This is a genomic window from Streptomyces sp. NPDC093225, assembly GCF_044753805.1.
Lineage (GTDB): Bacteria > Actinomycetota > Actinomycetes > Streptomycetales > Streptomycetaceae > Streptomyces.
This window is the reverse complement of sequence record NZ_JBIVNX010000003.1, coordinates 251,676-306,612: the sequence shown is the minus strand read 5'-3', so window position 1 is coordinate 306,612 and position 54,937 is coordinate 251,676. Positions and strand designations below refer to the sequence as shown.

The window sequence follows — 54,937 nt, the reverse complement described above, 5'->3', positions numbered from 1 at the left end:
AGGCCACCTCCAGCCCCCCGACGCTTGAGGCTCAGAGCCCGGGGCGGAAACCCAGACCACCTCCAGCCCCCGACCCTTGAAGCGCAGGGCCCGGGGCGAAACCCCAGGCCACCTCCAGCCCCCCGACGCTTGAGGCTCAGGATCCGGGCGAAACCCCAGGCCAACTCCAGCCTCGCCGGCGTTTGAGGCGCGGGGTCTGGGGCGGAGCCCCAGGACGGCGGGCGGAGCCCGGCGGTGGGGGCCGGGGGCGGAGTCCCCGGTTTCGGGAAGGGGCGGGGTGGGGGAACTCAGCCCGCGGCGACGGGGGCCGCGTCGGCACCCGGCTCCGGATCGGCCGGGCCGACCGGAGGCCCGCCCGGCGCCGGAAGGTGCGCGGCGGCGGCAGAGTCGGCCGGAGTCGCGGGGGCGACCGGGGCGGCCCCGGGGTGCGGGGCGGCGGCACGGGGGCCTCGGCCGGGGAGGCGTGGGGCCGGGCGCCGCGCCCACACGCCCGAGGCCCTGGCGCCGAGCCAGAGCAGGAAGGCCGTCGGCAGGAAGACCGCATCGGCGGCGATCATCGCCATCGAGAAGAACGGCAGCCCCATCAGCACCGCGATCCCGACATGCTCCAGCATCATCGCCACGAGCAGCACGTTCTTCACCCGCCGGTTGGACAGCGTGAACGGGAACGCGACCTGCACCACCACCGTCCCGTACGACAGCAGCAGCACCACCGTCCCGCTGGCCCCCAGCAACCCCGACAGCTCCGGCCAGGGCGAGAAGTAGTCCAGGTGCAGCGGGTAGTACAGCGCCGTCCCGTCCTGCCAGCGGGACCCCTGGATCTTGTACCAGCCGGCCGTGGCGTAGATCAGGCAGACCTCCGCCATGATCACCAGCAGCCCCGCGTTGTGCACGATGTTGCCGAAGACGTCGAACAGCGCCCGCGCCTCGCCCCGTGCCCCGCCCCGCGCGTCCGCGTCCACGTCCGCGTCGTACCGGTTCCCGCGGTCCACCGCCCACCACAGGCCCTGTACGGCCCACAGCAGCCCCAGCACCGCCAGCCACCCGAGGCCGAGCCGGCCCGCGGCCGCCGCCCCGAACAGCACCCCGCCCAGCAGCACCCACAGCACGGGGCCCACCCGGTCGCGGTCCGGGGCGGCCCCGGACCGCGCCGCCCGGCGGGCGTCCAGCGACCACACCTGGGCGCACCGCGTCAGTACGAGGTAGAGCGCGACCAGGTGCACGACGTTGTCCCCGCCGTCCCCCATGAACACGCTGCGGTTCTGGATCGAGAGCACCCCGACCATGAACAGCGCCGACGTCGCACGCGTGCGCCACCCCACCAGCAGCAACGCGCTGGAGAGCACCGCCACCGCGTAGACCAGCTCGAACCAGAGCGTGCTGTCGCTCCACAGCAGCACGGTGAACGCGTCGTTGCCCGCCACCAGCCGCTGCGCCAGCTCGAAGCTCCAGGGCCCGTCCGGCCCGTACAGCTCGCGGCGGTGCGGGAACTCCCGCAGCAGGAAGAGCAGCCAGGTGGCGGCGAAGCCGATGCGCACCACGGCGCTCTGGTACGGGCCCAGGGCCCGCCCGGTGACCTGACCGACCACCCCCGCCAGCCGGGCCCGCAACCGGCCCCGCAGCGCCTTGGAGGCCCCCACCGCGACCACCGGGCTCACGGGCCCGGCCGACGCCGAAGGATCAACCGGGGCCGAGGGCCCGACCGGGGCCGACGGCTCCACCGCGTCCACGCCGCTCACGAAGCCGCCCCCTCGCGCTCGCCCGCGACCGCCCGCTGCGCCGGCCCGGTGAGGTCGGCCTCCGTCACGCCCCACCAGGGCAGCTCCCGGTAGTAGACCTGCGTGTCCGTGGCCTCGTTGCTGTACGGCGGCGCGGCCACCGACCGGGTGGCCGACCGCAGCTGGATCCGCTCGACCCCGCCGACGCGCGGGCGCTCGTACAGCCGCTGCAGCGCGATCCGCCGCAGGTAGGCCTCGGCGAGCCGGCCGCGCTCGCCGGTGGCGCGGTTCTGGTCGTCGTGGGAGCCGGTGAAGAAGTCCCAGGCCCGGCGGAGCTCGTTCTGCTGGACGTGGCTCGGCACCGGGTTGTGCCGTATGCCGGCGCCGTCCTCGGCGGACAGGTCCCGCCAGCCGGTCGTGACCCGCTCGCCGCTGGGGGTGCGCAGCTCGGCGCGGACCTGGACGGCGATGTTCTGCTGGAGGGGGTTCGGGGCGAACAGCTTCCAGTTCTGCTCGAACTCGGGGTAGATCCAGTCGTCGACGACCTCGCGGTGCGCCTTGCTGACCGTGTTCTCGGGCGCGACGTGCAGGAACACCATCGCCAGGTGCCAGCACGCGGCGACCGCCACGGTTCCGAGGGCCAGGGCCGCAGCCACCCGCGCGGGCCGGGACAGCCCGGCTATCCCCGCGGCCCGCGGCACGTCGGCGGGGGCCCCGCACTCGTACGAATCCATCCCGCCCCGCTCCTCGGCCGTCCACAGAGCCATCCACAGAGGTTGACACCCTACGGGCCCCCGTCTCACCATTGAAGAGGATGAACCGAACGATCGGTCGGTCGGGACCCGGACAGGGGAGCCAGGATGGTTGCAGTGACCCAGGACGCGGCGGCGGGGCAGGTGCCCGACCCCGCGCTCGTGGCCGCGTTCGAAGCCGCCGTCGCGGCCGACGAGCGCGTCGAGCCCCGAGACTGGATGCCGGACGAGTACCGCGCGTCGCTGGTGCGCCAGATGGCCCAGCACGCCCACTCGGAGATCATCGGCATGCAGCCGGAGGCCAACTGGATCACCCGCGCGCCCTCGCTGCGCCGCAAGGCGATCCTGATGGCGAAGGTCCAGGACGAGGCCGGGCACGGGCTGTACCTGTACAGCGCCGCCGAGACCCTCGGCACCAGCCGCGACGAGCTGCTCGACAAGCTCCACGCGGGCAGGCAGAAGTACTCCTCGATCTTCAACTACCCCACCTTGACCTGGGCCGACGTCGGCGCCATCGGCTGGCTCGTGGACGGCGCGGCGATCACCAACCAGGTGCCGATCTGCCGCTGCTCGTACGGGCCGTACGCGCGCGCCATGGTCCGCATCTGCAAGGAGGAGTCCTTCCACCAGCGCCAGGGCTTCGAGCTGCTGCTGGCCCTGTCCCAGGGCACCGAGGAGCAGCACGCGATGGCCCAGGACGCGGTGAACCGCTGGTGGTGGCCCTCGCTGATGATGTTCGGCCCGCCGGACGACGAGTCGGTCCACAGCGCGCAGGCGATGGCCTGGAAGATCAAGCGGCACTCGAACGACGAGCTGCGCCAGCGCTTCGTCGACATCGCCGTCCCGCAGGCGGAGGCCCTGGGCCTGACCCTGCCGGACCCGGACCTGAAGTGGAACGAGGAGCGCGGCCACCACGACTTCGGCGCCATCGACTGGGCCGAGTTCTGGGACGTCCTCAAGGGCAACGGCCCCTGCAACGAGCAGCGCCTGAACCAGCGCCGCCGGGCGCACGAGGAAGGCGCCTGGGTGCGCGAGGCCGCCGCGGCCTACGCCGCCAAGCACCAAGACCAGCAGCACCAGAACCAGGAGGCACGGGCATGACGCAGAACTGGCCGCTGTGGGAGGTGTTCGTGCGCTCGCGCCGCGGACTGTCCCACACCCACGCCGGGAGCCTGCACGCTCCGGACGCCGAGATGGCGCTGCGCAACGCCCGCGACCTGTACACGCGGCGCAACGAGGGCGTCTCGATCTGGGTCGTGCCCTCCTCGGCCGTGACCGCCTCCTCGCCGGACGAGCGCGACCCGTTCTTCGCGCCGTCCGCCGACAAGCCGTACCGCCACCCCACCTTCTACGAGGTCCCGGACGGGGTGAAGAACCTGTGACCGCCACCGCGCCGAAGGGCACCACCGGCACCACCGGGACCCCGGGCACCACCGACGCCGCCGCCGCGCTGGCACTGGGCGACGACGCCCTCGTCCTGGCCCAGCGGCTCGGCGAGTGGGCCGGCCACGCACCCGTCCTGGAGGAGGAGGTGGCCCTGGCGAACATCGCCCTGGACCTCCTCGGCCAGGCCCGCGTGCTGCTCTCGATGGTGGGGGACGAGGACGAGCTGGCGTACCTGCGCGAGGAGCGGCAGTTCCGCAACCTCCAGCTGGTCGAGCAGCCGAACGGCGACTTCGCGCAGACGATCGCCCGCCAGCTGTACTTCTCGCTCTACCAGCACCTGCTGTACGAGGAGCTGGCCGCCGGCGACTCCGCGTTCGCCCCGCTCGCGGCCAAGGCCGTCAAGGAGACCGCCTACCACCGCGACCACGCGGTCCAGTGGACGCTGCGCCTGGGCGACGGCACGCAGGAGAGCCGGGAGCGCATGCGCCGCGGCCTGGACGCGCTGTGGCGCTTCACCGGCGAGCCGTTCCGGCCGGTCGAGGGCCTGGACCTGGACTGGTCCGGTCTCGAGACCCGCTGGCTGGCGGCCGTGACCGAGGTCCTGGAGCGGGCCGGGCTCGAGCTGCCGCAGGGCCCGCGCACCGGCGCCTGGCGGGCCGGGGCCGGCCGGCAGGGCCTGCACACCGAGTCGTTCGGGCGGATGCTCGCGGAGATGCAGCACCTGCACCGCAGCCACCCCGGAGCGTCGTGGTGACCGGCTCCGCCGCGGACACCACGCCCACCCGGCTCGAGGAGGAGCTGGCCGCGCTGGCCGGCTCCGTCCCCGACCCGGAGCTGCCCGTGCTCTCCCTCACGGAGCTGGGCGTGCTGCGGGGCGTGCGGATGCTGGAGAGCGGGGCGGTCGAGGTCGCCCTCACCCCCACCTACACCGGCTGCCCGGCGATCGAGGCGATGGCCGCCGACATCGAGCGGGTGCTGCACGAGCACGGCATACCCGAGGTGTCGGTGCACACCGTGCTCTCCCCGGCCTGGTCCACCGACGACATCAGTGCCGAAGGGCGGCGCAAGCTCGCCGAGTTCGGCATCGCCCCGCCCCGGCCGCACACGGCCGAGGGGCCGGTGCCGGTCACGCTGTCGGTGCGCTGCCCGCACTGCGGCTCCACCGACACCGAGCTGCTCAGCCGCTTCTCGTCCACGGCCTGCAAGGCGCTGCGGCGCTGCGTCTCCTGCCGCGAACCGTTCGACCACTTCAAGGAGCTGTAGATGGCCGCAGGTGCCACCCCCTCCCCCCGCCACGGCGCGTTCCATTCCCTGCGGGTGTCGGCGGTCGAGCGGCTCACCGACGACGCGGTGGCCCTGACCCTGGACGTCCCGGCGGAGCTGCGCGAGGACTACCGCTTCACCCCCGGTCAGCACCTGGCGATGCGCCGGATCACGGCCGAGGGCGGGGAGGTCCGGCGCACGTACTCGATCTGCTCGCCCGCGCCGCGCGCCGGTGCCGGCCCGGAGCGGCTGACGGTGGGCGTGCGACTGGTGGAGGGCGGCGAGTTCTCCACGTACGCGCACAAGGAGATCGCCGCGGGCGACGTGCTGGACGTGATGGTCCCGGCCGGGCGGTTCACGCTGGAACCGGCCGGCTCGGCGGGGCACTACGCGGCGATCGTGGGCGGCAGCGGGATCACCCCGGTCCTCTCCATCGCCTCGTCCCTGCTGGCGGAGCGGCCGGACGCGCGCTTCTGCCTGGTGCGCAGCGACCGTACGGCGGCCTCGACGATGTTCCTGGAGGAGGTGGCGGACCTCAAGGACCGCTACCCGGACCGCTTCCAGCTGGTGACCGTGCTCTCCCGCGAGGAGCAGGACGCCGGGCTGGACTCGGGCCGGCTGGACCAGGAGCGGCTGGCCGGGCTGCTGCCCGCGCTGCTGCCGGTGGACGAGGTGGCGGGCTGGTTCCTGTGCGGGCCGTTCGGGCTGGTGCAGGGTGCCGAGCAGGCGCTGCGCGGGCTGGATGTGGACCGCTCCCGGATCCACGAGGAGATCTTCCACGTCGACGAGGCCCCGCGGGCGGCGGTCCGGGCGGACGCCCCGTCGGACAGCCGCGTCACCGCCCGCCTCGACGGGCGGGCCGGCACCTGGCCGGTGCAGGACGGCGAGACGCTGCTGGACACCGTGCTGCGCAACCGCGGCGACGCGCCGTACGCGTGCAAGGGCGGGGTCTGCGGCACCTGCCGGGCGTTCCTGGTGCGCGGTGAGGTGCGGATGGACCGCAACTTCGCGCTGGAGGAGGAGGAGACGGAGGCCGGCTTCGTGCTCGCCTGCCAGTCCCACCCGCTGACGGACGAGGTCGAGCTGGACTTCGACCGCTGACACCGACCCGGTACGGGGTCTGTCCTTCCACCAGAACCTGTTCTATCTTGACGCACCGTCAGATAGAACAGGTTCTGTTCTTGTGCGCGGCGGAGCACCAGCGGTGGCGGAACGCCGCGCCGGCGCGGCCGAACATCGCGACACCGGGCGTCGGGAGGACGGGAAGACCATGGACTTCACCTTCACCGAGGAGCAGCAGGCCGCCGTCGAGGCGGCCCGGGCCGTCTTCGCCGACGTGGCCCCCGACGCGGTGCCCAGCCCCGCGCTCACTCCGGGGGCCGTGGCCGACGACTTCGACCGCGTGCTGTGGGCGCAGCTCGCCGCCTCCGACCTGCTGAGCCTGCTGCTCGCCCCCGAGCACGGCGGCGCCGGGCTCGACACGGTCGCGCTGTGCCTGGTGCTGCGGGAGTCGGCGAAGGTACTGGCCCGGGTGCCGCTGCTGGAGCACTGCGCCACCGCGGTGACCCTCCAGCGGTACGGGAGCCCCGAGCTGACCGAGCTGCTGCCGCGGGCCGGCCGCGGCGGGCTGGTGCTCACCGTCGCCGCCCAGGGCCGCACCGGGCACGATCCGGCCGAACTCGCCGTCACCGCCCGCCGCGACGGCTCCGACTGGCTGCTGGACGGCGTCCAGACCGCCGTCCCCTGGGCCCACACCGCGGACCACATCGCCGTCCCGGCGCACACCGGCGGGGGCGACGCGGTGATCGCCCTCGTCCCCCGCGGCGCCGAAGGCCTGCACCTGGCGGAGCAGTACTCCACGAACGGCGAACGCCTGGCGGAGCTCCGGCTGGACGGCGTCCGCGTCCCTGCCACACACCTGATCGAGGCGCCCGAGGCCTGGGCGGGCCTGCACCTGCTGCTCGCCACCGGCACCTGCGCCCTGGCCCTGGGCCTCGGCACCGGCGTCCTCGCCATGACCAGCGCGTACACCGGCAAGCGGGAGCAGTTCGGGCACCCGGTGGCCACGTTCCAGGCGGTGGCCGTGCAGGCCGCCGACCGCTACATCGACCTGCGCGCCATGGAGGTCACCCTCTGGCAGGCCGCCTGGCGGCTCGACACCGCCGGCACGGGCGGACCGCTGCCGGCCGCGGGCGACGTCGCGGTCGCCAAGATCTGGGCCTCCGACGGCGTGCGCCGGGTCGTCCAGACCGCCCAGCACCTGCACGGCGGCTTCGGCGCGGACACCGACTACCCCCTGCACCGTTTCCACGCATGGGCCAAGCACCTGGAACTCTCGCTCGGCCCGGCCGCCGCCCACGAGGAGGCCCTCGGCGACCTCCTGGCCGCCCACCCCCTCACCTGACCGCGGAGCGCGGCGGTGCGGGGCGCCCGTCAGAGCACGTAGGCGTCGGTACCCGTGTCGGCGGCCATGGGGCGGCCGGCGGCGTTCCAGGCGAGCATGCCGCCGTCGACGTTCACCGCGTCGATCCCCTGCTGGAGCAGGTACTGGGTCACCTGGGCGGAGCGGCCGCCGACCCGGCACATGACGTACGCCCGACGGCCGTCCTCGACGGCCTCGGTGACCTCACCGAAGCGGGCGACGAACTCGCTCATCGGGACGTGCAGCGCGCCCTCGACGTGACCGGCCGTCCACTCGTCGTCCTCGCGGACGTCCAGGACCAGCCCGTCGGTCGGCACACCGGCGACGTCCACCGAAGGAAGCGGACCAAAGTTCATAGCGATTCTTCTCTCACTGCCGTTGAAACGTCTGAAGTTAGCCGACCAGGGCGGCCAGCTCGGCCTCACGCGCGGCGACCTGGGCCAGCAGCTGCTCGGCGATCTCGTTGAGGAGGGCGTCCGGGTCGTCGGGCGCCATGCGGAGCATCGCGCCGATGGCGCTCTCCTCCAGCTCGCCGGCCACCGCGGTGAGCAGCTCCTTGCGCTGGGCCAGCCACTCCAGCCGGGCGTAGAGCTCCTCGCTCTCCGACAGCACCGGCTCCGCGGGCGCCGGCCCGGCCGCCCACTCGCTGGACAGGGTGCGCAGCTCGTCCGCGTCCCCGCGCCCGTAGGCGGCGTTGACCCGGGCGATGAACGCGTCCCGGCGCTGCCGCTCCGGCTCGTCCTGGGCCAGGTCGGGGTGCGCCTGCCGGACCAGCTCGCGGTACAGCTTGCGCACCTCCTCGGTGGGCCGCACCCGCTCCGGCGGGCGCACCGGCTGCTCGGTGAGCATCGCCCCGGCCGCGTCCGAGAGCCCGTCCGGGCCGAGCCAGTCGTGGAACAGCTCCTCCACGCCCGGCATGGGCATCACCAGCGCCCGCAGGTCCCGCGCCCGGCGCAGGTCCTCCGGGTCCCCGGTCCTGGCGGCCGTGGCCTCGGCGATCTGCGCGTCGAGCTCGTCGAGCCGCGAGTACATCGGGCCGAGCTTCTGGTGGTGCAGCCGGGAGAAGTTCTCGACCTCCACCCGGAAGGTCTCCACCGCGATCTCGAACTCGATCAGCGCCTGCTCGGCGGCACGCACGGCGCGTGCCAGCCGCGCCTCCGGCCGCTCGCTGTCCTCGGGCGTGGGCTGCCCTGCTTCTTCCTGGCTCACCCGGCCAGCCTACGGCCCGGCGGCGCCTTCACCACCGTCCTGCGGCAACCCTCACACTTCGCCCCCGCCACGTGCTCAGACACCCTCCTCGGCGGCCGTGCGACCCGTACGGATCGCGGTGACCAGGTCGGCGTGGTCCGCCTCGGTGCGGTCCGCGTAGGCCACGGCGAAGGTGCCGATCGCCTCGTCCAGCTCGTCGTTCTTCCCGCAGTACCCCGCGATGACCCGCGGGTCGGCACTGTGGGCGTGCGCGCGGGCCAGCAGGGCGCCCGTCATGCGGCCGTAGTCGTCCAGCTGGTCCGCGGTGAGCGCGGCCGGGTCCACGCTGCCCTTGCGGTTGCGGAACTGGCGCACCTGATAGGGCCGGCCCTCCACCGTCGTCCAGCCCAGCAGGATGTCGCTGACCACCTGCATCCGCTTCTGCCCGGCCACCACCCGGTGCCCCTCGTGGTCCACGGGGCCGGTCTCGAAGCCCACCGCCCGCAGGTGCGGTATCAGCACCGAGGGCCTGGCCTCCTTCACCTGGAGCACCAGCGGCTCCCCGCGGTGGTCGAGCAGCAGCACCACGTAGGAGCGGGTGCCCACGCTGCCGGTGCCGACCACGCGGAAGGCCACGTCGTGGATCGCGTACCGGGCCAGCAGCGGCAGCCGGTCCGGGCCCAGGGTCTCCACGTACGCGCCGAGGGAGGCCGCCACCGCGGCCGCCTCCGCGTCCCCGACCCGGCGCAGCACCGGCAGCGCGTCGACGAACCGGCGGCCGCCCTCGGGCGCCGGCTCCGTGGCCTTGGCCGCGAACCGGGCGCTGGTGTTGTTGCGGGCCTTCTCGGCCACCCGCTCCAGCGTGCCCAGCAGGTCGCGGGCGTCGGTGTGCGAGACCAGCTCCTCGTCCGCGATCGCGTTCCACGAGTCCAGCGCCGGCAGCTTCGCCAGCAGCCGCATCGTGCGCCGGTAGGCGCCCACCGCGTCCACGGCGGCCGCCCGGCAGGCGTCCTCGCCGGCGCCCGCCACCCGGCCGGCCAGCACCAGGGAGGCCGCCAGCCGCTTCAGGTCCCACTCCCACGGGCCGTACACGGTCTCGTCGAAGTCGTTGAGGTCGATCACCAGGCTGCCGCGGGCGTCCCCGTACAGGCCGAAGTTCGCCGCGTGCGCGTCACCGCAGATCTGCGCGCCCACTCCGGTGACCGGAGCCCCCTCCAGGTCGTGCGCCATCAGCCCGGCGGCGCCGCGCAGGAAGGCGAACGGGGAGGCGGCCATCCGCCCGACCCGTATCGGCGTCAGCTCCGGGACCCGTCCGCGGTTGGACTCCTCCACCGCGCGCACCGCGTCGGGCCGGTCCGCCACCGGCAGCAGCTCCGCGTGCGCCGACCGCGGCACCCGCTCCCGCAGCGCCCTGCCCTGCGCCCGCGGCGAACCCTGCGCCGCCCGCACGCCGAACCCGGCCACCGCCGGAATCCGCTCCGGTCCGCCGGTCGCCCCGCCGGATCCCTCGTACTGCTCGTCCATCACCGGTCCCCCGCCTGTCCCACGGGCCCGCCCCCAGGGCGCGCACCAACATCAACCGCGACAGACCGTACCGCCGCCCGACCACCGCGTCTCCCCCCTGTGGACAACTCCCGTCCTGTGGAAAACCCCTGGCCAGCGCCGCGGGCGGGCGCAGGCCCCGCCGTCCGCCCCGCCACCCCGCCCGACGAAGAAGTTGTATTCTGCAACTCATGAGCCAGGACCACGGCCCCCGGGCGGCCGAGCCGGCCGACCCGGCCGGGCCGACCGCCCCCGACACCGTCGAAGTCATCGAGCGCGAGCTCACCGCCTTCGCCCGGCGCGCCCGGGCGGCCGCCCAGCGCCTCCACCCCGAGCTGCCGCTGGTCTCGTACACCCTGCTGGCGCACATCGAGGAGCAGCAGGGCTGCAGCGCCTCCGACCTGGCCGCCCACTACCTGCTCGACAAGTCGACGGTCAGCCGGCAGCTGGCCTCCCTGCTCGGGCTCGGCCTCGTCGAGCGCCGCACCTCCCCGGACGACCACCGGGTCCTGGTGCTGCACCCCACCCCGGCCGGCACCGAGCTGCTGGCCGCCGCGCACCGGCGCCGCCGGGACGCCTACGAGGAACGCCTCGCCGACTGGCCGGCCGAGGACCTGGAGCGCTTCGCCGGCTACCTGCTGCGCTACAACGACGCCTGACCGGCCGCCCCACGCCCCGGCGTCCCGCGGGCCGCCGCGGCCGCGGCCGTGCGGACCTACAGCCCGGCGTCCCGCGCCAGCAGCGCCGCCTGCACCCGGTTCTCGCACCCCAGCTTCGCCAGGATCCGGCTCACGTACGTCTTCACGGTCGCCTCGCTCATGTGCAGCCGCCGCCCCGCGTCCGCGTTCGACAGCCCCTCGCCCAGCAGCGCCAGCACCCCGCGCTCGCGCTCGCTCAGCTCCGCCACCCGCCGCCGGGCGTCCTCGCCGCGCGCCGCGACCCGCCCCGCGCCGCCGCCGGCGGCGAGCTGGTCCACCACGTGCCGCGTCGCGGCCGGCGAGAGGTACGCGTCCCCGGCCGCCGCCGCCCGCACGGCGCCGATCAGCTCCGCCGGCGCCGAGTCCTTGAGCAGGAACCCGGCCCCGCCCTCGCCCAGCGCCCGCAGCACGTTGTCCTTCTCCCCGAAGGTCGTCAGGACCAGCGACCGGGCGGCCGGCACGGCGCGGCGCAGCTCGCCGAGCGCCGTCAGCCCGTCCATGACCGGCATCTGGATGTCGAGCAGCACCACGTCCGGCACGTGGGCCCGGGCCAGCTCCACGGCCTCGCGGCCGTTCGCCGCCTCCGCGACCACCTCGATGCCCGGGTCGGAGGTGAGGATCATCCTGATCCCGGCCCGGATCAGCGGCTCGTCGTCGGCGATGAGCACGCGCACCCCGCGACCGCCCTGGCTCCCCTGACTCACGTCCACCTACCGCTTGACCTCGTAGGACTGCTTCTCGATCAGCTTGCCGTCCTTGAAGCAGAACCGGAACACCGGCTCCGCGTCGGTCAGGCCGCCCGCGCCCTCCGACGACATGAGGACCAGGCACGACGCCCCGGCGGGCCGCGGCGGCCCGCTCTTGCCGAGGCCGGACGTCAGCACCGTGTCGCCGCTGGGCAGCCTCGCGCGTACGTCCGACTCGGCCTCGCCCACGCGCACCGAGTCGTACGCCTCCCGGTCGGCCATCCCCTTGGAGACCGACCCCATCAGGAACATCATCGAGACGACCGCCGCGACGACCAGCAGCACCAGCGCCGCCACCATGATCCCGCAGCCCAGCGCCACCCCGCGGAAGCGCCCGCGGCGCCCCAGCTCGCGGTCCACGGCGGCCCAGTCCATGGGCGCGCCCTTGACGAGCACCCCGGAGGCCTGCTGCCCGAAGTCGTCGGCGGCTCCCGCCACCACCCCGGGGCGCACCGCCCAGGGGTCCCGCACCCCGGCCGCGTCCGCCGCGTACGCCCCCGCCTGCTCCGTCCCGTACGGCAGCACGCCCGCGACCCGGAAGCCCCCGCCCTCCGTGGCCCCGGCGTGCACCATGCCGCCGACCAGCCGGGCCCGCTCGCGCAGGCCCGTCAGCCCCTGCCCGCCGCTGACCACGTCGCCGGGCGTCGGCCCGGCCGCCGGGCCGTTGGCGATCTCCACGACCAGGGAGTCGTCCTCGTACCGCAGCTCGACCGCGATGGCGGCGCCCGGCGCGTGCTTGTACGCGTTCGTCAGCGCCTCCTGCACGATCCGGTACGCGGCGTGGTCGCAGGCCGACGCCAGCGGCCGGGCCGCCCCCGAGGAGGTCAGGGCCACGTCCGTACCGGCGGCCCGGGCCGCCTCGACCACACCCGCGATGCCCGCCACCCCGCGCGCGGCCGCCTGCACCTCGTCCTGCGGCGGCGCCTCGACGCCGTCGCGCAGGATCCCGACCACCTCGCGCAGTTCGTGCATGGCGGCCACGGAGGCCCCGCGCAGCACGCCGACCGCCTCTCGCTGACGATCCGTCAGCTCGGGGTCGACCTCCAGCGCCCCCGTGTGGACGGAGATCAGGGCGAGCTGGTGGCCGAGGCTGTCGTGCATGTCCTGGGCGATCCGCTGCCGTTCGCGCAGCCGCGCCTGGCCGGCGACCATCTCGCGCTCGCGCAGCAGCTGCACGTTGCGCTCCTGGAGGGCGTGCAGCAGGGTCCGGCGCTGGGCCCAGTACCGGCTGGTGAGACCGGGGATCACCACGGTCGCGAGGTAGAGCAGCGTGGAGAAGAGCACCAGCAGCAACGGCCGCTGCTCCGACCACTCGTTGACGATCGCGATCGCGACGCCCAGCACGTACGCCAGCGTGAACGCGGCCAGCGCCCGCCCCACCCCGACGATCCGGCGGCCCGCGGACCAGCCCGCCACGATGGTCACCGGCCCCATGCCGACCACGACCGCACCGAGGGCCGCCGAGACCACCAGCACGGCGGCGGGCAGCCGTCGCCGCAGCAACGAGAGCAATGCCACACCCGCGGCCACCGCGAGCTGCCGCTGCCACGAGGAGCCGGTCAGGTCCTCCAGACCGGCGGCCAGCAGCACCAGTACGCCCGCCAGCACGCACTCGCCCGCGGTCCGGCGCCGTGACCAGGGCTCGGCCCCCTTCAGCCAGGTCCCGCCGTCCCGGAGCTTCGACTTCACATCCACGCCCCGACCCTAGGAGCCCGCCCCGGCCGGCGGCCGCTCTCTTTCGTCTCGCCCCGTCCGACGAAAGTCGCCCCGGACACCCGCACTTGCGCGCCGTGCACGCAGCGCACACGAAGAAACCCCCCAGACCGGAGTCCGGGGGGTTTCCCACTGTGGGCGAGGGGGGATTTGAACCCCCACGTCCCGAAGGACACTGGCACCTGAAGCCAGCGCGTCTGCCGTTCCGCCACTCGCCCGAGTAGCTACCTGAGGTCTTTCCCTTTCGGGCCGTTCCCCTGGCGACATCGGAACATTAGCACGTCGGACGGGGTGGAATCACATCGCTTTCCCCGGGACCCGGATCGGCCGCCGGGGGACCCTCCCCGGAGGTCCGTCCCCACGGTCCGTCCCCACCGTCGGTCCCGGGTGCGGGACACTGTCCCCGGCCCCCCTCTACGATCCCTTGTGAGGACTGACACTCATCTGCGGGGCGGCCAAGGGGAACCAGCCGATTTCCCTACGCGTGGATACGATCAGTAAGCAGTACAGGGCGACAGCGACGGAGGAGGTGCCCGATGGGAGTTCTGAAGCGGTTCGAGCAGCGACTCGAAGGTCTGGTGAACGGCACCTTCGCCAAGGTGTTCAAGTCCGAGGTCCAGCCGGTCGAGATCGCTGGCGCGCTGCAGCGCGAGTGCGACAACAACGCCACCATCTGGAACCGCGAGCGGACCGTCGTCCCCAACGACTTCATCGTGGAGCTCAGCGCGGGCGACTACGAGCGCCTGAGCCCGTACTCCGGCCAGCTCGGCGACGAGCTCGCGGGCCTCGTCCGCGACTACGCCAAGCAGCAGCGCTACAGCTTCATGGGCCCCATCAAGGTCCACCTCGAGAAGGCCGACGACCTGGACACCGGCCTGTACCGGGTCCGCAGCCGCACCCTCGCGTCGAGCACCTCCCAGGCCGACCAGGGCCGGACCGGCCACGGGGACCCGCGCGGCGGCGCCCCCGCCGGCCCCGCCCAGGGCGGCTACGGCTACCCGCCGGCCGGCGCCCCTCCCATGCCGGCGTCGCCGCCCCCGGGCGCGACGCCACGGCGGCCCGGGCCCGGCGGCGGTCCGGCGCCCGCGACCGGCGGCGGCCAGGTCCGCCGCTGGATCGAGATCAACGGCACCCGCCACCAGATCTCCCGCCCGACGCTGGTGCTGGGCCGCAGCACCGAAGCCGACGTGCGGATCGACGACCCCGGCGTCTCGCGCCGGCACTGCGAGATCCGGACCGGAACGCCCTCGACGATCCAGGATCTCGGGTCCACCAACGGCATCGTGGTGGACGGGCAGCACACCACCCGCGCTACGCTCCGCGACGGCTCGCGGATCGTCGTGGGCAGCACCACCATCATTTACCGGCAAGCCGAAGGGTGAAGCGGGGGCAATGTCAGAGCTGACCCTGACGGTCATGCGGTTGGGTTTCCTGGCCGTTCTGTGGCTGTTCGTGATCGTGGCCGTCCAGGTCATCAGGAGCGACCTGTTCGGTACGCGCGTCACGCAGCGCGGTGCGCGCCGCGGCGGCGGCGCCGAGGCGCGCGCCCAGGCGCAGGCCGCTGCCGGCGGTGGCGGCCGGCCGCAGCCCCCGCAGCAGCGCCAGCGCCGCGGAGGGCCCACCAAGCTGGTCGTCTCCGAGGGCACCCTCACCGGCACCACGGTCGCGCTGCAGGGCCAGACCATTACCCTGGGCCGCGCCCACGACTCGACGATCGTGCTGGACGACGACTACGCGTCGAGCCGGCACGCGCGGATCTACCCCGACCGAGACGGCAACTGGATCGTCGAGGACCTGGGGTCCACCAACGGCACGTACCTCGACCGGGCCCGGCTCACCGTCGCGACACCCATCCCGCTGGGTGCCCCGATCCGCATCGGCAAGACCGTCATCGAGCTGCGGAAGTAGTACGACAATGAGCGAGCGGAGCGAGCGAGCCGCGGCGGTCCCCGAAGCGGACCCGAGCGCGCTCCCGACCGGAGGGTGGGCAGAGTGGCTCGAGACCGGTTGTACCCGGAGCCGACGGGCGAGGTGCGCATGAGTCTTTCTCTGCGGTTCGCCGCCGGATCGCACAAGGGCATGATCCGCGAGGGCAACGAGGACTCCGGTTACGCCGGCCCGCGCCTGCTCGCCATCGCCGACGGCATGGGCGGCCAGGCCGCCGGTGAGGTCGCCAGCTCCGAGGTGATCTCCACCCTCGTCCAGCTCGACGACGACATCCCCGGCTCCGACATCCTGACCCAGCTCGGTGTGGCCGTGCAGCGCGCCAACGACCAGCTGCGCGTCATGGTCGAGGAGGACCCGCAGCTGGAGGGCATGGGCACCACGCTCACCGCGCTCCTGTGGACGGGCCAGCGGCTCGGCCTGGTGCACGTCGGCGACAGCCGCGCGTACCTGCTGCGCGACGGCGTGCTGACCCAGATCACGCAGGACCACACCTGGGTGCAGCGGCTCGTCGACGAGGGCCGCATCACCGAGGAGGAGGCCACCACCCACCCGCAGCGCTCCCTGCTGATGCGCGCGCTGGGCAGCGGCGACCACGTCGAGCCCGACCTCTCCATCCGCGAGGTGCGGGCCGGCGACCGGTACCTGGTGTGCTCCGACGGCCTGTCCGGCGTCGTCTCCCACCAGACCCTGGAGGAGACCCTCGCGGGCTACCACGGCCCGCAGGAGACCGTCGGGGAACTGATCCAGCTCGCCCTGCGCGGCGGCGGCCCCGACAACATCACCTGCATCGTCGCGGACGTCCTGGACAACGACAGCGGCGACACCCTGGCCGCCCAGTTCAACGACAGCCCGGTCGTGGTCGGCGCGGTGGCCGAGAAGCCGCACCACCTCTTCGACGGCGGCGCCATGCAGACCCCGGCCGGCCGTGCCGCCGGCCTCGGCCGCCAGGCGCCCCCGCCGGCCCCGGGCCACTTCGGCCCGCCCGGGTCGGGCGAGGCGCCCGCCTACGGCGCGCCGCCGGAGCAGTACGGCTCCTTCGGCGAGTACGGCGACGCCGACGGCTACGAGGACGAGTTCAAGCCCCGCCGGGGCGGCCGGAAGTGGCTCAAGAGGTCCTTCTTCCTGCTGCTGGCGCTCGGCGTGGTCGGCGGCGGCCTCTACGGCGGCTGGCGCTGGACCCAGACGCAGTACTACGTGGGCGTCAAGGACGACCACGTGGCGCTGTACCGGGGCATCAGCCAGGACCTGGCCTGGATCAAGCTCTCGAAGGTCGACAAGGACCACCCCGAGATCGAACTCAAGTACCTGCCGGACTTCAAGCGCAAGCAGGTCGAGGCCACGATCAACGAGGGCGACCGCGCCAAGGCCGTCGCGAAGATCGAGGGTCTGGCCGTGCAGGCCTCCGCGTGCCGCAAGGCCGAGGAGCGCGACAAGGCCGAGAAGACCACCAAGCCGCCGGCCGCCACCACCGGCAGCGGCACGCAGACCCAGAAGACGCCCGCGCCGACCCCCGGTCCCACCTTCACCGAGGAAGAGCAGAAGCTGGTCGACCAGTGCGGCAAGCAGTAGAGCCAAGCGGGCGCAGGGGGCCTGCCACACCATGAGCGTTGTCACCAACACGACCACCATCGGGGCCATCGAGCTGCCGAGCCGGCGCAACACCGAGCTCGTGCTCCTCGGCCTCGCCGTGGCCATCCCGATCTTCGCCTACGCCAACGCGGGGCTGGCCATCCACGGCAAGCTGCCGCCCGGCATGATCGCGTACGGCCTGGGCCTCGGCCTCCTGGCGGGCATCGCGCACGTCGTGGTGCGCCGCTACGCGAAGTACGCCGACCCGCTGCTGCTGCCGCTGGCCACGCTGCTCAACGGCCTGGGCCTGGTGCTGATCTGGCGCCTGGACCAGTCCGAGCGGCTGCAGAACCTCGCCAAGCGGTCCTGGGGCGCGTTCTCCCCCGCCGCGCCCAACCAGCTCTTCTTCACGGCGATCGGCATCACGCTGTTCGTCGGCGTGCTGCTGATCATGAAGGACCACCGCACGCTGCAGCGGTTCACGTACATCTCGATGGCCGTGGCGCTGGTGCTGCTGATCCTGCCGATGGTCCCGGGTCTGGGAGCGGACGTCTTCGGCGCCAAGATCTGGATCTCGGTGGGCGGCTTCTCCATCCAGCCCGGTGAGTTCGCGAAGATCGTCATCGCGGTGTTCTTCGCCGGCTACCTGATGGTGAAGCGGGACGCGCTCGCCCTGGCCAGCCGCCGCTTCATGGGCCTCTACCTGCCGCGCGGCCGCGACCTGGGCCCGATCCTGATGATCTGGGCGATGAGCCTGCTCATCCTGATCTTCGAGACCGACCTCGGTACCTCGCTGCTGTTCTTCGGCATGTTCGTGGTCATGCTCTACGTGGCCACCGAGCGGACCAGCTGGATCGTCATCGGCCTGCTGATGTCGGCCGGCGGTGCGGTGGCCGTGGCCAACTTCTCCTCCCACGTCGGGGCGCGCGTCAACGCCTTCCTCGACCCCTTCTCCTGCTTCAAGACGTCCGGCGCCTGCGAGCAGGTCGGCAACGCCCTGATGTCCTTCGGCTCGGGCGGCGTGCTGGGCACCGGCTGGGGCCAGGGCCACTCGGACCTGATCCTGTTCGCCGCCAACTCCGACTTCATCTTCACCACCGTCGGCGAGGAGCTCGGGCTCGCCGGTGTGATGGCGTTCCTGATGCTGTACGCGCTGATCGTCGAGCGGGGCGCGCGCACCGCCCTGGCCTCGCGCGACCCCTTCGGCAAGCTCTTCGCGATCGGCCTGACGGGTGCCTTCGCGATCCAGATCTTCGTCGTGGCCGGCGGCGTCATGGGCCTGATCCCGCTGACCGGTATGACCATGCCGTTCCTGGCCTCCGGCGGCTCCTCGGTCATCGCGAACTGGGCCCTGATCGGCATCCTGATCCGCATCAGCGACACCGCCCGCCGGCCGGCCCCGATGCCGGCCTCCTCGACCGACTCCGAGCTGACCCAGGTGGTGCGGCCCTCGTGAACAAGCCCCTCCGCCGCATCGCGATCTTCTGCGGGCTGCTGATCCTCACGCTGCTGCTGCGCGCCAACTGGCTGCAGTACGTCCAGGCCGAGGAGCTCGCCACCCGCAAGGAGAACCGCCGGGTCCAGATCGCCCAGTACGCCTCCGAGCGCGGCAACATCATCGTCGGCGACAAGGCGATCACCGGCTCGGCCGTCACCGACGGCAGCGACTACAAGTACAAGCGCACCTACGTCGACGGCCCGATGTGGGCCCCCGTCACCGGCTTCGCCTCCCAGGCCTTCGGCTCCACGCAGCTGGAGTCGCTGGAGGACGGCATCCTCACCGGCAACGACGACCGGCTGTTCTTCGACCGGACGATCGGGATGTTCACGGGTGAGAAGAAGGCCGGCGGCAACGTCCGCACGACCCTGAACCGGGCCGCGCAGGTGGCCGCCTACAAGGGCCTGGGCAAGAAGACCGGCGCGGTCGCGGCCATCGACCCGCGCACGGGCGCGATCCTGGCCCTGGTCAGCACCCCCTCGTACGACCCCTCCTCCTTCGCGGGCAACTCGAAGAAGGACGAGAAGGCGTGGGTGGAGCTGAAGGACGGCAAGGAGAAGGCGCTGGTCAACCGCGCCCTGCGCGAGACCTACCCGCCCGGTTCGACGTTCAAGGTGGTCACCTCGGCGGCAGCCCTGGAGCACGGCGTCATCACCGACGTCGAGGCCCCGACGGACACCCCCGAGCCGTTCAACCTGCCCACCACGCGCACGCCCATGGTCAACCACGCCCACGGGTGCGAGAAGGCCAGCCTGAAGCACGCGCTGGAGATCTCCTGCAACTCCGTGTTCGCGAACGTGGCCGACAAGGTGGGCCGCGACAAGATGCTGGAGACCGCGGAGAAGTTCGGCTTCAACAACGGCAAGATCGACACCCCGGTCCGCGCCTACGCGAGCGTCTACGACAAGGAGATGGACCGGCCGAGCAACTCGCTCTCCGCGATCGGCCAGTACAACACCGCCGCCACCCCGCTGCAGATGGCGATGGTCGCGGCCGCCGTGGCGAACGACGGCAAGCTGATGAAGCCGTACATGGTCGACGAGCTGACCGCGCCGAACCTGGACGTCCTGGAGAAGACCGAGCCGGAGGAGATGAGCCGGCCGCTGTCCCCGGAGAACGCCCAGAAGCTCCAGGACATGATGGTCTCCGTCGTCGAGAACGGCACCGGCAAGGTCGCCAAGATCGACGGCGTCTCGGTCGGCGGCAAGACGGGTACCGCGCAGCACGGCGAGCGCAACTCGAAGCGGCCGTACGCCTGGTTCATCTCGTACGCCAAGACGGACAAGGGCTCCCCGGTCGCGGTCGCCGTGGTCGTCGAGGACGCCGGTGCGTCGGTCGACCGCGAGGACATCACGGGTGGCGGCCTGGCCGGTCCGATCGCCAGGGACGTCATGGAGGCGGTACTCAAGAGCCAGGGGTGACGAAAGTCACCTACTGGGCAAGTCTGGTGAGGACGGTACCGGTCGGGTATCAGGATGCCGCAGGGCGATCCAGACCCGGCCCGGGCCGGTAGCCTTTGCCCGAACAGCACACCGCCGGACCACACACGGGTGCGGTCGGGACTGACGGAGAGGGCTGGTAGTAGCTATGGAAGAGCCGCGTCGCCTCGGCGGCCGGTACGAGCTGGGCTCGGTGCTCGGCCGTGGTGGCATGGCCGAGGTGTATCTCGCCCATGACACCAGGCTCGGCCGGACCGTGGCCGTGAAGACGCTGCGCGCCGACCTGGCCCGCGACCCGTCCTTCCAGGCCCGGTTCCGCCGGGAGGCACAGTCCGCCGCCTCGCTCAACCACCCGGCCATCGTCGCGGTCTACGACACCGGCGAGGACTACGTCGACAACATCTCCATCCCGTACATCGTGATGGAGTACGTCGACGGCTCCACCCTGCGCGAACTGCTGCACTCCGGCCGCAAGCTGCTGCCCGAGCGCACGCTGGAGATGACCGTCGGGATCCTCCAGGCGCTGGAGTACTCGCACCGCGCGGGCATCGTGCACCGCGACATCAAGCCGGCGAACGTCATGCTGACGCGCACCGGCCAGGTCAAGGTCATGGACTTCGGCATCGCCCGCGCGATGGGCGACTCCGGCATGACCATGACGCAGACCGCGGCCGTGATCGGCACCGCCCAGTACCTCTCCCCGGAGCAGGCCAAGGGCGAGACCGTCGACGCCCGGTCCGACCTGTACTCCACCGGCTGCCTGCTGTACGAGCTGCTGACGGTGCGGCCCCCGTTCGTCGGCGACTCCCCGGTGGCCGTCGCGTACCAGCACGTGCGCGAGGAGCCCCAGCCGCCGAGCAACTTCGACCCCGAGATCACGCCCGAGATGGACGCCATCGTCCTGCGGGCCCTGGTCAAGGACCCCGACTACCGCTACCAGTCGGCCGACGAGATGCGGGCCGACATCGAGGCGTGCCTGGAGGGCCAGCCGGTGGCGGCCACCGCCGCCCTGGGCGCGGTCGGCTACGGCGGCTACGACAACAACGGCTACGGCTACCCGGACCAGCCCACCGCGGCCCTGCGGTCGGCCGACCAGGGCCACACCACGATGATGCCGCCGATGCCCCCGGGCGACGGCGGCTACGACCCGCACGGGTACGACGACCGCGGCCCGGCCCGGCGCCGCCCGCAGAAGAAGTCGAACGTCTCGACGATCCTGCTGGTGGTCGCGGCCGTCCTGGTGCTGGTCGGCGCGATCCTGATCGGCCGCACGCTGGTCAACGGCACGTCGAACGACACCGTCAGCGCGCCGAGCCTGGTGGGCAAGACCCTCCAGGAGGCGATCACCAGCGGCGACAACGTCGGGCTGAAGGTCGTCAAGGACAAGGAAGAGCCCTGCAAGGACCAGGCCAAGAACCTGGTCTGCAGCCAGGACCCGGCCAAGGAGACCGAGCTGAAGAAGGGCGACACCATCAGGGTCGTCATCTCCACCGGTGCGCCGAAGGTCCTCGTGCCGGACGTCACGGGCGTCTCCTTCGAGGCGGCCGAGAAGCAGCTCACCGACAAGGGCTTCCAGGTCGAGCGGAACAACGAGGTCAACGACGAGCGCAAGCCCGGCACCGTCCTCTCCCAGGACCCGAAGGGCGACTCCTCCGTCGAGGCCGGCTCGAAGATCACGCTGACCGTGGCCAAGGAGGCCGACAAGGTCACCGTTCCGAACCTGGTCGGCAAGACCCCGGACGAGGCCAAGCAGCTGCTCCAGGAAGCCGGTCTGCAGCTGGGGTCGACCGAAGAGGTCGACTCGACCAACACGGCCGGCACGATCGTCACCCAGAGCCTGAACCCGGGTGACTCGGTGGCCCCCGACTCCACGGTCAACGTGACGGTCGCCAAGGCCGGCCAGGAGGTCCGGGTGCCGCGACTGGCCGGCAGGACGGTGGGCGAGGCGCGCCAGCTGCTCGCCGAGCGGCAGCTCGTCCTGGGCCAGATCACCGGTCCGACGGACGACGCCGCGGTGATCGTCCTCAGCCAGCCGGACGCCGGCCAGAAGCTCGCCCCGGGCAGCGCCGTCAACGTGGTCACCACGGCCGGCGGCCAGAACCAGGGCGGCCAGCAGGGCGGCAACAACAACGGCGGCACGATCTCGGGCATCTTCGGCTGACCCGGCCCCGCCACGGAACGAACACCGACGCTCCCCGTCGGACCACCCGGTCCGGCGGGGAGCGTCGTTCGTGGCGGCGCGTGCGGTCCGACGGCGGGGGGCGTCAGCGCAGTTCGGCCGGGGGCGTGCGCCGCGCGTCCACCCGCTCGGTCCGCACCAGCTGGCCCCACACGACGTAGCGGTACTTCGACGTGTACATCGGCGTGCAGGTGGTCAGCGTGACGTACCGGCCGGGCGCGGTACGGCCCGACGCGCGCGGTACGGGGGCCAGGACGCCGGTGTCGTACCGCGAGGTCTGCGCCAGCTCGGCGAAGACCCGGTAGACGTACCAGGTGTCCCGCGTCTCGAAGACGATCGGGTCGCCGTCCCGCAGCTTGTGGATGTTGTGGAACTTGGCGCCGTGCCCGTCGCGGTGCGCGGCGAGCGAGAAGTTGCCCGTACGGTCCCAGGGGAGCGCGGACCTGACCGGGTCGGTGTAGTAGCCGGCCACGCCGTCGTCGAGCACGTCCGCCGAGGTGCCGCGCTTGACCAGCACCTCGCCGTCGTCCATCGCGGGCACGTGCAGGAAGCCGATGCCGTCCCTGGTGTCGAGGGCGCCGGGCGCGCCCGCGGGCGGGGCGCTGCGCCAGGCCCGGCGGACCTGGTCGCCGCGCTCGGCGGCGGAGCGGTCGGCGAGGACGTTCGTCCACCACAGCGAGTAGACGACGAACAGGGCGAGCACCAGGCCCGTGGTGATCAGCAGCTCCCCGAGCAGGCTCAGGGCCCCGGCCAGCAGGCTCCTGCGCGGCCCTGGGCGGCGTGCGCCGCGGCCTCGTGACAAGGTGGGTCCCTCCTCTACCCCAGTGCCGGCGGGACGCCCTTGCTGCGCGGCCGCTCGTCGACCATCCTGCCCCAGACGATCATCCGGTAGGTGCTGGTGAACTCGGGGGTGCAGGTCGTCAGCGTGATGTACCGGCCCGGCCCGGTGAAGCCGGAGCCCTCCGGCACGGGCTTGAGGACCGCGACGTTGGCCGGCGAGGTCTGCGGCAGGGCGCCGGTGGTCTCGTACGTGTAGTAGGCGTCGCGCGTCTCGACCACGATCGGGTCGCCCGGCACCAGCCGGTTGATGTAGCGGAACGGTTCGCCGTGGGTGTTGCGGTGGCCCGCCACCGCGAAGTTGCCCTGTGCGTCCGAGGGCATCGCGGTCTTCAGCGCGCCCTCGGAGTAGTGCCCGACCATGCCCCGGTCCAGGACCGTCTGCTTGCCGATGCCCTGGGCGATGGGCACCACCACGTCCAGCTTCGGGATGTACATGATCGCGAAGCCCTGGCCGGGTTCGAAGGCGGTGGGTGCGGGGGCGGCCCCCGGGCCCGCGTTCCAGTCCCGCTTGAGGTGGCGGGTGGCGCCGTCGGTGATCCGGTCGGCGCGCACGTTGGTGTACCAGAGCTGGTAGGTGACGAAGAGCAGCATCAGCACGCCGAGGGTGATGAAGAGCTCCCCGACCGCACGGCTCGCGATCACCAGGGGGCCGCCGCGGCGCCTGCGCCGCGCCCGCCTCGCGGCCTCCTGTGCGGCCCTGCGCCGCGCGGCCCGGCCCCCGGTGGGCACGGGCGGCGCGACGGCCGTCACGCGACGGCCTTGCCCACCACCGGGGCCAGTCCCGCGGACCGCTCGACGGCGCCGGCGTCACCGCAGTCGGTGAGCCAGTTGGCGAGCATGCGGTGGCCCCACTCGGTGAGCACGGACTCGGGGTGGAACTGCACGCCCTCCACGCGGTGTTCGCGGTGGCGCAGGCCCATGATGATCCCGTCCTCGGTGCGGGCGGTGACCTCCAGGACGTCCGGCAGGGCGGCCGGCTCGGCGGCCAGCGAGTGGTAGCGGGTGGCCGTGAAGGGGGACGGCAGGCCGCGGAAGACGCCCAGGCCCTCGTGGACGACCGGGGAGGTCTTGCCGTGCAGCAGCTCGGGGGCGCGGTCGACGACGCCGCCGTACGCGACGGCCATGGACTGCATGCCGAGGCAGACGCCGAAGACGGGGACCCCGGTGGCGGCGCAGTGGCGGACCATGTCGACGCAGACGCCGGCCTCCTCGGGGGTGCCCGGGCCGGGGGAGAGCAGCACGCCGTCGAAGCCGTCCTGCGCGTGGGCGAGCTCGACCTCGTCGTTGCGCAGCACCTCGCACTCCGCGCCCAGCTGGTACAGGTACTGGACCAGGTTGAATACGAAGCTGTCGTAGTTGTCCACGACCAGAATGCGCGCGCTCACCGGGTTCCCGATCCTTCGTCGACGGTCACATCGTTGAACGGAAGGAGCGGCTCGGCCCACGGGAAGACGTACTGGAACAGCACGAAGACCACGGCGAGCGCGAGGACGAGGCAGATCAGCGCACGAACCCACGCGTTGCCCGGCAGATGGCGCCAGATCCAGCCGTACATGCCGTCCCTTCCGTTCCGTGTACCGCACCAGACTACGGGCTGGGGTGGCCCGCGGACCGGGTCTCGGTCAGTTCCGCCCAGACGATGAGACGGTGGCTGTGGCCCCACTCCGGGTCGCAGGTGGTGAGGGTCAGGTAGCGGCCGGGCGCGGTGAATCCGGACCGGCGGGGGACCGGGTCGAGGACGGCGGTGTCGGTGGGCACGGTGCGCAGCGGTTGGTTCCGGATCGTGTACGTGTACCAGGTCGCCCCGTCGTGGATCAGGACCCGGTCGCCGGGGCGCAGCAGGGGGAAGTCCTTGAAGGGGTCGCCGTAGGTGCGCCGGTGCCCGGCGACGGCGAAGTTGCCGGCCCCGCCCAGCGGGGCGCTGCGGGCGTAGTGGCCCAGTCCCTTCTTGAGGACCCCGGTCCCGGTGCCTTCGAGGACGGGCTTGTGCCAGTCGGCGCCCAGGCGCGGGATCCACATCTCGGCGAAGGCCCGGCCCGGCTCGTACGCGGTCCCGCCGGCCCGGGTCCCGGCGGCCCGCGCGGGGGCTCCGGCGGCGCCGGACCGGCCGGCGGCGGGGGCCGCGGCGGCGGCCTGCCAGCGGCCCCGCAGGCGCTCGATCTCGCCGTCCATGGCCCGGTCGGCCTTCACCCCGGTCCAGAGGACGACGTAGGCGACGAAGAGCAGGATCAGGGTGCCGGCCGTCAGGCACAGCTCGCTGAGGGTGCGGACGGTCAGCCGCAGGACGTCGCCACTACTCCGCTTGCTCCACGGGCTTCGCATAGTGGAGGTCCACTGTGCCCGAATACCCGGGCAGAGTCAGGACCTTGTGGTCCTCGACCTTCCAGCCGAGCCCGTAGGCGTTGACGTACAGCTGGTAGTTCTGGATCGCCGGGGAGGCGGTCAGGGCGCGCCGCAGGGCGCCGACGTCGCCGACCGCGGTGACCTTGTAGGGGGGCGAGTAGACCCGGCCCTGGAGGATCAGGGTGTTGCCGACGCAGCGCACGGCGCTGGTGGAGATCAGCCGCTGGTCCATGACGCGGATGCCGCGGGCGCCGCCCTGCCACAGGGCGTTCACGACGGCCTGGAGGTCCTGCTGGTGGATGACCAGGTCGTTGGGCTGGGGCTCGGGGACGTTGGGGATGCGGGCGGTGGCGCCGGGCGGGGCGTCGTTGAGCGTGACGGTGACGGCCTGGCCGGTCAGCGGCTCGGTGCCGGCGGCCTTCTGGAGGGCCTGGAGCTTGATGTCCTCGGCGGTGGTGCTGCCGTCGTCGCGCTCGGCGAGGGCGTCGACCTGCTTGCGGACGGCGCCGGTGCTCTCCTCGAGGTCGGCGTTGTCCTGGCTGCGCTCGTGGATGAGGTCGGACAGCTTGAGCAGGGAGGTGTCGGTGCGGATGTTCGTACCCTTGGAGGTGTTGAAGCTGGTCACGAAGATCAGCCCGGCCAGGGCGAACACGGCCGCGGTGAGCAGCCGGACCGGCCTGCGGCCCACGGAATCGCTCAACGTACCCTTCTCCTTCAGCGCCCCCTTTGCCACTACGCTAACGGACGCCCGGGGGAGGCTCGTCCCCAGCGCATCGACAGGAGAGACCCTCGTGCCGAAGTCACGTATCCGCAAGAAGGCCGATTTCACGCCGCCGCCGGTGAAGCAGGCACAGACCATCAAGCTGGGCAGCCGCGGCTGGGTGGCACCGGTCATGCTGGCCATGTTCCTGATCGGTCTGGCGTGGATCGTCACCTTCTACGTGACCGACACCCGGCTGCCGATCGAGGTGCTGGGCAACTGGAACATCGTGGTCGGCTTCGGCTTCATCGCGGCGGGCTTCGGCGTATCCACCCAGTGGAAGTAAGTCAAGCTCTCCGGAGAGTTATCCACAGCGCTATCCACACCTGAGGAAAAGACAGAAGATCTGTGGATAACCTGGACCCAGGTTGACGCCGGTGTGATTGATCCGGCCGCCGACCTGGGTCTTCTTGCTTTCTCCACACGTTTCCACATGGTGCACAAGATCCGACACGGACTGTGGACAAGTCCCGCTCAGGTGAGCGCGGCGGTCCTCAGGAGCACGGCCACGACCACGGCCGCGAGCACCAGTCCACAGGTTCCCCACTGCACCAGCGAGCGGTGCTCACGGGGCGCGTGCACCATCCCGATGGCGATCAGGACACCGGCGACGAGACCACCGACGTGCGCCTGCCAGGAGATCCCGGACCAGCCGAAGGTGATCACCAGGTTGATCACCAGCAGGGCGATGACGGGCCGCATGTCGTAGCGCATCCGGCGCATGAGGACGGCGGTCGCGCCGAACAACCCGTAGATGGCACCGGAGGCGCCGAGGGTCTGCACGTTCGGCTCGGCGAGCAGGTACACCAGCGCGCTGCCGGCCAGGCCCGAGACCAGGTAGAGGGCCAGGTAGCGGGCCCTCCCCAGGGCGGCCTCCAACGACGGGCCGAGGAACCACAGGCTCAGCATGTTGAACCCGATGTGCCAGATCTCCTCGTGCAGGAACATCGAGGTCAGCAGCCGGTACCACTCACCCGTCGCGACGCCTTCCAAGGGGCCGTAGGCCAGCGGGCCGAGCTGCTCCCGGGCCTGGCCGAGCATCGCCAGGCGGTTGACGAGCTCGTTGTGCACGGTGGCCCCGCCGGTGGCGAGGACCGCCACGAACACCGCGACGTTGATCCCGATCAGGATCTTGGTCACCAGCGCCGGGTCGCCGGCCACGACGGCGCCGCCCCCGACCGTGCGCGGCTGGTTGGCGGCCGGGGCGTGGCCGGTGCCCGAACCGGTGCGGACGCACTCGGGGCACTGGAAGCCCACGGACGCGTCGACCATGCAGTCCGGGCAGATCGGGCGCTCGCAGCGGGTGCAGCGGATGCCCGTCTGACGGTCCGGGTGGCGGTAGCAGCCCGGCAGGCGCTGGGTGTCCATCGGTCCTCGATCCCCCTCGCGGATCCTTCGTTCTCCCGGTAGGCCGTCAGGCCTTCTTGACGTCCCGCTTCTCGATCACCACGGACTGGATGACGACGTCCTCCAGCGGGCGCTCGGTGCGCGGGTTGGTCGCGGTGCCGGCGATGGCGTCGACGACCTTGCGGCTCGGCTCGTCCACGACCTCGCCGAAGATCGTGTGCTTGCGCGTCAGCCACGCCGTCGGGGCGACCGTGATGAAGAACTGCGAGCCGTTGGTGCCCGGGCCGGCGTTGGCCATGGCCAGCAGGTACGGCTTGGCGAAGTGCAGGTCGGGGTGGAACTCGTCGGCGAAGGTGTAGCCCGGGCCGCCGGTGCCGTTCCCGAGCGGGTCGCCGCCCTGGATCATGAAACCGCTGATCACCCGGTGGAAGACGGTGCCGTCGTACAGCGGGGCGGTGGTCCGCTCGCCGGTCTCGGGGTGGGTCCACTCCCGCGTGCCCTCGGCGAGCTCCGTGAAGTTCCGGACCGTCTTCGGCGCGAGGAACGGGAACAGCTCGATTTCGATGTCGCCGTGGGTGGTCTTGAGGGTGGCGTAGAGCTTCTCGGCCACGAAATCCGCCTTCCAGCATGTCCAGCATGGGTCCGCACTGACGTCGTCGATCCTCGCACGGTCGGGCCAAGGGGTGGATAAAGCCCGGGTTCGGCCACCCGGATGCCTGTCGCCGCATGCCCGCGGGCGGTTTGACAGGCATGATCCGGTAAAGGGTGGAAAGGTGAACCGTGTCTGCCACCGTCCGCCACCGATGAGGAGGATCACGTGACCCGCATGGACAGCGTGCGCGCCGCCGGGAGTTCGGCCAGGGAGAGCGCGCGGCACGCCGCGGAAGTGGTGGCGCCGTACGCACAGAACGCCCGGGACGCCGCCGTGCAGTACGCCCAGGAGGCCAACGAGCGGCTCGCGCCGAAGGCCTCGTACGCGGCCGCCGAAGCGAGCCGGTACGCGCGCAGTGCCTACGACACCCACCTGCACCCCCAGCTCACGAAGGCCCGCACCCACGTCCCGCCGAGGGTGGACACGGCCGCGACCAAGGCCTACGCGCAGGCCCGCACCGCCGCCCGCCAGGCCGCCGACTACACCGGCCCGCGCATCGACGCCGCGGTCGCCGCGAGCAAGCCGATCGCCGCCGAGGCCGCGTCCCGGTCGGCGGCGGCCGTGGCGGCGCTGAAGGGGCAGGTCACCGTCGAGGAGATCGAGCACCTGGTGCGCCGGCACGAGCGGCGGGCCAAGTGCGGCAAGGCGCTCAAGGCCGCCGCGCTGGTCGGCCTGTTCCTCGGCGGCGCCTTCGCCCTGTGGAAGTGGTGGGACCAGCAGTCGAACCCGGACTGGCTGGTCGAGCCGCCCGCGGCCACCGAGGTGGCCGACGGCGGCCCCGCCGACGTGGTCTAGCCGAACCGCCCGCCCGCCGTCCCCCGCCCGGGGACCGCACGAACACCGGGGCCCGGATCCGATGGAGGATCCGGGCCCCGGTCTGCGGTTCGGTCGGGCGGGTCGGTTCGGGCAGGTCGGTTCGGGAGGGTCAGTTCGGGAGGGTCAGGACCATCCCGGGGTGGATCATCTCGGGGTTGGTGCCGATCACCCCGCGGTTCGTGGCGTACAGCTCGCGCCAACGGGCCTCGTTGCCGAGCTGGGACCGGGCGATCCCGGCGAGGGAGTCACCGGCCCGGACGATGTACGTCCGCTTCGTCGCGACCGGTGCGGCCGCGGGCGCGGCGGTGCCCGTGGCGGCGGTGGCGGCGGGCGGGGTGGGCGCCACCGGCGGGGCGGTGGGTCGCGGCGGGGCGGCGGGCATGGGCGGGGCCTCGGCGGTCATGCGCTCGGCCGCCTCCTTCGGCGCCCGGCCGGACATGTCGGCGTACCGCGACGGAGCGGGACCGGAAGCCGATGGTCGGTCCGCGGCCGGCATCTGCTGCTGGAGCTGTTCCCCGGCCTTCTCGGCCGACTCGGGCGGATGCTTCTTGTCGTGTTTGAGGAAGTCGAAGATTCCCATCGCACTACGCCTCCGGGCATGGGTGGAGCCCCCCTGCCTCCACTGTGCGCCCGTCGACCCCGGGACGCGAGCCCACGAACACGGAAGGCCCACGTCCGCCACTGCGGTGCCGGCGGCGCGCCGGCGCGGTCGGCCAGGCACGTGAAAAGACCCCGTCCGACTTGCGTTTCCGCAGGTCGGACGGGGTCTTGATGTGGAGCCTAGGGGAGTCGAACCCCTGACATCTGCCATGCAAAGACAGCGCTCTACCAACTGAGCTAAGGCCCCGCGAAACGGATCGGACCGATCGAGATCACGCCTCGGCCACGTCCGCAGACCAGAGTACCGGGTCTCCCCCTGTATCCCGCAAAATGATGGGGACTCCCCCCGGGCGACCACGCTCCGTAAGATGCTCGCGAGGTTCGCACCAGCGAAGGGGAGTAGTAGTGGACGCAGTACAGCAAGAGGCCACGGCCAGAGCCAGAGAGCTTCAGCGGAGTTGGTACGGAGAGCCCCTCGGCGCGCTCTTCCGCCGACTCATAGATGACCTCGGTCTGAACCAGGCCCGCCTTGCTGCCGTGCTCGGCCTGTCGGCGCCCATGCTGTCCCAGCTCATGAGCGGACAGCGCGCGAAGATCGGCAACCCGGCCGTGGTCCAGCGCGTCCAGGCCCTCCAGGAGCTGGCCGGGCTGGTCGCCGACGGCAGCGTGAGCGCCGTGGAGGCCACGGACCGCATGGACGAGATCCGCAAGACCCAGGGGGGTTCCGTCCTGAGCAACACCGCGCAGACGACCACGAGTTCGGGTGCCCCGACCGTGCGCCGCGTGGTCCGCGAGATCCAGTCGCTGCTGCGCTCGGTCGCCGCGGCCGGCGACATCATCGATGCGGCGGACTCCCTCGCACCGACCCATCCGGAACTGGCAGAGTTCCTCCGGGTCTACGGCGCCGGCCGCACCGCCGACGCGGTCGCCCACTACGAGGCGCACCAGGGCTGACACCAGAGGGGGGAGCGGGCGCAGCACGATGGGTGAGGTGTTCGCCGGTCGGTACGAGCTGATCGATCCGATCGGACGCGGGGGAGTCGGAGCCGTCTGGCGCGCCTGGGACCGGCGCCGGAAGCGGTACGTGGCCGCCAAGGTTCTCCAGCAGAGCGACGCCCACACCCTGCTGCGCTTCGTGCGCGAGCAGGCGCTGCGCATCGACCACCCCCACGTGCTGGCTCCGGCCAGTTGGGCGGCGGACGACGACAAGGTGCTGTTCACCATGGACCTGGTGAGCGGCGGATCCATGGCCCATGTCATCGGCGACTACGGCCCCTTGCCCCCCTCGTTCGTCTGCACGCTCCTCGACCAGCTGCTCTCCGGGCTCCAGGCGGTGCACGCCGAAGGCGTCGTGCACCGCGACATCAAGCCCGCCAACATCCTTCTGGAGGCGACCGGGACGGGCCGTCCGCACCTGCGGCTGTCCGACTTCGGCATCTCCATGCGCAAGGGCGAGCCCCGGCTGACGGAGACCAACTACGTCGTCGGGACGCCGGGTTATTTCGCACCCGAGCAACTCATGGGAGCGGAGCCCGACTTCCCCGCCGACCTGTTCGCCGTCGGCCTGGTCGCCCTCTACCTGCTCCAGGGCCAGAAGCCCGACGCACAGGGGCTGGTGGAGCACTTCATGACCCATGGAACTCCGGGCGCCCCACAGGGCATCCCGGAGCCGCTGTGGCAGGTCGTCGCCACGCTCGTGCAGCCCGACCCCGCGGTGCGCTTCCGGACCGCCACAGGGGCGCGCAAGGCGCTCGCCTCGGCGGTCGAGCTGCTGCCCGAGCCCGGTCCCGACGAAGAACCGGTCGAGATCTTCGACCAGCTGGGCCCGCTGCCCCCGGGCTTCGGCCCGGACGGCCCGGAAGCCGTTCCCGTTCCCGGCCCCGGCCCCGAAGTCACGACCGTGGATGTTTCACGTGAAACATCACCCGACCCCACGGGCACCGCCTTCCACCCCGGCGAACCGACGCAGACCGCGACCTCCCCGCCACCGAGGCCCGGCACTCCTCCCGCTCCCGGCACCGCCAGGCCGGCCGCGCCCGCACCGGCCGTCCCCGGGTTCGGGCCCGCCTTCGGCTCCGCCGAGGCCGCCGCCCCCTACGCGCGACCCCCGGCACCCGCTCCCCCGGCGCCGACGCCCATGCCGGAGACGCCGGCCGTGCCGGAGTCCTCGGCCATGTCGGAGACGGGCAGCTTCCACCTGGCCCCGCCGGCCCGGACGGCCGGCACCCTGGCCTACACCGCCCCACACCCGCTGGCGGGCCCACGGCACGCCGCACCACGGGCCCCCGAGCCCGTCCCGGCCCGTCCCGGCCCACCCGCCAAGGTGGCCGTACCGGTGCTGCTGGTGGCCCTCGTCTGCTTCGCCGTGGGGATCTGGGCCCTCACCCAGACCTGAGCCCCGTCACCGCCCGGCGGCCGCCCGGCGCCGAGACAGCAGGGTCCACACCCCGAGCCCCAGCACCAGCACCGTCCCGGTGCCGATCCCGCCCGCGGCCACGCGCCGCATGGTGCCCCGCCGGGCCTCCGCGGCGGCCGCCTCGGAGGCCGTCTGACCGGCCTCGGCCGCGTCCCGGTCGGCCGCGACGATCCCGAACCCGGCCCGGGCGGCGCCCGGCTCCGCGTACGGGGGTCCGGGGCGCGCGGTGCCGTCGAGCGTGATCCGCAGCGTCAGCGGGACCGAGCCGGTGGTGAACTCCGCGACCTTCCGGTTCAGGGTGACGGCCACGTAGTACCAGCCGGCCGCGCTCAGCTGCCGGGTCTTCGCGTCGGAGGACCACCGGTTGTCGTAGGACACCGGGGCCAGCGGCCCCAACGCGACCTCCAGCTGCTTGCCGCTGTACGTCCCGTCCTCGGCGCCCGCCGGGGCCCGCACCGGACTGTAGACCTGGGTGACCAGCCCGTAGGAGGCGAAGCCGTAGTCCTTGGTCATCCGTGCCCCGGCCAGCTCCGCGGCCACGCTCAGCTGGCGGGCCCAGTCCACCGGCACCCGGTAGTACAGCGTCTGACCCGGCTGGATGTCGTCCCGCCACACGCCCGCGTCCAGCGCCCGCGCGTCGTTGAAGCCGGTGCCCCCGCTGCGCGGGACCGCCTGCCCGCCGGGCGGCACCACGGGGGCCGAGGGCCACCCGGACGGGGCCGCTCCGGGGGCGTTGCCGCCGCTCAGCGCCGGCTCGCGCATGACGTGCAGCTCCATCGGCCAGTCGGACCGGTCCGCGTCCTCGGCGCCGGTGCGCGAGACCTTCACGTAGTAGGTCCCGGGCTCCTGGCAGGGGGCGTCCTCCTGGAGCCTGCGCACGGCCACGCCGGTCAGCGGCCGGGCCTGGTCGTTGCCGAACCGGGCCGACTCCGCACCGGGACACTCCTTGCCCCCGGCGCTCATGAGGACCACCTCCACGCCGTCCGCGTACGTGACCGCCGCGGCCCGCGCCGGCCGGACCGTCGCGGCGACGTACACGCTGGACCTCGCGTCGAGCTCCAGCCGGTAGTAGCGGTCCCGGCCCGCCTCCAGCACGTCCTCGTACGTCCGCCCGGTGGCCAGTTCCGGCCCGTCGGCCGTGCTGTCTCCCCCGGTGACCGTCCGGGCCCCCGGCGCCGGCCGGTACGCCGCCGGTGCCGGCGCGGGAGCTGCGTACGCCGCCACGGGAGCGCCCGCCACGGCGAGCGCCAGCGCTGCGACCAGAGCCTTCGACCCGAGCCTCTTCACACCCCACCCCGAATTTGCGCAGGCAAGCCAAACTTAGCAAAAGCGAAAATTCTGCGACAGAACAGCACAAAGCCCCGGCCGCAGGAGCAGCCGGGGCTTCATGAACTCAGCCTTGGGTCTCACACACCGGAGCCGGACGGCACGGAGTCGGTCGCCTCCGTCCACAGGTCCTGCTCGGCGCGGTCCGCCTGGATCTGGCGGTACACGAGGAGCCCGCCGATGGCGGCCAGTGCGACCAGGAGAAGCTTCTTCACCGCGCGAACCTCGTCTTTCGTTGACGTAGGGGACTTCTGGCGCCGACTATACCTTCCGATCGATACCGATCGGTGACCTAGTGAACGACCGGACTCCCGCCCGGAAACGGTCCGTGACGTGCCCGGTCACCATGAGCGACGAGGCGCCCTCCGTCAGTCTTCGCCGCTCTCCGGCGACCTGCGGCGACGGGCACGGCCACGGATCACGCACGTGGTCACGCCGACCACGGTGGCTGTGATCAACGCCGAGGGGAGCTGCGTCAGCAGTCCCTCCCAGAACAGGTGCATGCGATGCCTCCTCCGGAGCGCCGCGCTCGCTTCGCGGCCCGCGGAACCAGACTGGGCCCGATCGCGTTCCCCCTGACGGAAGACGCCGGTGTACCACGCAGGGCAACGACGTCGGACATCGGCTGACGACAGCTGACATCGGCTGACGCGGAACTGCGGGATGATGGTCGCTCAGGTGACCGCACGTCGAGGGGGTCCCGATGAGAGGCGTCAGGCGGCACCTGGCACGCCCCGATCTGCCCGAAGGGGCGCGCAGGGACCTCAGCGACGCACTCCACGGGCTGCTGCACCGTGCGGGGCGGCCCAGCACCCGGAACATCGCCACGGCCTTGAAGGGCCTCCTGAACCCTCCGCCCAGCCACACGCGCGTCCACGACCTGTTCACCCATCGTCGGCTGCCCGACTGGGAGTTGACCATGTGTGTCGTCCAGGCACTCGCGGACCGTGCACACGCGCTCGACGCGTCCGTCGAATGCGACCGGTTCAACCAGCTGTGGTTGCTGGCCGACGAGGAACTGGCACTCGACCCGCTGGCCGGCGGGAGGGATCGGCCCCCACCGAGGCAGGAAGCGACGCGGCCGACGTCACCGGCGTATGCGGCACCCGAGACCCCCCGGCGCGTACGCACGTCGTCACCGCGGTCCTTCATGCCGGATCCCGACCGCTGCCGCGCCGTCCTCTTCGGGGTCGGCGACTACCTCCATCTGCCGCCCCTGCCCTCGGTCCCGGCCGGCCTGCGCGACCTGGCCGCCGCCCTGACCCACCCCACCGCGGCGTTCGCGGCAGAGCACTCCCAGGTGCTGGTCGATCCGCGCGACGCGACCAAGGTCCTGGACCTCGTCCAGGAGGCCAGTGACGAGGCGGCCGACACCCTGCTGCTGTACTTCTCGGGGCACGGGCTCATCGACTCCTACAGCGGTGAGCTGTCCCTGGCGCTCCCCGACAGCCGCACCGACGCCGAATACACGAGGCTCCAGTACAACTGGATTCGCCGCATGCTGCTGCGCAGCGGAGCACAACGCAAAGTGGTCATCCTCGACTGCTGCTACAGCGGACGGGCCATGAACTCCATGGGGGACGTCAACGCCCTCCCCCTCGCAGACATCGAGGGGACGGTCCTCCTGACCTCCTCCTCTCCGGATCGAGTGGCGCTCGCTCCGGCGGACGAGCCCTACACGGCCTTCACGGGGGAGCTGATCGACATCCTCCGTCACGGCATTCCGGACGGGCCTCCGGTACTCGACGTCGACTCCGTCTACGACGAGCTGTACCGACGGGCCGTGGCCAAGGCACGGCCCCTCCCGCAGCTGCAGGCACGGGGTTCCATGGGGCTGATGCCCTTGGCGGTCAACGCGCGGTACCGCGGGGCGCCACTCGGCTGAACGGGAGCCCTGGCCCCCGCTGTCGCGGCGTACGCCAGAAGGCCCCCGGACCTGTGGTCCGGGGGCCTTCTGCCTTGTGGGGCTAACAGGATTTGAACCTGTGGCCTCATCCTTATCAGGGATGCGCTCTAACCAACTGAGCTATAGCCCCTCCGCGCTGCGCGCTGACTCCTGAAGGTTAGCGCACAGACCCGGTAGTTCCCAAATCGCTGGTCAGAGCCCTGGGAACCTATTTGAGAACGGCTCTACTCGTCCTCGGCGAGGGTGAGCTCGACACCACCCACGAAGCCCGCCGACAGGTTGTAGATGAACGCACCCAGGGTGGCCAGCGCGGTGGCCAGCACCACGTCGATGACCGCGATGACCGACGTGAAGATCAGTACGCGCGGCAGCGACAGGAACGACTGGAGGTCGAACCCGTTGCCCTCGTTCGAACCTGTGGCCTCGCTGATGGTGCCGCCGACGGTCGAGAAGACGCCCATGGCGTCCATGACCATCCACAGCACCGCCGCCGCGATGACCGTGCAGATGCCCAGTGCGATCGACAGCAGGAAGCTGACCTTCATCACCGACCAGGGGTCGGCCTTGGCCACCCGCAGCCGCGCCTTGCGCGTCCGGGGCGTCGTACGCGCCCCGGTGCGCGCCACGCGCTGCTGCTGCTCGCCGCGCTGCGCACCGGGCCCGGCGGGGGCCTGGTACGCCTGCGGCGGGTGGTAGGGGCCGGCAGCCTGCGGCTGCGGCTCCCGCGGGTCGCTCACGGCGGTCGTACCCCCCTTGGAGTCGGTGGCGGCGCCACGGGCGCCGTTCGCTCCAGACGTGGCCGATCCGGCGCCCGTGGCTCCACTCACGCTTACTCCTACTGCTCCCCTGCCGAGGACTCGACGCCCTCGACTGCCTCGGTGACCTGTGCTTCCGCGGCCTGGCCCTCGGCTGCCTCGGTCTCGTCGACCTCGTCAGCCTCCTGCCCGGCTTCGGCGTTGCGCGCGATGCCGACGACGGCGTCGCGCTTGCCCAGGTTGATCAGCTGGACGCCCATGGTGTCACGGCCGGTCTCCCTGACTTCGTTGACTCGCGTACGAATCACACCACCGCCGAGCGTGATGGCGAGGATCTCGTCGTTCTCCTCCACCACCAGCGCTCCGACGAGCGACCCGCGGTCCTCGACGATCTTGGCGGCCTTGATGCCGAGGCCGCCGCGACCCTGGACGCGGTACTCGTCGACGGGCGTGCGCTTCGCGTAGCCGCCGTCCGTCGCTGTGAAGACGAAAGTACCCGGCCGCACGACATTCATCGAGAGGAGTTGGTCTCCCTCGCGGAAGCTCATGCCCTTCACGCCCGACGTGGCGCGGCCCATCGGGCGCAGCGAGTCGTCCGTGGCGGTGAACCGGATCGACTGCGCCTTCTTGCTGATGAGCAGCAGGTCGTCGTCGGCGGACACCAGCTCGGCGCCGATCAGCTCGTCGTCGCTGCCGTCCTCCTGCTCGCGCAGGTTGATGGCGATCACGCCACCCGAACGGGGCGAGTCGTAGTCCTTCAGCGCCGTCTTCTTCACCAGGCCGGCCTTGGTGGCCAGGATCAGGTACGGGGCGGCCTCGTAGTCGCGGATCGCCAGGATCTGGGCGATCTGCTCGTCCGGCTGGAAGGCCAGCAGGTTCGCCACGTGCTGCCCGCGGGCGTCACGGCCGGCGTCGGGCAGCTCGTACGCCTTGGCCCGGTAGACCCGGCCCTTGTTGGTGAAGAACAGCAGCCAGTGGTGCGTGGTGGAGACGAAGAAGTGGTCGACGATGTCGTCTTCCTTCAGCTTCGTGCCCCGGACGCCCTTGCCGCCGCGCTTCTGCGAGCGGTAGTCGTCGGTCTTGGTCCGCTTGACGTAGCCGCCGCGGGTGATCGTGACGACGATGTCCTCTTCGGCGATGAGGTCCTCGATGGACATGTCGCCGTCGAACGGCACCAGCTTGGAGCGCCGGTCGTCGCCGAACTTCTCGACGATCGCCGCCAGCTCCTCGCTGACGATGCCGCGCTGCTTCTCCGGCGAGGCCAGGATCGCGTTGTACTCGTTGATCTTGGCCTGGAGCTCGTCGTGCTCGGCGACGATCTTCTGGCGCTCCAGGGCGGCCAGGCGGCGCAGCTGCATCTCGAGGATCGCGTTGGCCTGGATCTCGTCGATCTGCAGCAGGCCCATCAGGCCCTCGCGGGCCACCTCGACCGTGTCGCTGCGCCGGATGAGCGCGATGACCTCGTCGATGGCGTCCAGCGCCTTGAGCAGGCCGCGCAGGATGTGGGCGCGCTCCTCCGCCTTGCGCAGGCGGAACTTCGTGCGCCGGACGACGACCTCGATCTGGTGGTGCACCCAGTGGCGGATGAACGCGTCCAGCGAGAGCGTGCGCGGCACGCCGTCCACTAGGGCGAGCATGTTCGCGCCGAAGTTCGTCTGCAGGTCGGTGTGCTTGTACAGGTTGTTCAGCACGACCTTGGCGACGGCGTCCCGCTTGAGGACGATCACCAGGCGCTGGCCCGTACGCGAGGAGGTCTCGTCGCGGACGTCGGCGATGCCGCCGATCCGGCCGTCCTTCACGAGGTCGGCGATCTTCTGCGCCAGGTTGTCCGGGTTGGTCTGGTACGGGAGCTCCGTGACCACCAGGCACTGGCGGTTCTGGATCTCCTCGACCTCGACCACCGCGCGCATCGTGATGGAGCCGCGACCGGTGCGGTACGCCTCCTCGATGCCCTTGCGGCCCACGACCAGCGCGCCGGTCGGGAAGTCCGGGCCCTTGATGCGCTCGACGAGGGCGTCCAGCAGCTCCTCGTGCGAGGCCTCGGGGTTGGCCAGGTACCACTGGGCACCGTCCGCGACCTCGCGCAGGTTGTGCGGCGGGATGTTGGTGGCCATACCGACGGCGATGCCGGCGGAGCCGTTGACCAGCAGGTTCGGGAAGCGCGCCGGCAGGACCGTCGGCTCCTGGTTGCGGCCGTCGTAGTTGTCCGTGAAGTCGACGGTCTCCTCGTCGATGTCGCGGACCATCTCCATCGACAGCGGCGCCATCTTGCACTCGGTGTAGCGCATGGCGGCGGCCGGGTCGTTGCCCGGCGAGCCGAAGTTGCCGTTGGAGTCCACCAGCGGCATGCGCATCGACCACGGCTGGGCCAGGCGGACCAGGGCGTCGTAGATCGAGGAGTCGCCGTGCGGGTGGTAGGTGCCCATGACGTCGCCGACGACGCGGGCGCACTTGTAGAAGCCCTTCTCGGGCCGGTAGCCGCCGTCGTACATCGCGTACAGCACGCGCCGGTGGACGGGCTTGAGGCCGTCGCGGACGTCGGGCAGCGCGCGGGACACGATGACGGACATCGCGTAGTCGAGGTAGGAGCGCTGCATCTCCGTCTCGAGCCCGACGGGCTCGATCCGCATCTGCTGCTCTTCCGCGGCCTCGGTGTTCTCGGTGGTGGTGCCGGAGGGCTCGGGCACGTTCTCGTCGGCCATGGCCGTTCAGAAATCCTTTCGGGCGGTCAGCGGTCGGGCCGACTCAGATGTCGAGGAAGCGGACGTCCTTGGCGTTGCGCTGGATGAAGGAGCGCCGGGCCTCGACGTCCTCACCCATCAGCACCGAGAACAGGTCGTCGGCCTGGGCCGCGTCGTCCAGCGTGACCTGGCCGAGGACGCGGTGGTCCACGTCCATCGTGGTGACGCGCAGCTCCTCGGCGTTCATCTCACCGAGACCCTTGAAGCGCTGGATCGAGTCTTCCTTGATCCGCTTGCCCGCCTGCTTTCCGAGCTCGACCAGGGCGTCGCGCTCGCGGTCCGAGTACGCGTACTCGAAGTCGTCGCGACCCCACTTGATCTTGTAAAGCGGCGGGCGGGACAGGTACACGTGGCCGGCCTCGACCAGCGGGCGCATGAAGCGGAAGAGGAAGGTCAGCAGCAGGGTGTTGATGTGCTGGCCGTCGACGTCGGCGTCCGCCATCAGGATGATCTTGTGATAGCGGAGCTTCTCGATGTCGAAGTCCTCGTGCACGCCGGTGCCGAAGGCGGAGATCAGGGCCTGGATCTCGGCGTTCTGGAGGATCTTGTCGATGCGGGCCTTCTCGACGTTCAGGATCTTGCCGCGGATCGGCAGGATGGCCTGGTACATCGGGTTGCGGCCGGACTTGGCGGAGCCGCCGGCGGAGTCACCCTCGACGATGAAGATCTCGCACTTGGTCGGGTCGTTCGACTGGCAGTCCGACAGCTTGCCCGGCAGCGAGGCGCTCTCCAGCAGGCCCTTGCGACGGGTCAGGTCGCGGGCCTTGCGGGCGGCGACGCGGGCCGTGGCGGCCTGGATGGCCTTGCGGATGATGTCCGCGGCCTCGTTGGGGTTGCGGTCGAACCAGTCGTTGAGGTGCTCGTGCGCGACCTTCTGGACGAAGGTCTTCGCCTCCGTGTTGCCCAGCTTGGTCTTGGTCTGGCCCTCGAACTGCGGCTCGCCGAGCTTGACCGAGATGATCGCGGTCAGACCCTCGCGGATGTCGTCGCCGGTGAGGTTGTCGTCCTTCTCGCGCAGCAGCTTCTTGTCGCGCGCGTACTTGTTGACCAGCGTGGTCAGCGCGGCGCGGAAGCCCTCCTCGTGGGTGCCGCCCTCGTGCGTGTGGATCGTGTTCGCGAAGGAGTAGACGCCCTCCGTGTACTGCGAGTTCCACTGCATCGCGATCTCGACCGAGAGCATGCGCTCCTTGTCCTCGGCCTCGATGTCGATGACGGAGGGGTGGATCAGCTCGCCCTTGCGCGAGTTGAGGTACTTCACGAAGTCGACGATGCCGCCCTCGTAGTGGTACTTCACCGTGCGCGCGGCCGGCTCGGCCGACTCCGCCTCCGGGTCGTCGGCACCGACGGTGGCCTTCGCGGACTCGCGCTCGTCCGTCAGCGTCAGGGTGAGGCCCTTGTTGAGGAAGGCCATCTCCTGGAAGCGGCGCGCGAGCGTCTCGAAGGAGTACTCGGTGGTCTCGAAGATGTCCGGGTCGGCCCAGAACGTGACCGAGGTGCCGGTCTCGGTGGTGGCCTCGTGCTGCTCCAGGGGCGCGGTGGGGGCGCCCGACTTGTAGTCCTGCGTCCAGCGGTAGCCGTCCGTCCGGATCTCGACGGCGAGCTTGTAGGACAGCGCGTTCACCACGGAGACGCCGACGCCGTGCAGACCACCGGAGACGGCGTAACCGCCGCCGCCGAACTTGCCGCCGGCGTGCAGGACGGTGAGCACGACCTCGACGGCCGGCTTCTTCTCGACCGGGTGGATGCCCACCGGGATGCCGCGGCCGTTGTCCACGACGCGCACGCCGCCGTCGGCCAGGATCGTGATGTCGATGGTGTCGGCGTGGCCGGCGAGGGCCTCGTCGACGGAGTTGTCGACCACCTCGTACACGAGGTGGTGCAGGCCCCGCTCACCGGTGGAGCCGATGTACATGCCGGGTCGCTTGCGTACGGCGTCCAGGCCCTCGAGGACTGTGATCGCGCTGGCGTCGTACGAGGCCGTGACCTCGCCGTTCTCGCCTGCAGTGGACGGAATGTTCTCGTTGGGGTTGCCGGAATCGGCCACGAAGCGCCCTTTCTGGCACAGCACAGGCCTGACTCCGGGCAAGCAACGGTTCGCAAGCAGGAGTGGCTGCGTCGATCTGCGTTGTCAGCGTTCTCAGCGGGATCCCGCCGGCTGGGCGGGATTACTTACCAGTCTACCGGTAGCGCTGACATTGATGGAGGTTTGCCGGTACCTGAGTCCGCATGTGCCGCCCTGAACCGACCGCGACCGACTCCCCATATTCGGACCGGGGCTCCAAGAGGCTCAGACGGCCATGCAGCGCTTCGGCCTGTCAACCCTCCGCTACCGAGCGGTAAGGGGCGTCCGGCTCAGCCGTACGTGTCCCCGGGACCGGTCGAACCGGGGGCGCGCAGCCGCCCCTGGTACCGGCGTTCGGTGCCGCTCGGCGGCAGCACCTTCAGGAAGCGCACCGTGCCCTGGCCCAGGTCCGCGTTGAGCCGGGCGACCAGCTGCGGGGCCAGCAGCCGCACCTGCGCCATCCACGCCGAGGAGTCGCAGCGCACGGTCAGCTGCCGCACGTCCGGGTCGTCGTCGTACTTCTCCGGTACGCAGTGCCGGGCCAGCTCCTCGCCCACGATCTCCGGCCAGCGCTCCATCACGCCGGCCACCGCCATCGGGACGTCCCAGCCCCGCTCGGTCTGGAGCCGGTCCAGGGCCGCGCCCAGCCGCATCGGGTCCCGGCCGTCGGCGCGCGCGCCGGAGCGCAGCCCGCCGCGGCGGGCCTGCTTCTTCGCACCGGCCGCCTGGCCGCGGGCCCGGGCCGCCTCCCGGGCGGCGAACAGCGCCTGGCGGGCCAGGTCCACGCCGGAGGGCTCGGGGTCCTTGCGGGGCTCGCCCCGGCCCGGGGTGTCCTGCGGTCCGCTCGCGGGTCCGTTCACAGCCGGGTCACCTCACCGCCCGAGACGCCGTACCGCGCGCCCACCAGGACGTCCGGCACGTCGTCGTCCACGGCCGCCGTGACGAGCACCTGCTCGCCCGGGGCCACCAGTTCCGCCAGCCGCTCGCGGCGCCGCGCGTCCAGTTCGGCGAAGACGTCGTCGAGCACCAGCACCGGTTCGCCGCCCTCCGAGCGCAGCAGGTCGTACGAGGCCAGCCGCAGCGCCAGCGCGTACGACCAGGACTCGCCGTGGCTCGCGTACCCCTTGGCCGGCAGGTCGCCCAGCCGCAGCAGCAGGTCGTCGCGGTGCGGTCCGACCAGGGTCACGCCCCGCTCGATCTCCTGCTTGCGCGCGCCGGCGAGGGCGCCGAGCAGCGCCTCGTACAGCTCCTCGCGCGGGCTGCGGACGGCCGTGCCCAGGACCGCGTCGAGGGCCTCGCCGACGCTGCTCCGGTACGTCAGGCCCAGCGGTCCGCCGCCCGGGGCCAGCTGCTCGTACGCCTTGTCGGCGAGCGGCTGCAGGGTGGCGATCAGGTCGAGGCGCTGGGCCAGCAGCTCGGCGCCGGCCCGGGCCAGGTGCTGGTCCCACACGTCGAGGGTGGACAGGTCCATGGAGCGGCCGCCGTGCCGGCGGGCCATGGCGGCGGACTTGAGCAGGGTGTTGCGCTGCTTGAGGACGCGCTCGTAGTCGGAGCGGACCGCGGCCATGCGCGGCGAGCGCGCGGTGATCAGCTCGTCGAGGAAGCGGCGGCGCTCGCCGGGGTCGCCCTTGATCAGGGCGAGGTCCTCGGGCGCGAACAGGACGGTGCGTACGATCCCCAGCACGTCACGGGGTCTGACCTGCGAGGACCTGTTGATGCGGGCGCGGTTGGCGCGGCCCGGGTTGAGCTCCAGCTCGACCAGCTGGCTGCGCTCGCCCTGCGTGACCGCGGCCCTGATGACCGCCCGGTCGGCGCCCATGCGGACCAGCGGGGCGTCGGAGGAGACGCGGTGGCTGCCGAGGGTCGCGAGGTAGCCGACGGCCTCGACGAGGTTGGTCTTCCCCTGGCCGTTGGGGCCCACGAACGCGGTGACGCCCGGGTCGAGGGGCACCTCGGCCCCGGCGTACGAGCGGAAGTCGGCCAGCGACAGGTGCGTGACGTGCATGGTGGCGCCGACCTCCCCCGGCTGCTGCGGTCCCCGTCCCCAGCCTGTGGACCGGGGCGCCCGACCTGTGGACGGGAGTCCCGTCCGGTGGGCCGGTGTCCCCGGCCTGTGGACCGGGGACGGGAACCTGTGTACTTCTGGGTCCGGAACCTGCGGGTGCCGGACTACTTCTTCTCGACCGCGTGGCCGCCGAACTGGTTGCGCAGCGCGGCGATCATCTTCATCTGCGGGGAGTCGTCCTGGCGCGACGCGAAGCGCGCGAAGAGCGAGGCGGTGATCGCGGGCAGCGGGACCGCGTTGTCGATCGCGGCCTCGACCGTCCAGCGGCCCTCGCCGGAGTCCTGCGCGAAGCCCTTGAGCTGCTCCAGGTGCTCGTCCTCGTCGAGGGCGTTGACCGCCAGGTCCAGCAGCCAGGAGCGGATGACCGTGCCTTCCTGCCAGGAGCGGAAGACCTCGCGGACGTCGGTGACCGAGTCCACCTTCTCCAGCAGCTCCCAGCCCTCGGCGTAGGCCTGCATCATGGCGTACTCGATGCCGTTGTGGACCATCTTGGCGAAGTGGCCGGCGCCGACCTTGCCGGCGTGCACCGAGCCGTACTCGCCCTCGGGCTTGAGGGCGTCGAAGACCGGCTGCACCGCGGCGACGTGCTCCTTGTCGCCGCCGTACATCAGCGCGTAGCCGTTCTCCAGGCCCCAGACGCCGCCGGAGACGCCGCAGTCGACGAAGCCGATGCCCTTCTCGGCCAGCTCGGCGGCGTGCTTCTCGTCATCGGTCCAACGCGAGTTGCCGCCGTCGACGACGATGTCACCGGGGGACAGCAGCGTGGCCAGCTCGTCGACGGTCGACTGGGTCGCCTCGCCGGCGGGGACCATCACCCACACGACGCGCGGGGCCTGCAGGCCGTCCACAAGCTCCTGGAGGCTGTGGACATCGGCGATGTCAGGGTTGCGGTCGTATCCGATGACGGTGTGGCCTGCGCGGCGGATGCGCTCGCGCATGTTGCCGCCCATCTTGCCGAGACCGACGAGACCGAGCTCCATCAGGCGTTCCTTAACTGTGTGTGCGGTTTCGTACCCGCGTCCGAGCCTACGCCCGGACGCGGGGGCACACCTGCGGGGTCGGCCGGACAGGCGGGCCGTGCCGGGGGCGTCAGCCGGAGAGGCGGACCGGCATGATCAGGTACTTGTACGCCTCGTCCGCCTCGGCGTCGACGGCCGGGCGGCCGCTCAGCAGCGCCGGCTTGGTCGAGGTCGTGAAGGACAGCTGCGCGACCGGCGAGTCGATGGCGCTCAGGCCGTCGAGCAGGAAGGTCGGGTTGAAGGCGATCGAGATGTCGTCACCCTCCAGGTGGGCGTCGACGCGCTCCACAGCCTGTGCGTCGTCGCTGGAGCCGGCCTCGAGGATCAGCACGCCCTGCTCGAAGCTCAGCCGGACCGGGGTGTTGCGCTCGGCGACGAGGGCCACGCGCTTGACGGCCTCGACGAACGGGGCGGTCTCGATCACGGCGACGGAGTTGAACTCGGTCGGGAAGAGCGTCCGGTACTTGGGGAGGTCGCCCTCCAGCAGCCGGGTGGTGGTGCGGCGGCCGGCGCCCTCGAAGCCGATCAGGCCCTCGCCCTTGCCGGAGCCCGAGAGCGCCAGGGTGACGGTGTCACCACTGGTCAGGGACTTGGCGGTGTCGAGCAGCGTCTTGGCGGGCACCAGGGCGACGGCGGAGGCGTCGGGGCTCTCCGGCTTCCACAGGAACTCGCGGACGGCGAAGCGGTAGCGGTCGGTGGAGGCGAGGGTGACGCGGTCGCCCTCGATCTCGATGCGCACACCGGTCAGGACGGGCAGCGTGTCGTCGCGGCCGGCGGCGATGGCCACCTGGGCCGCGGCGGAGGCGAAGACCTCGCCGGACACGGTGCCGGTCGCACCCGGCATCTCGGGCAGCGCCGGGTACTCCTCCACCGGCAGGGTGTGGAGGGTGAAGCGGGAGGAGCCGCAGACCACGGTCGCCCGTACACCGTCTGTGGAAATCTCCACCGGGCGGTTGGGGAGGGCGCGGCAGATGTCGGCGAGGAGCCGGCCGGAGACGAGGACGGTGCCGTCCTCCTCCACGTCCGCCTCGACCGAGACGCGGGCCGAGACCTCGTAGTCGAAGCCGGAGAGGCTCAGCGAGCCCTCCTCGGCCTTCAGGAGCAGGCCCGCGAGAACGGGCACCGGCGGCCGGGCCGGGAGGCTACGGGCCGCCCACGCCACCGCCTCCGCGAGTACGTCGCGCTCCACCCGGATCTTCACCGGAACCGCCTCCTGCTGTTGCTGGCTCGCCCTGCTGGCCTTCGTCTGTCGGCTGAACGCCGGAGACCAGTCTGACGTACGGCACCGACACTCGGTGCTGCTGCCCGTCAAGTCGGGCCGGAGTCGGCGGGAGAGCCGAGGGGCGAGTTGTGCACAGGGCCTGCTTGAAAACGGATTCCGAGCTAACTCTCTATGGGGGTAGTAGTAGGCCCTGTGGAAACCGTGGATAACCCTGTCAGCGCAGGTCAGCACCGGTTTTTTGTCCACCGGGCCTGTGGGTGAGAGCAGTGGACAACGTGGGTGTCCTGTGGAGAACAGAAAGTTCTGCACAGTCCGTCCCCAGGTGACCCGGGGTACTCCACAGCTCCGTCCCCAGCTTTACCCGGTTTCCCCACAGCCCAATCGTCGCCTCTCGTGTGACGCCTTTCACTCCATGCGGTGACCGGGGGCCTCCGGTTGCCGAACAGTGGACAACGGTGTGGAGAAGCTGGGGACAGCTGGGGACAACCGGGCCCATCCTGTGGGTCTCCGGTGGACAACCCGGTGGACGGACCTGTGGACAGAATGATCGTCCACAGTCTGTGGATAGTCACTCCGCACAATTCCACAGGGCCTTGACCAGCCCTGATGCTCCATCAACAGGCCTGCCTGTGGAAGGAATGTGGGTGGATTCGGGGGTCCCCAGGGTGTGGACGGAAAAAAGTCGAAGATCTGTGGAAGACGGCCGTAACCCTGCCATTAATCGAACAACGGGCTGCGTACGGATGGCCGACGGGAACGCGGAAGGGCGCTCCGGGAAGCGTCCCGGAGCGCCCTTCGATGCGTCGTACGACGGCTGTGGACCGTTCCCGGCGGTGTTCCGCCGGGTCCCTGCAGCCGGTCCCCTCAGCCGTTCTTGATGCGGTTGGTCAGCTCGGTGACCTGGTTGTAGATCGACCGGCGCTCCGCCATGAGCGCCCGGATCTTGCGGTCCGCGTGCATGACCGTCGTGTGGTCCCGGCCGCCGAACTGGGCCCCGATCTTCGGCAGCGACAGGTCGGTGAGCTCGCGGCACAGGTACATCGCGATCTGGCGCGCCGTCACCAGGACCCGGCTGCGCGAGGAGCCGCACAGGTCGTCCACCGTCAGCCCGAAGTAGTCCGCCGTGGCCGCCATGATGGCGCCCGCGGTGATCTCCGGCGCGCTGTCCTCCCCGCCGGGGATGAGGTTCTTGAGGACGTCCTCGGTCAGCCCCAGGTCCACCGGCTGCCGGTTCAGGCTCGCGAAGGCCGTCACCCGGATCAGCGCGCCCTCCAGCTCGCGGATGTTGCGCGAGATCCGGGAGGCGATGAACTCCAGTACCTCCGGCGGGGCGTTGAGCTGCTCCTGGACCGCCTTCTTCCGGAGGATCGCGATGCGCGTCTCCAGCTCCGGCGGCTGGACGTCGGTGATCAGGCCCCACTCGAAGCGGTTGCGCAGCCGGTCCTCCAGCGTGACCAGCTGCTTGGGCGGCCGGTCGGAGGACAGCACGATCTGCTTGTTGGCGTTGTGGAGCGTGTTGAAGGTGTGGAAGAACTCCTCCTGCGTCGACTCCTTGCTCGCCAGGAACTGGATGTCGTCGACCAGCAGGATGTCCATCTCGCGGTAGCGCTTGCGGAACGCGTCGCCCTTGCCGTCGCGGATGGAGTTGATGAACTCGTTGGTGAACTCCTCCGAGCTCACGTACCGCACCCGGGTGCCCGGGTAGAGGCTCCGCGCGTAGTGGCCGATGGCGTGCAGCAGGTGCGTCTTGCCCAGACCCGACTCGCCGTAGATGAAGAGCGGGTTGTACGCCTTGGCAGGGGCCTCGGCGACGGCCACCGCGGCCGCGTGCGCGAAGCGGTTCGACGCCCCGATGACGAAGGTGTCGAACAGGTACTTGGGGTTCAGCCGCGCGGTCGGCTCCAGCGGACCCGAGGAGGAGCCGGACGACGAGGCCGGCGGCGGCGCGGCCGAGGGGCCCGCCATCGGACCGGGGCCCGGGCGGCCCGGAGCGGGCGGCGCGTCGGAGCGGTCCGGGCGGCCGCCGTCGTACGAGGACGGCTCGTACGGGGCCTGCTCGTACTGCTTGGGGTCGTACGGCTTCGGCTCGTAGGCGTGCGGGTCGTACTGCCCGGACTCGTACGGGGCCTGCGGCTGGTCGAAGGACGGCTGCTCGTAGCCGCCCGGGCCCCCGGAGGAGGGCGAGGCGTACGGGTCGCGCTCCGGATAGCCGCCGAGCCGCGGCTGCTGCCAGCCGTAGTCGTCGCGGTCCGCGGACGGACGCGGCCAGGCGCCCGGCTCGGGGCCGCGCTGCTGCTGGTAGTCCGGGTAGGCGGGGCGGACCTGCGGGAGCTGGTCGTACCCGCCCTCGTAGCGCGGGCGCTCCTCGCGGACCGGCGGCGCGGGGGCCGGCTCGGCCGCGGAGTCGTCGACCGTGATCGCGATCCGGATGGGCCGGCCGCACTCGCGGCTGAGGGTCTCGCTGATCAGCGGGGCGAGCCGGCCCTCGAGGACGCGCTTGCCCCACTCGTTCGGCACGGCGAGCAACGCGGTGTCGGCGACCAGGGCGAGCGGCTGGCACCGCTCGACCCACTGTTTGTCCTTGGGCTCGATGCCCTGCTGTCCTTCTCCCAGCAGCTGCTCGAGAACCCTGGGCCACACTGCGGCAAGATCGGCAGGTACGTCAGCCACAGGGCACGCTCTCTCACAGGTCCCACGAATGTGTGGTTCTTCGGGACGGTCGGGACGGTCGGGACAAAAAAATCCGGGGTCAAGCCAAGGTAGTCAGCGCGACCCGTGCGGTTCAAGTTGTTGTCCACAGCCTGTGCACAGAGAGGCCTGTGCGTGGCTCGGTTTGACCGGATGGCGTAGTCCCGCGTACCGTACCGAGGTCGAGTTGTCGATGGCTGCTGCCGCCTGCCTACCGATGGGCAAAGATCACAATCAATGTGATCGGTTATGCGGTGCCACTCGTGGCGATCACGCGAAGTTCCTCGTGGGCGCACGGTGACAGCCAGGCGATGTACCGCCACCACGATTCATTCTCTGGAGCCCCCGAGTGAGCAAGCGCACCTTCCAGCCGAACAACCGTCGTCGCGCCAAGACCCACGGTTTCCGCCTGCGTATGCGTACCCGTGCCGGCCGCGCGATCCTCGCGAACCGCCGTGCCAAGGGTCGCCAGGCCCTGTCCGCCTAAGCGCGCACAGGCCGTGACGTCGTGCTGCCCACCGAGAATCGGCTGAGGCGGCGCGAGGACTTCGCGACTGCGGTACGTCGAGGCCGTCGGGCAGGTCGCCCGCTCCTCGTCGTCCACCTTCGTACCAGCGGTGCAACGGACCCGCACGAGCCGGGGGGCCATGCCTCCCCGACGCGTGCGGGTTTCGTCGTCAGCAAGGCCGTGGGCGGGGCGGTCGTCCGCAACCAGGTCAAGCGCAGGCTGCGCCACCTGGTACGGGACCGCCTCGCCGGCCTGCCCGCGGGTAGCCTGGTGGTGGTCCGTGCGCTGCCCGGTGCTGGCGACGCCGACCACGGCGCGCTGGCCCGGGACCTGGATGCCGCCCTCGAGCGGCTGCTGGGAGGCGTGGCTCGATGAAGTACCCGCTGCTCGCTTTGATCAAGCTGTACCAGTGGACGATCAGTCCGCTGCTGGGGCCGGTGTGCCGTTATTACCCCTCGTGCTCGCACTATGGGTACACGGCCATCGACCGGCATGGTGCGGTGAAGGGGACTGCCCTCACCGCCTGGCGGATCCTGCGGTGCAACCCGTGGTCCCCCGGCGGTGTGGACCATGTCCCACCTCGCAAACGCCCGCGTTGGCACGAACGGCTGCGCAGTGCGTTGCGTAGACCTCGCAATGCTCAAGGAGCCTGATTAGTGGACACGATTGCCAGTCTGTTCAGCTTCATCACCTGGCCTGTCTCATGGGTCATCGTCCAGTTCCACAGCCTGTACGGGGCGGTTTTCGGCCCTGACACGGGCTGGGCCTGGGGACTGTCCATCGTTTCCCTGGTGGTGCTGATCCGCATCTGCCTGATCCCGCTCTTCGTGAAGCAGATCAAGGCGACGCGGGGCATGCAGGCGCTGCAGCCGAGGATGAAAGCGATCCAGGATCGCTACAAGAACGACAAGCAGCGCCAGTCCGAAGAGATGATGAAGCTGTACAAGGAGACGGGCACCAACCCGCTCTCCTCGTGCCTTCCCATCCTGGCGCAGTCCCCGTTCTTCTTCGCGCTGTACCACGTGCTGTCCGCCATCGCCAACGGCAAGCCGATCGGTGTCATCGACGGCCCGCTGCTGGCGAGCGCCCGACAGGCCCACATCTTCGGCGCGCCCCTGGCCGCCAAGTTCACGGACAGCGCCGAGAAGGCCGCTTCGCTGGGCGCCTCGATCACCGACGTCCGGATCGTGACCGCGGTCATGATCGTCCTGATGTCGCTGTCGCAGTTCTACACGCAGCGCCAGCTGATGCAGAAGAACGTCGACCTCTCGGTCAAGACGCCGTTCATGCAGCAGCAGAAGATGCTGATGTACATCTTCCCGCTGATCTTCGCGGGCATGGGCATCAACTTCCCCGTCGGTGTCCTCATCTACTGGCTGACCACCAACGTGTGGACCATGGGCCAGCAGATGTACGTGATCAACCAGAACCCGACGCCGGGTTCCAAGGCCCAGGACCAGTACCTGCAGCGCCTGCTCAAGCACATCACCTCCCACGGTGAGGTCAAGGGTCGCCGCCGGCGCAACATCATCTCCGCGATCGTGGCCAAGGGCCCGGACCGCAACGACAACGAGCGCAAGTTCATCACCGCTCTGTCGAAGCAGGGCATGGCCGCCCAGGCCGACGGCACGGTGGTGAAGAGCACCGCGACCACGGCCGACGCGGACGCCGCCAGCAGCGCCGCCGCCCAGAAGCGGCAGCAGCCCAAGCGGCAGAGCAAGTCCCAGCGCCAGACCCCCAAGCCCTCGTCCAAGAAGTAAGAAGGAGTCCATCCCGTGACGGAAGGCACCACCTCCGCCGCCGCCGAGGGTGGCGACACCCTGACCCGCCTCGAGCAGGAGGGTGAGATCGCGGCCGACTACCTCGAGGGTCTGCTCGACATCGCCGACCTCGACGGCGACATCGACATGGACGTCGAGGCGGACCGCGCCGCGGTGTCGATCATCAGCGACTCCGGCAGCCGTGACCTGCAGAAGCTGGTCGGACGCGACGGTGAGGTCCTGGAGGCGCTCCAGGAGCTGACCCGGCTCGCCGTGCACCGCGAGACCGGTGACCGCAGCCGCCTGATGCTGGACATCGCCGGCTTCCGCGCCAAGAAGCGCGAGGAGCTCACGGCCGTGGGCATCAAGGCGGCGGAGGAGGCCAAGAGCACCGGTGAGCCGGTCAAGCTCCAGCCGATGACCCCCTTCGAGCGCAAGGTCGTGCACGACGCGATCGCCGCCGCGGGCCTGCGCAGCGAGTCCGAGGGCGAGGAGCCGGAGCGCTTCGTCGTAGTGCTCCCGGCCTGATCGGTCGGAAGAAGTGGTCGGCCCCGTCTGTCTCGCAGACGGGGCCGATGTTTGTCAGCCTGGCATTCAACGAGCATGTGTCGGTCACCGCAGTGGCGGTACGTTGATCACCGCACTGGCGGTACGGAAGGACGGTCCCCGTGACGGAGGCAGCAGCGGAGCTTCCCCCGGCGCCCGAGACGGCGCGGGCGGTGTTCGGCGAGCATTTCCCGGAAGCCGTGCGCTACGCCGAGCTGCTGGCGGACGCGGGGGTCAAGCGCGGCCTGATCGGCCCGCGTGAGGTGCCCCGGCTCTGGGAGCGCCACCTGCTGAACTGCGCGGTGCTCTCCGAGGTGGTGCCCGAGGGCGTCACGGTCTGCGACGTGGGCTCGGGTGCCGGTCTGCCGGGCATTCCGCTCGCGCTGGTGCGGCCGGACCTGAAGATCACCCTGCTGGAGCCGCTGCTGCGGCGCACGAACTTCCTCCAGGAGGTCGTGGAGCTGCTGGGCCTGGACCACGTGACCGTGGTCCGCGGGCGGGCCGAGGAGATGCTCGGCAAGCTCCCCCAGGTGCACGTGGTCACCGCCCGCGCGGTGGCTCCGCTGGACCGCCTGGCCGGCTGGGGCGTGCCGCTGCTGCGCCCGTACGGCGAGATGCTGGCGCTCAAGGGCGACACCGCCGAGGAGGAGCTGGTGGCGGCCAGGGCCGCGCTGACGAAGCTCGGCGTGGTGGAGACCTCCGTGGTCCAGGTGGGTGAGGGTGTGGTCGATCCCCTGTCCACCGTGGTCCGGGTCGAGGTCGGCGAGAGCCCGGGTGGCGTGCGCTTCGCGGCGAAGCGGGCCAAGGCGGCGCGGGTCGGACGGGTGCGCAAGCGCCGTTGACGGGCCGCCTGCCCGGCCTGCGGGCGGCGGAGCGGGGCCGGGGCGCCGTTGAGGTGTCCGAACGGTATGGATTTCGGAGTGTCGTAGCGGGATGAAGTGCCCGCGCGTGCATCGTGTTTCACGTGAAACGTCGCTCACTGCTGCACGGAATCATCAGTCGCGGGCGTGCGGCCGCGTCCCCCCGCAACCGCCAGGAGCGGGGGGTGACGGAGTTGTCCACAGGTGTGGATTCATCCACAGGAGTGCGGTCCCCGCTGGTTCGCAACCCCGAAGGCATGGCAGGCTCTGTTCATCCCGAGCCTGAAGTCGAGGAGAGTGACTCCGTGCGGTCCGACGCCGACCTCGCGGGGCCGATGGCCGATCCGGTCCCCGGCCCCCGCACAGAATCACCGGGGGACGATGTTTCACGTGAAACATCGATGCCCCTGGTGGACTCCGACACGCCCATCGGCCGTGCCGCCCAGCTGGCGGTGGAGGCCCTCGGGCGGGCTGGCGAAGGCCTCCCGCGGCCCGCGCAGCGCCGCGTCATCGTGGTCGCGAACCAGAAGGGCGGCGTGGGCAAGACCACGACGACCGTGAACCTGGCCGCGTCCTTGGCGCTGCACGGCGCCCGTGTGCTGGTCATCGACCTCGACCCGCAGGGCAACGCCTCGACGGCACTGGGGATCGACCACCACGCGGAGGTCCCCTCGATCTACGACGTCCTGGTCGAGAGCCGGCCGCTGCTGGAGGTCGTCCAGCCGGTTCCGGACGTCGAGGGCCTCTTCTGCGCCCCGGCCACCATCGACCTGGCCGGCGCGGAGATCGAGCTCGTCTCCCTCGTGGCGCGCGAGAGCCGGCTCCAGCGGGCCATCCAGGCGTACGAGCAGCCGCTCGACTACATCCTCATCGACTGCCCGCCCTCGCTGGGCCTCCTGACGGTCAACGCGATGGTGGCGGGCGCCGAGGTGCTGATCCCCATCCAGTGCGAGTACTACGCGCTGGAGGGTCTGGGCCAGCTCCTGCGGAACGTCGACCTGGTGCGGGCCCACCTCAACCCGTCCCTGCACGTCTCCACGATCCTGCTCACCATGTACGACGGCAGGACGCGGCTCGCCTCCCAGGTGGCCGACGAGGTGCGCAGCCACTTCGGCAACGAGGTCCTGCGCACGAGCATCCCGCGCTCGGTCCGTATCTCGGAGGCCCCGAGCTACGGCCAGACGGTGCTCACCTACGACCCGGGCTCCAGCGGCTCCCTCTCGTACCTGGAAGCGGCGCGCGAGATCGCGCTGCGCGGGGTGGGGATTTCGTACGACGCCCAGCACGCCCACGTGGGCGGCGGAACCACCAGCACAGCGGAGGCAATGCAGTGAGCGAGCGACGTAGAGGTCTCGGGCGGGGGCTCGGCGCTCTGATCCCGGCGGCTCCGCAGGAGACGCCCGGCCCCGCGCTGGGGGCAGGGACCACCTCCCCCTCCGCCGTACCCGTGCTGACCACCGACCGCGGGGTGGCCGCGGCCAAGGTGGCGTCCCTGCCGCAGGCCGGGGCGGCGCCGGCCGCCGAGGTGCCGGCCCAGGCCACGGCCCCGGAAGAGGCCGTGGCCGGCGCGACCTTCGCCGAGCTGGAGCTGGACTCCATCACGCCGAACCCGCGCCAGCCCCGTGAGGTGTTCGACGAGGACGCGCTGGCGGAACTGGTGACCTCGATCCAGGAGGTCGGCCTGCTCCAGCCCGTCGTGGTGCGGCAGCTGGGCGCCGAGCGGTACGAGCTCATCATGGGCGAGCGCCGCTGGCGGGCCTGCCGTGAGGCGGGTCTGGCGCGGATCCCCGCGATCATCCGGGCCACGGACGACGACAAGCTCCTGCTGGACGCCCTCCTGGAGAACCTGCACCGGGCGCAGCTGAACCCCCTGGAGGAGGCGGCCGCGTACGACCAGCTGCTCCAGGACTTCAACTGCACCCACGACCAGCTGGCCGACCGGATCGGCCGGTCCCGTCCGCAGGTCTCCAACACCCTCCGCCTGCTGCGCCTGTCTCCGCCGGTGCAGCGCCGGGTGGCGGCCGGGGTGCTGTCCGCCGGTCACGCACGCGCGTTGCTCTCCGTGGAGGACTCGGAGGAGCAGGACCGGCTGGCGCACCGCATCGTGGCCGAGGGCCTGTCGGTGCGTGCGGTCGAAGAGATCGTGACCTTGATGGCCGGTGAGCCGAAGAGCTCGGTCAAGCCGAAGGGCCCGCGTGCCGGTGGCCGGGTCTCCCCGGCGCTGACGGATCTGGCCTCGCGGCTGTCGGACCGCTTCGAGACCCGGGTGAAGGTCGACCTGGGGCAGAAGAAGGGCAAGATCACCGTCGAGTTCGCGTCGATGGAGGACCTGGAGCGGATCCTGGACACCCTCGCTCCCGGCGAGGGCCCGGTGCTGAACCAGGCAGGTGGCGACCGCTGAGCAGCGCGACGCAGGTGAAGGGCGGGCTTCGGCCCGCCCTTTCGCTTTCCCGCTACCGGCACTTTGCATTTCCCCGGTATCGGGGCAAACCTCCGGTGGCTACGATGCAATTCGGGTATGGCGGTTGAGGCACCTCACGAAAGAGGGGGCGTGAGCCATGCGATCGGTGAGCCGCACCGGCCTGTTGACTGCGGGCCTGGGACTGGGAGCCGTAGGAGGTTTTGTCGGATCATGGGTCGTCGGCTTGTACCGCTTACGTTGGACAACCTCTCGGATCTCCCCAAGCGCTGCCGGTCCTGCGTTTTCTGGGAGCTCGATCCGGTCAGCCGGGACGCCGCGATAAAGGCGGGCACGCCGGAACTGGAGAAGGAGGCCTGGATCTCCGCGGTCCTGCTGGAGTGGGGCTCCTGCGGGCGGGTCTGCTACGTCGACGACGTCCCGGTGGGCTTCGTGCTCTACGCCCCGCCCGCGTACGTGCCGCGCTCGACGGCCTTCCCGACGAGTCCGGTGTCCCCTGATGCCGTCCAGTTGATGACGGGACGGATCACCCCCGGGTACCAAGGACAGGGCCTGGGGCGGGTGATGGTGCAGACGGTGGCCAAGGACCTGCTGCGTCGGGGGTTCAAGGCGATCGAGGCCTTCGGCGACGCGCGCTGGGAGGCGCCCGCCTGTCTGCTGCCGGCCGACCACCTGCTCGCGGTGGGCTTCAAGACCGTCCGCCCCCATCCGGTGCACCCGCGGCTGCGGCTGGAGCTCCGCTCGACGCTGTCGTGGAAGGAAGACGTGGAGCTGGCCATCGACCGGCTGCTCGGTGCGGTGCAGAAGGAGCCCGTGCTGCGTCCGCTCTGAGGCCCGACCTCCGGGAGCAACGCGAAGGGGCCGCCCCCGACCGGGGGCGGCCCCTTCGTTGTTTCACGTGAAACGTCGTTTCACGTGAAACGAGGTGTCTCAGGCCTTGGCCGTGACGAAGCCCTCGAGGTCGCGCAGGATCGCGGCCTTCGGCTTGGCGCCGACGATCGTCTTGACGACCTCGCCGCCCTGGTAGACGTTCAGCGTCGGGATGGACATGACGCCGTACTTGGCGGCCGTGGCCGGGTTCTCGTCGATGTTGAGCTTGACGACCTCGATCTCGTCGCCGTGCTCCTTCGCGATGGCCTCCAGCGACGGAGCGATCTGACGGCACGGGCCGCACCAGGCCGCCCAGAAGTCCACGAGGACGGGCTTGCCGCTCTTGAGGACCTCTT

At 71.4% G+C, this 54,937-nt stretch carries 53 protein-coding genes, 3 tRNA genes and 1 pseudogene (1 of these 57 running past the window's edge); 27 read left to right on the top strand and 30 right to left on the bottom strand.

Translation table 11 applies throughout. The features are described from left to right. Positions 1-287 precede the first annotated feature (287 nt). Positions 288-1,658: an HTTM domain-containing protein gene (locus ACIQCH_RS05475; protein ID WP_402578169.1), complete on the bottom strand. Its 1,371-nt coding sequence runs from the start codon at positions 1,656-1,658 to the stop codon at positions 288-290. A gap of 77 nt (positions 1,659-1,735) precedes the next feature. After that, positions 1,736-2,485, bottom strand: coding sequence for a DUF5819 family protein (locus tag ACIQCH_RS05470; RefSeq protein WP_402578167.1), 750 nt, complete (start codon positions 2,483-2,485; stop codon positions 1,736-1,738). 93 nt (positions 2,486-2,578) lie between these two features. Here ACIQCH_RS05470 and paaA point away from each other — a divergent pair, with 93 nt between their 5' ends. The 6 genes from paaA (at position 2,579) to ACIQCH_RS05440 (ending at position 7,523) form a co-directional block, all read left to right on the top strand. Further along, positions 2,579-3,571, top strand: coding sequence for a 1,2-phenylacetyl-CoA epoxidase subunit PaaA (gene paaA, locus ACIQCH_RS05465; RefSeq protein WP_402578165.1), 993 nt, complete (start codon positions 2,579-2,581; stop codon positions 3,569-3,571). Next, positions 3,568-3,852 (top strand): 1,2-phenylacetyl-CoA epoxidase subunit PaaB, encoded by a 285-nt coding sequence (paaB, locus tag ACIQCH_RS05460; RefSeq protein ID WP_030193240.1) that lies wholly within the window; start codon positions 3,568-3,570, stop codon positions 3,850-3,852. The genes paaA and paaB overlap by 4 nt, the downstream gene beginning before the upstream one ends. Further along, a complete protein-coding gene (gene paaC, locus ACIQCH_RS05455; protein WP_402578162.1) occupies positions 3,849-4,610 on the top strand; it encodes a 1,2-phenylacetyl-CoA epoxidase subunit PaaC in 762 nt (253 codons plus the stop codon). Before paaB ends, paaC begins: the two co-directional genes overlap by 4 nt. Next, complete coding sequence (gene paaD, locus ACIQCH_RS05450) at positions 4,607-5,119, top strand: 1,2-phenylacetyl-CoA epoxidase subunit PaaD (protein ID WP_402578160.1); 513 nt, start codon at positions 4,607-4,609, stop codon at positions 5,117-5,119. The genes paaC and paaD overlap by 4 nt, the downstream gene beginning before the upstream one ends. Next, positions 5,120-6,220: a 2Fe-2S iron-sulfur cluster-binding protein gene (locus ACIQCH_RS05445; protein ID WP_402578158.1), complete on the top strand. Its 1,101-nt coding sequence runs from the start codon at positions 5,120-5,122 to the stop codon at positions 6,218-6,220. 169 nt (positions 6,221-6,389) lie between these two features. Beyond that, the gene (locus ACIQCH_RS05440; RefSeq protein ID WP_402578293.1) at positions 6,390-7,523 is read left to right on the top strand and encodes an acyl-CoA dehydrogenase family protein; all 1,134 of its coding nucleotides are present in this window, start codon (positions 6,390-6,392) and stop codon (positions 7,521-7,523) included. Positions 7,524-7,552: 29 nt separating this feature from the next. Here ACIQCH_RS05440 and ACIQCH_RS05435 read toward each other — a convergent pair whose 3' ends face one another. From ACIQCH_RS05435 to ACIQCH_RS05425, 3 genes are all read right to left on the bottom strand, one after another. After that, positions 7,553-7,897 carry a rhodanese-like domain-containing protein gene (locus tag ACIQCH_RS05435; protein WP_402578156.1) on the bottom strand — a complete coding sequence of 115 codons (345 nt, stop codon included), beginning with the start codon at positions 7,895-7,897 and terminating at the stop codon, positions 7,553-7,555. Between the two features lie 37 nt (positions 7,898-7,934). Next, a complete protein-coding gene (locus ACIQCH_RS05430; protein WP_402578155.1) occupies positions 7,935-8,750 on the bottom strand; it encodes a hypothetical protein in 816 nt (271 codons plus the stop codon). 75 nt (positions 8,751-8,825) lie between these two features. Beyond that, entirely contained in the window at positions 8,826-10,253 is a 1,428-nt protein-coding gene (locus ACIQCH_RS05425; RefSeq protein ID WP_402578154.1) for a DUF2252 domain-containing protein, read from the bottom strand. Between the two features lie 209 nt (positions 10,254-10,462). On the opposite strand from ACIQCH_RS05425, the gene ACIQCH_RS05420 reads away from it, so the two are divergent. Further along, positions 10,463-10,930 carry a MarR family winged helix-turn-helix transcriptional regulator gene (locus tag ACIQCH_RS05420; RefSeq protein WP_402578152.1) on the top strand — a complete coding sequence of 156 codons (468 nt, stop codon included), beginning with the start codon at positions 10,463-10,465 and terminating at the stop codon, positions 10,928-10,930. Positions 10,931-10,986: 56 nt separating this feature from the next. Here the strand turns inward: ACIQCH_RS05420 and ACIQCH_RS05415 are convergent, their stop codons facing one another. The 3 genes from ACIQCH_RS05415 to ACIQCH_RS05405 all read right to left on the bottom strand — a co-directional run bounded on the left by ACIQCH_RS05415 (position 10,987) and on the right by ACIQCH_RS05405 (position 13,646). After that, the gene (locus tag ACIQCH_RS05415) at positions 10,987-11,673 is read right to left on the bottom strand and encodes a response regulator (protein ID WP_402578150.1); all 687 of its coding nucleotides are present in this window, start codon (positions 11,671-11,673) and stop codon (positions 10,987-10,989) included. Positions 11,674-11,679: 6 nt separating this feature from the next. Further along, positions 11,680-13,410: a sensor histidine kinase gene (locus ACIQCH_RS05410; RefSeq protein WP_402578148.1), complete on the bottom strand. Its 1,731-nt coding sequence runs from the start codon at positions 13,408-13,410 to the stop codon at positions 11,680-11,682. A gap of 153 nt (positions 13,411-13,563) precedes the next feature. Further along, a tRNA-Leu gene (locus ACIQCH_RS05405) sits at positions 13,564-13,646 on the bottom strand. 318 nt (positions 13,647-13,964) lie between these two features. Between ACIQCH_RS05405 and ACIQCH_RS05400 the strand changes: the two genes are divergently transcribed. From ACIQCH_RS05400 to pknB, 6 genes are all read left to right on the top strand, one after another. Then, positions 13,965-14,810 (top strand): FhaA domain-containing protein, encoded by an 846-nt coding sequence (locus ACIQCH_RS05400; protein WP_402578146.1) that lies wholly within the window; start codon positions 13,965-13,967, stop codon positions 14,808-14,810. 10 nt (positions 14,811-14,820) lie between these two features. Then, positions 14,821-15,336, top strand: a complete 516-nt coding sequence (locus tag ACIQCH_RS05395) for an FHA domain-containing protein (protein WP_402578144.1) — start codon at positions 14,821-14,823, stop codon at positions 15,334-15,336. 129 nt (positions 15,337-15,465) lie between these two features. Further along, entirely contained in the window at positions 15,466-16,944 is a 1,479-nt protein-coding gene (locus ACIQCH_RS05390; protein WP_402578142.1) for a PP2C family protein-serine/threonine phosphatase, read from the top strand. 31 nt (positions 16,945-16,975) lie between these two features. Beyond that, the gene (locus ACIQCH_RS05385; protein WP_402578140.1) at positions 16,976-18,400 is read left to right on the top strand and encodes an FtsW/RodA/SpoVE family cell cycle protein; all 1,425 of its coding nucleotides are present in this window, start codon (positions 16,976-16,978) and stop codon (positions 18,398-18,400) included. Beyond that, positions 18,397-19,863 carry a penicillin-binding transpeptidase domain-containing protein gene (locus ACIQCH_RS05380; RefSeq protein ID WP_402578138.1) on the top strand — a complete coding sequence of 489 codons (1,467 nt, stop codon included), beginning with the start codon at positions 18,397-18,399 and terminating at the stop codon, positions 19,861-19,863. The genes ACIQCH_RS05385 and ACIQCH_RS05380 overlap by 4 nt, the downstream gene beginning before the upstream one ends. A gap of 166 nt (positions 19,864-20,029) precedes the next feature. Continuing rightward, on the top strand, positions 20,030-22,042 hold the full coding sequence (pknB, locus tag ACIQCH_RS05375; RefSeq protein ID WP_402578136.1) for a Stk1 family PASTA domain-containing Ser/Thr kinase: 2,013 nt from the start codon (positions 20,030-20,032) through the stop codon (positions 22,040-22,042). 103 nt (positions 22,043-22,145) lie between these two features. On the opposite strand, the gene ACIQCH_RS05370 is transcribed toward pknB, so the two are convergent. The 6 genes and pseudogenes from ACIQCH_RS05370 to ACIQCH_RS05345 form a co-directional block, all read right to left on the bottom strand. Beyond that, a complete protein-coding gene (locus ACIQCH_RS05370; RefSeq protein ID WP_402578134.1) occupies positions 22,146-22,862 on the bottom strand; it encodes a class E sortase in 717 nt (238 codons plus the stop codon). Between the two features lie 14 nt (positions 22,863-22,876). After that, positions 22,877-23,704, bottom strand: a pseudogene (locus ACIQCH_RS05365) (class E sortase); the annotation flags it as partial. Next, positions 23,647-24,285 (bottom strand): aminodeoxychorismate/anthranilate synthase component II, encoded by a 639-nt coding sequence (locus tag ACIQCH_RS05360; RefSeq protein WP_402578132.1) that lies wholly within the window; start codon positions 24,283-24,285, stop codon positions 23,647-23,649. The pseudogene ACIQCH_RS05365 and the gene ACIQCH_RS05360, both read right to left, overlap by 58 nt. Then, entirely contained in the window at positions 24,282-24,455 is a 174-nt protein-coding gene (locus tag ACIQCH_RS05355) for a hypothetical protein (protein WP_402578130.1), read from the bottom strand. Before ACIQCH_RS05355 ends, ACIQCH_RS05360 begins: the two co-directional genes overlap by 4 nt. Positions 24,456-24,487: 32 nt before the next feature. After that, the gene (locus ACIQCH_RS05350) at positions 24,488-25,222 is read right to left on the bottom strand and encodes a class E sortase (RefSeq protein WP_402578128.1); all 735 of its coding nucleotides are present in this window, start codon (positions 25,220-25,222) and stop codon (positions 24,488-24,490) included. Beyond that, positions 25,194-25,943 carry a DUF881 domain-containing protein gene (locus tag ACIQCH_RS05345; RefSeq protein ID WP_402578126.1) on the bottom strand — a complete coding sequence of 250 codons (750 nt, stop codon included), beginning with the start codon at positions 25,941-25,943 and terminating at the stop codon, positions 25,194-25,196. The genes ACIQCH_RS05350 and ACIQCH_RS05345 overlap by 29 nt, the downstream gene beginning before the upstream one ends. Before the next feature lie 91 nt (positions 25,944-26,034). On the opposite strand from ACIQCH_RS05345, the gene crgA reads away from it, so the two are divergent. Beyond that, a complete protein-coding gene (gene crgA / locus ACIQCH_RS05340; RefSeq protein ID WP_030193281.1) occupies positions 26,035-26,289 on the top strand; it encodes a cell division protein CrgA in 255 nt (84 codons plus the stop codon). 188 nt (positions 26,290-26,477) lie between these two features. On the opposite strand, the gene ACIQCH_RS05335 is transcribed toward crgA, so the two are convergent. Together ACIQCH_RS05335 and ACIQCH_RS05330 are read right to left on the bottom strand one after the other, a co-directional pair. Further along, positions 26,478-27,371, bottom strand: a complete 894-nt coding sequence (locus ACIQCH_RS05335; protein WP_402578124.1) for a rhomboid family intramembrane serine protease — start codon at positions 27,369-27,371, stop codon at positions 26,478-26,480. A 46-nt stretch (positions 27,372-27,417) separates the two neighbouring features. After that, the gene (locus ACIQCH_RS05330) at positions 27,418-27,960 is read right to left on the bottom strand and encodes a peptidylprolyl isomerase (RefSeq protein WP_402578122.1); all 543 of its coding nucleotides are present in this window, start codon (positions 27,958-27,960) and stop codon (positions 27,418-27,420) included. A gap of 207 nt (positions 27,961-28,167) precedes the next feature. On the opposite strand from ACIQCH_RS05330, the gene ACIQCH_RS05325 reads away from it, so the two are divergent. Then, positions 28,168-28,797, top strand: coding sequence for a DUF5324 family protein (locus ACIQCH_RS05325; protein WP_402578120.1), 630 nt, complete (start codon positions 28,168-28,170; stop codon positions 28,795-28,797). Positions 28,798-28,927: 130 nt separating this feature from the next. On the opposite strand, the gene ACIQCH_RS05320 is transcribed toward ACIQCH_RS05325, so the two are convergent. Both ACIQCH_RS05320 and ACIQCH_RS05315 read right to left on the bottom strand, forming a co-directional pair. Beyond that, positions 28,928-29,398, bottom strand: coding sequence for a LysM peptidoglycan-binding domain-containing protein (locus tag ACIQCH_RS05320; protein WP_402578118.1), 471 nt, complete (start codon positions 29,396-29,398; stop codon positions 28,928-28,930). A gap of 194 nt (positions 29,399-29,592) precedes the next feature. Beyond that, a tRNA-Ala gene (locus tag ACIQCH_RS05315) sits at positions 29,593-29,665 on the bottom strand. Positions 29,666-29,823: 158 nt separating this feature from the next. Here ACIQCH_RS05315 and ACIQCH_RS05310 point away from each other — a divergent pair. Together ACIQCH_RS05310 and ACIQCH_RS05305 are read left to right on the top strand one after the other, a co-directional pair. Further along, on the top strand, positions 29,824-30,372 hold the full coding sequence (locus ACIQCH_RS05310) for a transcriptional regulator (RefSeq protein ID WP_030193289.1): 549 nt from the start codon (positions 29,824-29,826) through the stop codon (positions 30,370-30,372). 28 nt (positions 30,373-30,400) lie between these two features. Next, on the top strand, positions 30,401-31,813 hold the full coding sequence (locus tag ACIQCH_RS05305; RefSeq protein WP_402578115.1) for a protein kinase: 1,413 nt from the start codon (positions 30,401-30,403) through the stop codon (positions 31,811-31,813). 6 nt (positions 31,814-31,819) lie between these two features. Here the strand turns inward: ACIQCH_RS05305 and ACIQCH_RS05300 are convergent, their stop codons facing one another. Continuing rightward, positions 31,820-33,121, bottom strand: coding sequence for a hypothetical protein (locus ACIQCH_RS05300; RefSeq protein WP_402578113.1), 1,302 nt, complete (start codon positions 33,119-33,121; stop codon positions 31,820-31,822). 119 nt (positions 33,122-33,240) lie between these two features. Further along, entirely contained in the window at positions 33,241-33,375 is a 135-nt protein-coding gene (locus ACIQCH_RS05295; RefSeq protein WP_208809277.1) for a DLW-39 family protein, read from the bottom strand. Between the two features lie 488 nt (positions 33,376-33,863). On the opposite strand from ACIQCH_RS05295, the gene ACIQCH_RS05290 reads away from it, so the two are divergent. Further along, complete coding sequence (locus ACIQCH_RS05290) at positions 33,864-35,045, top strand: caspase family protein (protein ID WP_402578111.1); 1,182 nt, start codon at positions 33,864-33,866, stop codon at positions 35,043-35,045. Positions 35,046-35,122: 77 nt separating this feature from the next. Here ACIQCH_RS05290 and ACIQCH_RS05285 read toward each other — a convergent pair. From ACIQCH_RS05285 to dnaA, 9 genes are all read right to left on the bottom strand, one after another. Continuing rightward, positions 35,123-35,196: transfer RNA gene (locus ACIQCH_RS05285), tRNA-Ile, on the bottom strand. A gap of 94 nt (positions 35,197-35,290) precedes the next feature. After that, the gene (locus ACIQCH_RS05280; protein ID WP_402578109.1) at positions 35,291-35,893 is read right to left on the bottom strand and encodes a DUF3566 domain-containing protein; all 603 of its coding nucleotides are present in this window, start codon (positions 35,891-35,893) and stop codon (positions 35,291-35,293) included. 8 nt (positions 35,894-35,901) lie between these two features. Next, positions 35,902-38,523: a DNA gyrase subunit A gene (gene gyrA / locus ACIQCH_RS05275; protein ID WP_402578107.1), complete on the bottom strand. Its 2,622-nt coding sequence runs from the start codon at positions 38,521-38,523 to the stop codon at positions 35,902-35,904. A 43-nt stretch (positions 38,524-38,566) separates the two neighbouring features. Next, a complete protein-coding gene (gyrB, locus tag ACIQCH_RS05270) occupies positions 38,567-40,630 on the bottom strand; it encodes a DNA topoisomerase (ATP-hydrolyzing) subunit B (protein ID WP_402578105.1) in 2,064 nt (687 codons plus the stop codon). A gap of 284 nt (positions 40,631-40,914) precedes the next feature. Next, positions 40,915-41,484, bottom strand: coding sequence for a DUF721 domain-containing protein (locus ACIQCH_RS05265; protein ID WP_402578103.1), 570 nt, complete (start codon positions 41,482-41,484; stop codon positions 40,915-40,917). Further along, entirely contained in the window at positions 41,481-42,629 is a 1,149-nt protein-coding gene (gene recF / locus ACIQCH_RS05260; RefSeq protein WP_402578101.1) for a DNA replication/repair protein RecF, read from the bottom strand. The genes ACIQCH_RS05265 and recF overlap by 4 nt, the downstream gene beginning before the upstream one ends. A 164-nt stretch (positions 42,630-42,793) precedes the next feature. Next, positions 42,794-43,669 (bottom strand): phosphogluconate dehydrogenase (NAD(+)-dependent, decarboxylating), encoded by an 876-nt coding sequence (gene gnd, locus ACIQCH_RS05255; RefSeq protein WP_402578099.1) that lies wholly within the window; start codon positions 43,667-43,669, stop codon positions 42,794-42,796. Between the two features lie 109 nt (positions 43,670-43,778). After that, a complete protein-coding gene (gene dnaN, locus ACIQCH_RS05250) occupies positions 43,779-44,909 on the bottom strand; it encodes a DNA polymerase III subunit beta (protein WP_402578097.1) in 1,131 nt (376 codons plus the stop codon). 885 nt (positions 44,910-45,794) lie between these two features. Further along, positions 45,795-47,600 carry a chromosomal replication initiator protein DnaA gene (gene dnaA / locus ACIQCH_RS05245; RefSeq protein ID WP_402578095.1) on the bottom strand — a complete coding sequence of 602 codons (1,806 nt, stop codon included), beginning with the start codon at positions 47,598-47,600 and terminating at the stop codon, positions 45,795-45,797. Between the two features lie 367 nt (positions 47,601-47,967). On the opposite strand from dnaA, the gene rpmH reads away from it, so the two are divergent. From rpmH to ACIQCH_RS05200, 9 genes are all read left to right on the top strand, one after another. Further along, positions 47,968-48,105, top strand: a complete 138-nt coding sequence (rpmH, locus tag ACIQCH_RS05240) for a 50S ribosomal protein L34 (protein WP_078909864.1) — start codon at positions 47,968-47,970, stop codon at positions 48,103-48,105. Between the two features lie 21 nt (positions 48,106-48,126). Further along, entirely contained in the window at positions 48,127-48,501 is a 375-nt protein-coding gene (rnpA, locus tag ACIQCH_RS05235; RefSeq protein WP_402578093.1) for a ribonuclease P protein component, read from the top strand. Continuing rightward, the gene (yidD, locus tag ACIQCH_RS05230; protein WP_078909866.1) at positions 48,498-48,779 is read left to right on the top strand and encodes a membrane protein insertion efficiency factor YidD; all 282 of its coding nucleotides are present in this window, start codon (positions 48,498-48,500) and stop codon (positions 48,777-48,779) included. The genes rnpA and yidD overlap by 4 nt, the downstream gene beginning before the upstream one ends. A gap of 3 nt (positions 48,780-48,782) precedes the next feature. Next, on the top strand, positions 48,783-49,886 hold the full coding sequence (yidC, locus tag ACIQCH_RS05225) for a membrane protein insertase YidC (protein ID WP_402578090.1): 1,104 nt from the start codon (positions 48,783-48,785) through the stop codon (positions 49,884-49,886). A gap of 15 nt (positions 49,887-49,901) precedes the next feature. Then, positions 49,902-50,414 (top strand): protein jag, encoded by a 513-nt coding sequence (locus tag ACIQCH_RS05220; protein ID WP_402578088.1) that lies wholly within the window; start codon positions 49,902-49,904, stop codon positions 50,412-50,414. Positions 50,415-50,554: 140 nt separating this feature from the next. Then, a complete protein-coding gene (rsmG, locus tag ACIQCH_RS05215) occupies positions 50,555-51,274 on the top strand; it encodes a 16S rRNA (guanine(527)-N(7))-methyltransferase RsmG (protein WP_402578086.1) in 720 nt (239 codons plus the stop codon). A 275-nt stretch (positions 51,275-51,549) separates the two neighbouring features. Next, a complete protein-coding gene (locus tag ACIQCH_RS05210) occupies positions 51,550-52,626 on the top strand; it encodes an AAA family ATPase (protein ID WP_402578084.1) in 1,077 nt (358 codons plus the stop codon). After that, a complete protein-coding gene (locus ACIQCH_RS05205) occupies positions 52,623-53,693 on the top strand; it encodes a ParB/RepB/Spo0J family partition protein (protein ID WP_402578082.1) in 1,071 nt (356 codons plus the stop codon). Before ACIQCH_RS05210 ends, ACIQCH_RS05205 begins: the two co-directional genes overlap by 4 nt. 231 nt (positions 53,694-53,924) lie before the next feature. Next, positions 53,925-54,542 carry a GNAT family N-acetyltransferase gene (locus ACIQCH_RS05200; protein ID WP_402578080.1) on the top strand — a complete coding sequence of 206 codons (618 nt, stop codon included), beginning with the start codon at positions 53,925-53,927 and terminating at the stop codon, positions 54,540-54,542. 99 nt (positions 54,543-54,641) lie between these two features. Here the strand turns inward: ACIQCH_RS05200 and trxA are convergent, their stop codons facing one another. Further along, on the bottom strand, positions 54,642-54,937 hold the 3' portion of the coding sequence (trxA, locus tag ACIQCH_RS05195) for a thioredoxin (protein WP_030193327.1). It continues 40 nt past the right edge of the window; the window shows 296 of its 336 coding nt (coding positions 41-336); the start codon falls outside the window, past its right edge — the gene reads right to left on this strand; its stop codon occupies positions 54,642-54,644.

Coding starts and splice junctions, on each gene's coding strand:
- ACIQCH_RS05420 (WP_402578152.1), top strand. CDS start 10,463: ATGAGCCAGGACCACGGCCCCCGGGCGGCCGAGCCGGCCGACCCGGCC.
- ACIQCH_RS05440 (WP_402578293.1), top strand. CDS start 6,390: ATGGACTTCACCTTCACCGAGGAGCAGCAGGCCGCCGTCGAGGCGGCC.
- ACIQCH_RS05435 (WP_402578156.1), bottom strand. CDS start 7,897: ATGAACTTTGGTCCGCTTCCTTCGGTGGACGTCGCCGGTGTGCCGACC.
- ACIQCH_RS05200 (WP_402578080.1), top strand. CDS start 53,925: ATGGGTCGTCGGCTTGTACCGCTTACGTTGGACAACCTCTCGGATCTC.
- ACIQCH_RS05320 (WP_402578118.1), bottom strand. CDS start 29,398: ATGGGAATCTTCGACTTCCTCAAACACGACAAGAAGCATCCGCCCGAG.
- gyrA (WP_402578107.1), bottom strand. CDS start 38,523: ATGGCCGACGAGAACGTGCCCGAGCCCTCCGGCACCACCACCGAGAAC.
- pknB (WP_402578136.1), top strand. CDS start 20,030: ATGGAAGAGCCGCGTCGCCTCGGCGGCCGGTACGAGCTGGGCTCGGTG.
- yidD (WP_078909866.1), top strand. CDS start 48,498: ATGAAGTACCCGCTGCTCGCTTTGATCAAGCTGTACCAGTGGACGATC.
- ACIQCH_RS05395 (WP_402578144.1), top strand. CDS start 14,821: ATGTCAGAGCTGACCCTGACGGTCATGCGGTTGGGTTTCCTGGCCGTT.
- ACIQCH_RS05210 (WP_402578084.1), top strand. CDS start 51,550: ATGGCAGGCTCTGTTCATCCCGAGCCTGAAGTCGAGGAGAGTGACTCC.
- ACIQCH_RS05350 (WP_402578128.1), bottom strand. CDS start 25,222: ATGCGAAGCCCGTGGAGCAAGCGGAGTAGTGGCGACGTCCTGCGGCTG.
- ACIQCH_RS05355 (WP_402578130.1), bottom strand. CDS start 24,455: ATGTACGGCTGGATCTGGCGCCATCTGCCGGGCAACGCGTGGGTTCGT.
- ACIQCH_RS05400 (WP_402578146.1), top strand. CDS start 13,965: ATGGGAGTTCTGAAGCGGTTCGAGCAGCGACTCGAAGGTCTGGTGAAC.
- ACIQCH_RS05390 (WP_402578142.1), top strand. CDS start 15,466: ATGAGTCTTTCTCTGCGGTTCGCCGCCGGATCGCACAAGGGCATGATC.
- paaA (WP_402578165.1), top strand. CDS start 2,579: ATGGTTGCAGTGACCCAGGACGCGGCGGCGGGGCAGGTGCCCGACCCC.
- ACIQCH_RS05425 (WP_402578154.1), bottom strand. CDS start 10,253: ATGGACGAGCAGTACGAGGGATCCGGCGGGGCGACCGGCGGACCGGAG.
- ACIQCH_RS05335 (WP_402578124.1), bottom strand. CDS start 27,371: ATGGACACCCAGCGCCTGCCGGGCTGCTACCGCCACCCGGACCGTCAG.
- ACIQCH_RS05445 (WP_402578158.1), top strand. CDS start 5,120: ATGGCCGCAGGTGCCACCCCCTCCCCCCGCCACGGCGCGTTCCATTCC.
- ACIQCH_RS05305 (WP_402578115.1), top strand. CDS start 30,401: ATGGGTGAGGTGTTCGCCGGTCGGTACGAGCTGATCGATCCGATCGGA.
- ACIQCH_RS05290 (WP_402578111.1), top strand. CDS start 33,864: ATGAGAGGCGTCAGGCGGCACCTGGCACGCCCCGATCTGCCCGAAGGG.
- gnd (WP_402578099.1), bottom strand. CDS start 43,669: ATGGAGCTCGGTCTCGTCGGTCTCGGCAAGATGGGCGGCAACATGCGC.
- paaB (WP_030193240.1), top strand. CDS start 3,568: ATGACGCAGAACTGGCCGCTGTGGGAGGTGTTCGTGCGCTCGCGCCGC.
- ACIQCH_RS05470 (WP_402578167.1), bottom strand. CDS start 2,485: ATGGCTCTGTGGACGGCCGAGGAGCGGGGCGGGATGGATTCGTACGAG.
- ACIQCH_RS05385 (WP_402578140.1), top strand. CDS start 16,976: ATGAGCGTTGTCACCAACACGACCACCATCGGGGCCATCGAGCTGCCG.
- recF (WP_402578101.1), bottom strand. CDS start 42,629: ATGCACGTCACGCACCTGTCGCTGGCCGACTTCCGCTCGTACGCCGGG.